The organism is Rufibacter latericius (assembly GCF_003721515.1).
In the GTDB taxonomy this organism is placed as follows: domain Bacteria; phylum Bacteroidota; class Bacteroidia; order Cytophagales; family Hymenobacteraceae; genus Nibribacter; species Nibribacter latericius.
Map to the genome: position 1 here is coordinate 173,015 of NZ_RJJD01000004.1, position 57,671 is coordinate 230,685.

The 57,671-nt window shown below is 50.4% G+C and carries 44 protein-coding genes and 1 pseudogene (2 of these 45 running past the window's edge); 8 read left to right on the forward strand and 37 right to left on the reverse strand.

Translation table 11 applies throughout. The annotated features are described in order from the left end of the window. The 4 genes from EFB08_RS08685 to EFB08_RS08700 all read right to left on the reverse strand — a co-directional run. A protein-coding gene (locus tag EFB08_RS08685) for a VOC family protein (RefSeq protein ID WP_123126554.1) crosses the window boundary here: on the reverse strand, positions 1–401 show its 5' portion. The gene continues 103 nt to the left of window position 1, outside the view; the window shows 401 of its 504 coding nt (coding positions 1–401); the start codon lies at positions 399–401; its stop codon lies off the left edge, out of view. Positions 402–598: 197 nt separating this feature from the next. Next, entirely contained in the window at positions 599–1,798 is a 1,200-nt protein-coding gene (locus EFB08_RS08690) for a serine hydrolase domain-containing protein (protein ID WP_123126555.1), read from the reverse strand. A 63-nt stretch (positions 1,799–1,861) separates the two neighbouring features. Further along, on the reverse strand, positions 1,862–2,482 hold the full coding sequence (locus EFB08_RS08695) for a hypothetical protein (protein WP_165864840.1): 621 nt from the start codon (positions 2,480–2,482) through the stop codon (positions 1,862–1,864). 155 nt (positions 2,483–2,637) lie between these two features. Then, positions 2,638–3,237: a hypothetical protein gene (locus EFB08_RS08700; RefSeq protein ID WP_123126557.1), complete on the reverse strand. Its 600-nt coding sequence runs from the start codon at positions 3,235–3,237 to the stop codon at positions 2,638–2,640. A gap of 176 nt (positions 3,238–3,413) precedes the next feature. On the opposite strand from EFB08_RS08700, the gene EFB08_RS08705 reads away from it, so the two are divergent. From EFB08_RS08705 to EFB08_RS08715, 3 genes are all read left to right on the forward strand, one after another. Continuing rightward, a complete protein-coding gene (locus tag EFB08_RS08705) occupies positions 3,414–4,490 on the forward strand; it encodes a calcium:proton antiporter (RefSeq protein ID WP_123126558.1) in 1,077 nt (358 codons plus the stop codon). 325 nt (positions 4,491–4,815) lie between these two features. Then, positions 4,816–6,624: a glycoside hydrolase family 15 protein gene (locus EFB08_RS08710; protein WP_123126559.1), complete on the forward strand. Its 1,809-nt coding sequence runs from the start codon at positions 4,816–4,818 to the stop codon at positions 6,622–6,624. Between the two features lie 26 nt (positions 6,625–6,650). After that, a complete protein-coding gene (locus tag EFB08_RS08715; RefSeq protein WP_123126560.1) occupies positions 6,651–7,457 on the forward strand; it encodes an SDR family oxidoreductase in 807 nt (268 codons plus the stop codon). A gap of 322 nt (positions 7,458–7,779) precedes the next feature. Here EFB08_RS08715 and EFB08_RS08720 read toward each other — a convergent pair whose 3' ends face one another. The 9 genes from EFB08_RS08720 to EFB08_RS08760 all read right to left on the reverse strand — a co-directional run bounded on the left by EFB08_RS08720 (position 7,780) and on the right by EFB08_RS08760 (position 17,797). Next, a complete protein-coding gene (locus EFB08_RS08720; RefSeq protein ID WP_123126561.1) occupies positions 7,780–8,592 on the reverse strand; it encodes a hypothetical protein in 813 nt (270 codons plus the stop codon). A gap of 208 nt (positions 8,593–8,800) precedes the next feature. Continuing rightward, entirely contained in the window at positions 8,801–9,451 is a 651-nt protein-coding gene (locus tag EFB08_RS08725; protein ID WP_125077685.1) for a hypothetical protein, read from the reverse strand. Between the two features lie 265 nt (positions 9,452–9,716). Continuing rightward, the gene (gene galA, locus EFB08_RS08730; protein ID WP_123126563.1) at positions 9,717–12,596 is read right to left on the reverse strand and encodes a beta-galactosidase GalA; all 2,880 of its coding nucleotides are present in this window, start codon (positions 12,594–12,596) and stop codon (positions 9,717–9,719) included. A gap of 363 nt (positions 12,597–12,959) precedes the next feature. After that, positions 12,960–13,559, reverse strand: coding sequence for an NADPH-dependent F420 reductase (locus tag EFB08_RS08735; RefSeq protein WP_123126564.1), 600 nt, complete (start codon positions 13,557–13,559; stop codon positions 12,960–12,962). Positions 13,560–13,798: 239 nt separating this feature from the next. After that, complete coding sequence (locus tag EFB08_RS08740; protein ID WP_123126565.1) at positions 13,799–14,674, reverse strand: pirin family protein; 876 nt, start codon at positions 14,672–14,674, stop codon at positions 13,799–13,801. A 151-nt stretch (positions 14,675–14,825) separates the two neighbouring features. After that, positions 14,826–15,407 (reverse strand): Crp/Fnr family transcriptional regulator, encoded by a 582-nt coding sequence (locus tag EFB08_RS08745; protein ID WP_123126566.1) that lies wholly within the window; start codon positions 15,405–15,407, stop codon positions 14,826–14,828. Positions 15,408–15,633: 226 nt separating this feature from the next. Next, a complete protein-coding gene (locus EFB08_RS08750; protein ID WP_125077686.1) occupies positions 15,634–16,587 on the reverse strand; it encodes a YwqG family protein in 954 nt (317 codons plus the stop codon). A gap of 131 nt (positions 16,588–16,718) precedes the next feature. Beyond that, positions 16,719–17,303 (reverse strand): c-type cytochrome, encoded by a 585-nt coding sequence (locus EFB08_RS08755; RefSeq protein ID WP_123126568.1) that lies wholly within the window; start codon positions 17,301–17,303, stop codon positions 16,719–16,721. 59 nt (positions 17,304–17,362) lie between these two features. Then, positions 17,363–17,797 carry a hypothetical protein gene (locus EFB08_RS08760; RefSeq protein WP_123126569.1) on the reverse strand — a complete coding sequence of 145 codons (435 nt, stop codon included), beginning with the start codon at positions 17,795–17,797 and terminating at the stop codon, positions 17,363–17,365. Positions 17,798–18,199: 402 nt separating this feature from the next. Between EFB08_RS08760 and EFB08_RS08765 the strand changes: the two genes are divergently transcribed. Beyond that, complete coding sequence (locus EFB08_RS08765) at positions 18,200–18,778, forward strand: Crp/Fnr family transcriptional regulator (RefSeq protein ID WP_165864841.1); 579 nt, start codon at positions 18,200–18,202, stop codon at positions 18,776–18,778. 167 nt (positions 18,779–18,945) lie between these two features. Beyond that, the gene (locus tag EFB08_RS08770) at positions 18,946–19,575 is read left to right on the forward strand and encodes a hypothetical protein (RefSeq protein WP_123126571.1); all 630 of its coding nucleotides are present in this window, start codon (positions 18,946–18,948) and stop codon (positions 19,573–19,575) included. Positions 19,576–19,741: 166 nt separating this feature from the next. On the opposite strand, the gene EFB08_RS08775 is transcribed toward EFB08_RS08770, so the two are convergent. The 9 genes from EFB08_RS08775 to EFB08_RS08810 form a co-directional block, all read right to left on the reverse strand. Beyond that, on the reverse strand, positions 19,742–20,782 hold the full coding sequence (locus tag EFB08_RS08775; protein ID WP_123126572.1) for an alpha/beta hydrolase: 1,041 nt from the start codon (positions 20,780–20,782) through the stop codon (positions 19,742–19,744). A gap of 101 nt (positions 20,783–20,883) precedes the next feature. Further along, on the reverse strand, positions 20,884–21,549 hold the full coding sequence (locus EFB08_RS08780) for a hypothetical protein (protein ID WP_125077687.1): 666 nt from the start codon (positions 21,547–21,549) through the stop codon (positions 20,884–20,886). Positions 21,550–21,635: 86 nt separating this feature from the next. Beyond that, entirely contained in the window at positions 21,636–22,697 is a 1,062-nt protein-coding gene (locus tag EFB08_RS08785; RefSeq protein ID WP_123126574.1) for a hypothetical protein, read from the reverse strand. An 88-nt stretch (positions 22,698–22,785) separates the two neighbouring features. Next, positions 22,786–23,352 (reverse strand): hypothetical protein, encoded by a 567-nt coding sequence (locus tag EFB08_RS08790; RefSeq protein WP_123126575.1) that lies wholly within the window; start codon positions 23,350–23,352, stop codon positions 22,786–22,788. 334 nt (positions 23,353–23,686) lie between these two features. Continuing rightward, entirely contained in the window at positions 23,687–23,818 is a 132-nt protein-coding gene (locus EFB08_RS23870) for a hypothetical protein (protein WP_262707473.1), read from the reverse strand. 90 nt (positions 23,819–23,908) lie between these two features. Continuing rightward, the gene (locus EFB08_RS08795; protein ID WP_123126576.1) at positions 23,909–24,421 is read right to left on the reverse strand and encodes a hypothetical protein; all 513 of its coding nucleotides are present in this window, start codon (positions 24,419–24,421) and stop codon (positions 23,909–23,911) included. A gap of 89 nt (positions 24,422–24,510) precedes the next feature. Further along, positions 24,511–25,248, reverse strand: a complete 738-nt coding sequence (locus tag EFB08_RS08800) for a hypothetical protein (RefSeq protein ID WP_123126577.1) — start codon at positions 25,246–25,248, stop codon at positions 24,511–24,513. Between the two features lie 422 nt (positions 25,249–25,670). Continuing rightward, positions 25,671–27,701 carry a S9 family peptidase gene (locus tag EFB08_RS08805; RefSeq protein WP_123126739.1) on the reverse strand — a complete coding sequence of 677 codons (2,031 nt, stop codon included), beginning with the start codon at positions 27,699–27,701 and terminating at the stop codon, positions 25,671–25,673. Between the two features lie 110 nt (positions 27,702–27,811). Further along, positions 27,812–28,372, reverse strand: coding sequence for a cupin domain-containing protein (locus EFB08_RS08810; protein WP_123126578.1), 561 nt, complete (start codon positions 28,370–28,372; stop codon positions 27,812–27,814). 479 nt (positions 28,373–28,851) lie between these two features. On the opposite strand from EFB08_RS08810, the gene EFB08_RS08815 reads away from it, so the two are divergent. Beyond that, entirely contained in the window at positions 28,852–31,494 is a 2,643-nt protein-coding gene (locus tag EFB08_RS08815) for a glycoside hydrolase family 3 C-terminal domain-containing protein (RefSeq protein ID WP_123126579.1), read from the forward strand. A gap of 205 nt (positions 31,495–31,699) precedes the next feature. Here the strand turns inward: EFB08_RS08815 and EFB08_RS08820 are convergent, their stop codons facing one another. The 3 genes from EFB08_RS08820 to EFB08_RS08830 all read right to left on the reverse strand — a co-directional run bounded on the left by EFB08_RS08820 (position 31,700) and on the right by EFB08_RS08830 (position 34,842). Next, positions 31,700–32,380: a type 1 glutamine amidotransferase domain-containing protein gene (locus EFB08_RS08820; protein ID WP_123126580.1), complete on the reverse strand. Its 681-nt coding sequence runs from the start codon at positions 32,378–32,380 to the stop codon at positions 31,700–31,702. Between the two features lie 27 nt (positions 32,381–32,407). Continuing rightward, positions 32,408–33,103, reverse strand: coding sequence for a DsbA family oxidoreductase (locus tag EFB08_RS08825; RefSeq protein ID WP_123126740.1), 696 nt, complete (start codon positions 33,101–33,103; stop codon positions 32,408–32,410). Between the two features lie 419 nt (positions 33,104–33,522). After that, positions 33,523–34,842: a gluconate:H+ symporter gene (locus EFB08_RS08830; RefSeq protein ID WP_123126581.1), complete on the reverse strand. Its 1,320-nt coding sequence runs from the start codon at positions 34,840–34,842 to the stop codon at positions 33,523–33,525. Between the two features lie 351 nt (positions 34,843–35,193). Here EFB08_RS08830 and EFB08_RS08840 point away from each other — a divergent pair, with 351 nt between their 5' ends. Then, entirely contained in the window at positions 35,194–37,209 is a 2,016-nt protein-coding gene (locus EFB08_RS08840) for a cation:proton antiporter domain-containing protein (RefSeq protein WP_123126583.1), read from the forward strand. A gap of 28 nt (positions 37,210–37,237) precedes the next feature. Here the strand turns inward: EFB08_RS08840 and EFB08_RS08845 are convergent, their stop codons facing one another. The 9 genes from EFB08_RS08845 to EFB08_RS08885 all read right to left on the reverse strand — a co-directional run bounded on the left by EFB08_RS08845 (position 37,238) and on the right by EFB08_RS08885 (position 50,298). After that, on the reverse strand, positions 37,238–38,167 hold the full coding sequence (locus tag EFB08_RS08845) for an NmrA family NAD(P)-binding protein (protein ID WP_227006272.1): 930 nt from the start codon (positions 38,165–38,167) through the stop codon (positions 37,238–37,240). Positions 38,168–38,356: 189 nt separating this feature from the next. After that, the gene (locus EFB08_RS08850; RefSeq protein ID WP_123126584.1) at positions 38,357–39,775 is read right to left on the reverse strand and encodes an SDR family oxidoreductase; all 1,419 of its coding nucleotides are present in this window, start codon (positions 39,773–39,775) and stop codon (positions 38,357–38,359) included. 131 nt (positions 39,776–39,906) lie between these two features. Beyond that, complete coding sequence (locus tag EFB08_RS08855; protein ID WP_123126585.1) at positions 39,907–40,341, reverse strand: hypothetical protein; 435 nt, start codon at positions 40,339–40,341, stop codon at positions 39,907–39,909. Positions 40,342–40,423: 82 nt separating this feature from the next. After that, on the reverse strand, positions 40,424–40,873 hold the full coding sequence (locus tag EFB08_RS08860; protein ID WP_123126586.1) for a hypothetical protein: 450 nt from the start codon (positions 40,871–40,873) through the stop codon (positions 40,424–40,426). Between the two features lie 495 nt (positions 40,874–41,368). Next, positions 41,369–43,876, reverse strand: a complete 2,508-nt coding sequence (locus tag EFB08_RS08865; RefSeq protein ID WP_123126587.1) for a glycoside hydrolase family 9 protein — start codon at positions 43,874–43,876, stop codon at positions 41,369–41,371. 122 nt (positions 43,877–43,998) lie between these two features. After that, positions 43,999–45,000 (reverse strand): glycosyl hydrolase, encoded by a 1,002-nt coding sequence (locus EFB08_RS08870; protein WP_123126588.1) that lies wholly within the window; start codon positions 44,998–45,000, stop codon positions 43,999–44,001. Between the two features lie 13 nt (positions 45,001–45,013). Next, entirely contained in the window at positions 45,014–46,402 is a 1,389-nt protein-coding gene (locus EFB08_RS08875; protein WP_123126589.1) for an AGE family epimerase/isomerase, read from the reverse strand. A 199-nt stretch (positions 46,403–46,601) separates the two neighbouring features. Continuing rightward, positions 46,602–47,873, reverse strand: coding sequence for a serine hydrolase domain-containing protein (locus EFB08_RS08880; RefSeq protein ID WP_123126590.1), 1,272 nt, complete (start codon positions 47,871–47,873; stop codon positions 46,602–46,604). Between the two features lie 328 nt (positions 47,874–48,201). Then, the gene (locus EFB08_RS08885; RefSeq protein WP_123126591.1) at positions 48,202–50,298 is read right to left on the reverse strand and encodes a metallophosphoesterase; all 2,097 of its coding nucleotides are present in this window, start codon (positions 50,296–50,298) and stop codon (positions 48,202–48,204) included. A 529-nt stretch (positions 50,299–50,827) separates the two neighbouring features. Between EFB08_RS08885 and EFB08_RS08890 the strand changes: the two genes are divergently transcribed. Beyond that, positions 50,828–53,092, forward strand: coding sequence for a TonB-dependent receptor (locus tag EFB08_RS08890; RefSeq protein ID WP_123126592.1), 2,265 nt, complete (start codon positions 50,828–50,830; stop codon positions 53,090–53,092). A gap of 170 nt (positions 53,093–53,262) precedes the next feature. On the opposite strand, the gene EFB08_RS24010 is transcribed toward EFB08_RS08890, so the two are convergent. From EFB08_RS24010 to EFB08_RS08900, 3 genes and pseudogenes are all read right to left on the reverse strand, one after another. After that, positions 53,263–54,897 (reverse strand): M16 family metallopeptidase, encoded by a 1,635-nt coding sequence (locus tag EFB08_RS24010; RefSeq protein WP_394342962.1) that lies wholly within the window; start codon positions 54,895–54,897, stop codon positions 53,263–53,265. A 153-nt stretch (positions 54,898–55,050) separates the two neighbouring features. Beyond that, positions 55,051–56,244: pseudogene (locus EFB08_RS24015) on the reverse strand (M16 family metallopeptidase); the annotation flags it as partial. Positions 56,245–56,548: 304 nt separating this feature from the next. Further along, positions 56,549–57,671, reverse strand: the 3' portion of a protein-coding gene (locus tag EFB08_RS08900) for a serine hydrolase (RefSeq protein WP_123126594.1). The gene runs 443 nt beyond the window's last position; 1,123 of the gene's 1,566 nt are visible here — the last part of the coding sequence; the start codon falls outside the window, past its right edge — the gene reads right to left on this strand; it ends in the stop codon at positions 56,549–56,551.

Below are 57,671 nucleotides of genomic sequence, written 5' to 3' on the forward strand. Positions count from 1 at the left end.
TGCCCGTGCAGCAACTCGCCCAGAATGGTAGGGATGATTTGCCACGACACCCCAAATCTATCCTGGAGCCAGCCGCAGCGGTTCGTAGAGCCACCCTCAGAAAGTTTTTCCCAGAAATAGTCTACTTCCTGCTGCGTGTCACAGTTCACGAAAAGCGAGATGGCGGGCGTGAACGTGTACGCCGGCCCACCGTTGAGCGCCATGAATTCCTGTCCGTCCAGAATAAAGCTGCCCGTCATCACGGCTCCCTTGGGACCCGGACCAGCGTCTCCGTAGCGCGAGATGAACTTAATGCTGGAATTCTGGAACACTGAGGTGTAAAAGTTCATGGCCTCTTCGGCATTGTCATTGAACCACAGGAACGGCGTGATTTTCTGCTGATAGTTTTTTTCCTCTTTCATAACGGTTACTGATTAGGGTATGACGAATACAAACATACTCTTTTCCCGCGCCCGCAAGAGGGTGCAAACACGACATTAAAGGGGCGTTTTGCGACAGAATCTGCTATCGGTTGCCTTTTGGAGTGGTTACCCGTTTTAGAGGCGATTTCCTGAAAATAGGGCTAAAACCTTTCCTCTTGAAAGAATTGGGCAAAAGGCTATTTGTCGGCCTTTTTCTGGTTGTAGGGAAGATAGTTCTCCCAGTACCAGGGCGTGTAGGTATCGCCTATGGCGAAAGCCAGCAGTTCCTTGAAGATACTTTCGGCGTTGTCGCTGTTGCTCATGAGCAGGATGCCGGTGCCGGTCTCAGGAAACAGGATGGAATAATGTTGGAAGCCGTCGCCGTGTCCTTCTTTGAACGCGCCCGTGCCGTAAGGTGATTTCAGCAAAACCCAGCCCAGGCCGTAACTTAAGTTGATGCCGTCATTGTCTGCGGTCTCCTGAAACCGCAATGGGCCATGCTGTTGCTTCGTTCTAATTCTGATCTGGGGCGAGAACATGGCCTTGGTGGTGGCCGGTTTCAGGAGGCGGTTCTGCAGCACGGCCTCCATGAAGAGGGTATAATCCTGAAGGTTGGTTTCCAGGGTGCTGGCAGAGCGGGCCTCGTTGTCTTTGTCTTTCTCGTACAGCGTTCCATTGCTCCGGTGGCCCAGGCTGTAGTCGTGCTCAAACCGGGGCTGCCAGGTATAGGAGGAGTTCACCATGCCCATCGGCCCGAAAATTCGTTCCTTCATCATTTGTTCCAGCGGCATGCCCAGCATCTTTTCCAGCACGGTCTGTAGGTACACCATGCCTTCGCCGGAGTAGCCGTACTGACTGCCCGGCTTAAACAAAACCCGCAGTTTTTCATCGGGTAGGTCCCAGCGCCAGTTAGGAAAGCCCGAGGTATGGGCCAGGCACATGCGGGCGGTGATTTTCTGGTAGAGCGTGTCTTGTTTCAGGTCTTGGTAGTGGTCCTGCCATTTGGTTAGGGGTGCGTACTCATAGATGGGCTTGGGTAGGTAGCTTTGCAGGGATTTGTCCAGGTCCAGTTTTCCTTCCTCCACCAGTTGCATCACCAGCACGGCAAACACGGCTTTGCTTAACGAGGCTCCGTAGATATTGGTCGTGGGTTTCAGGGGTTCTTTGGTCACGGCATTCTTGTACCCAAAGGTCTTTTGGAACACCGCTTTGTTTTGGTTGAACACAGCCACTGCCAATCCCTGTACCTGTGCCGCCTGCATGAGCTGCTGAATTTTGGCATGCAGTGCCTTGGCGGTGATGGTGCTTTTGTCTAACCGGGTAATGGTTTGCGCCTGCGTAAACAGCGAAAACCAGAAATAGCAGCAGAATGCGAGAAAGGTAGGTTTTACGCTCATAACCAGGGTTTAAGTAAAAGAATATAGAGGAAAACCGCTTTCCGGAGACCACAAAAGGCCGTTCTAGTTTCCCATCATGTGCACATTCACCCGCTTGGAAACCTCTACCCGTAAGGCCTGCTGATAGGCTTCAGACACAGCTTTGCCGGTGCTGTCTTTGTAGTGAAGTGCCACCAGTACTGAAAGATCTTCCTTCAGGGCTTTGTCAATGGACAAGTGGTAATTGGTGTGGCCAGCGTTTTGGTATTGAAGCCGGTGTGCGGGTTTTATTTCTTTGGGATAGTTATCCAACCGGTGGCTTCCCTGCCCTATGAGGTTCTTGCCCGGATCAAACAACCGGTAGGTGATGGAATCCAGGTTAAGAGTATGACCTGTGTTCGGCTTAACCCAGAAGTGGAGGGCATAGTGCTTCTTGTTTATCGCCAGCACCAGAAAAGGCAGGGGCACCATACGTTGGTTTCTAAGAACCTCTACGTGCATCTCGGGTTTTCTGGTGGCTTCCTGCTCCGGAGCGATGGGTGCTTTCGTGCTGGCCGCTGTTTTCCACTTCGGGTTTTTCCCAATGCCTACGAATACACAGCTTTGCAGCATCATTGCCATCACCAGAAAGCCCAAGATGGTGCAGGAAAAATAGTGGGTGGCATGCTTAAAGAGTCCTTTCACGCGAAAAGTAGAGATTTCCATAGAGACGTTGTAGAGCATAAGGCACTGTGTGGAAGAAACCACTCTTAAGAGATCCGTTCAGGGCGTTTTACCCCTATTTTAGGGAAAACAGGCAAAAAACACCTCGGCAGAAACCGGGAGCCCGCGCTCAGGTACAATATGGCAAATCAGTTTCTTTATTCCACTTTCTCGTACACTACCGTGATGTTCAATTCTCGCCAGCCGTTTATCTGAAAATCATAGTAGTCTTTGGTGACCTTGGCGGTTAATTGGTTTGTGCCCAGAACGGTGAGGCTGTTTAGTCTGCCCCATTCGGCTTCGGTCTGCGCATGGTTGGCGGGCCGCACAATCCCTATGGCTTTTGTTTTTTCATCATAGGTATACGTGTAGCCGGTTCCGTTAAGGGAGTTGGTCGTGTGTAAAACAATCGCCTGAGAGTTTATATCAGTATAAGGGGTGAGATTAGGATGGGGAAAGGAGATGTCAAGGAGCTTATGGTTTTCCGTGTTGTACTTGGTAGGCCTTAATTCCAGCTTGGCAAACGGGTAGTTAAAGTCATAGTCCTCTATCTCTTGCATTAAGTTGGTGGAGGCTACTCCGTCTTTGTTCAGGTCAACCGCGGTTGCCGATGTAACCGATACAAATTGGTAGAAGCCGGCAATACTGGGGCGGGCGTCTTGTTCCTCATCATCTGAGCAGGAGGGAAAAGCCAGGAAAGAAATCAAAGCCGAGAAGAGGAGGAGGCGGGGCGAGGTGCTTATGAGATTCCTTTTCATCTGAGTATAAGATTTGGTATGCCTAAGGTTTATTTCTTCTTTTTAGGATTAGTCGCTGTTGCGTGCCTGGTTATTTCATTTAAAGGTAAATTATTGATAATAAAAGTGTTATTTGGTGCTGGAGGGCGTAAAAAGAATTGAAAACAAGTAGCTTATTAATCATCTAAAATCAGAAAATGAGACGATTACTACAGTGGACGATCATCATTCCGGTACTAGCCTGGGTTCTCTTTTTTACAGGCCTGGTTTATGACAGCAGCTTCTTTCAGATTGTGGCCAGCGTGCTGCTTATCCTTAGTGTGATGTCAGCGGTGCATCATTCTGAGGTCATCGCAGAGAGAGTAGGGGAACCTTTCGGGACCATTATCCTAGCTATCTCCATCACCGTGATTGAGGTTTCTATTGTTGTATCGTTGATGATGTCTGAAGGCGCAGCGGCTGCTTCCCTGGCCCGGGATACGGTTTATGCGGCAACCATGCTTATTCTCAACGGCATCATTGGCCTGTGTCTTTTTATAGGCGGGCTGAAACATTATGAACAGAATTTCTCGGCTTCGTCCGTCACCATTGCCTTGGTCTCCCTGGTCTCCATTATCGTATTCACCCTCGTCTTCCCTACGTTCACAGAGAGTGTCCGAGGGTCTTATTATTCTACCCCCCAGCTTGTTTTTGCCTCCGTTGCCTGCCTGATTATTTATTCTTCCTTCCTGTTCGCGCAGACAAGAAGGTACCGGCAATATTTTCTAACAGTAGGAGACGATGAGAATGAAGAAGCAGTGGAGCCCATCGTGATCAATAACCGGGACTTTATCATAAGCCTTGTTTGCCTTATTGTAAGCCTAGGGATTGTGGTATTACTGGCAAAAACTCTTACGCCAACTATTGAAAGCATCATTGTCAATTACAGCCTGCCGAAAACACTGGTGGGCGTCATCATCGCGGCCATCATTTTACTGCCCGAAGCAATTGCCGCCATCATAGCTGCCAGAAAAAACAGACTACAAACCAGTATAAACTTGTCTCTGGGTTCGGCTTTGGCAAGCATTGGGTTAACCATTCCTTGTGTTGCCGTAGCCTGTATCATGATAGACATGCCCATTCTTCTGGGGCTAGACATTAAATCTATTGTTCTGTTAGGGTTGTCAGTGTTTATCGTGATGCTGTCATTAAGCAGCGGGAAGTCAAACATTGTGTACGGGGTGGTTCTACTGGTCAATCTATTCGCCTTCATTTTCCTGATGATCTATCCCTGAGGTGAACACAACCATCTCTTAGCCTTCTCAAAAGACCGCCTGAACAGAAAAAAGCAAGTGTTCTAGCACCTAGTGGATTTTAGTGCTGCCAGCGAACCGCTACAACATCACCGCTACACTTGTATTGGCCATGAAGGGTTAGGCGCTGGTTTCAGCAGGAAAGGGTTTTGGTTTTAGGGCTCTTTTGGGGAAATCAGGGCCAGAACAGAACTTCTGGTTTGGGCAGAAATCAACCCGATAACCGAACACTTACAAGGCATTGGCAGTATTTACACTGCTGGCCTTTCAATTTTCTTTAGGCAGCGTGTCTTCTATCCTTGCCTGAATGAGTTATCAGCCCATAGAAAATTACGGAATCATTGGAGACTTGAACACCGTGGCGCTGGTGTGCCTGAATGGGTCCATTGATTTCATGTGTTTCCCAAACTTTGATTCGCCCAGTGTTTTCGCCGCGTTGCTGGATGACGAGAAAGGCGGCTGTTTCCAGATTGAGCCGCTGTTCAAAGAAAGGAAAACCAAGCAACTTTACCTTCCCGATACCAACGTGCTCCTGACCCGCTTTCTGTCGCCGGAAGGGGTGGGCGAGATCACTGATTTCATGCCCGTAGAAGAACTGTTCAGCGGCAAGGAACTGGTGCGGCGGGTTACCACCATCAGGGGAGAGGTGAAGTACCAGATAAAATGCATGCCCCGGTTCAACTATGGCCGAAGCGAGCATACCGTAGAGCAGGTCTCTGACCAGGAGGTGCTGTTTGCCAGTAAAGACGAAAACGCCACGGTGTTACGCCTGTTGAGCTCCGTGCCCTTGCAGGTGATTGGTACTGATGTGCTCACCGAATTCACCTTAGGCCAGGGCCAAACCGCCGATTTCATTCTGGAACACGTAGACCAGGAACACGCCAAAGGCAGAGACCTGGAAGCCTTCGTTACGCAGAGTTTGTTTGAGACGGTCAACTACTGGAAGAACTGGATTGCCCAGTCTACCTACACCGGCCGCTGGCTGGACATGGTGAACCGGTCAGCGCTGGTCTTGAAACTGCTGACCTCGCACAAGCACGGCTCCATTGTGGCCTCGCCCACCTTCAGCCTGCCCGAGAGCATCGGCGGAGCCCGAAACTTCGACTACCGTTTCACCTGGATCAGAGACGCCTCTTTCTCTATGTACGCCTTGATTCGGTTGGGCTACACCAAAGAAGCGGGCAACTTCATGCATTGGGTAGAAGCCGTGTGCCAGGACATGAAAGCCGAAGACCGCCTGGGTATCATGTACTCCCTGGATGGGCACCGGCAGCTGGAGGAAAAGGAATTGCCGCATCTGGAAGGCTACCTGAAATCTTCGCCCGTGCGCATAGGCAACGATGCCTACGGCCAGTTACAGCTGGACATCTACGGCGAGCTGCTGGACTCAGTGTACCTCTCAGACAAGTACGGTGACCCGATTTCGTACGATTTCTGGAAAAGCCTTGAAAAACACCTGGACTGGCTTACCCGCAACTGGAACCAACCCGACGAAGGCATCTGGGAAGTTAGAGGCGGCCGGAAAGATTTCCTGTACTCGCGCCTGCTCTGCTGGGTGGCCTTTGACCGCGCCATCAGGATAGGCACCAGCCGATCTTTTCCTTTAAAGCAAGAGTGGCGCACCGAGCGCGACAAGATCTTCAACAGCATCTTCACCGATTTCTGGGACGAAGAAAAACAGGCCTTCATGCAGTTTCCCGGTTCTCAGACCGTAGATGCCTCCACGCTGCTGATGCCGCTGGTTAGGTTTATCAGCCCCAAAGACCCCCGCTGGCTTTCCACCCTCAAACGCATTGAAGAAGAACTGGTCTCTGACTCACTGGTCTACCGCTACCGGCAGGATGTAGCGGCGCCAGACGGCTTTATGAGCCACGAGGGTACCTTCTCTATGTGCTCGTTCTGGTACGTAGAATGCCTGTCCAGATCGGGGCAGGTAGAGAAAGCCCGGTTCTACTTCGAGAAGATGCTGGGGTACGCCAACCACCTGGGCTTGTATGCCGAGCAATTAGGTTTCCAGGGCGAGCATCTGGGCAATTTCCCGCAGGCCTTCACGCACCTGGGCCTCATCAGTGCCGCCTACAACCTTGATCGGCAGCTAAATAAACATAGAACCTAAGAGAACGTTCCTCCACTATAAACACCATGACCATGTCAACACAGACCACACAAACCGTATTAGTCACCGGGGCCAGTTCGGGCATCGGGCAGGGAATTGCCATCGCTTTCGGGCAGCAGGGCGCCAACGTCATCATCAATTACCACAGCGATGAAGAAGAGGCCCGCGAGACCCTGAAACAGGTAGAACAAGGCGGCGGCAAAGGTATTGTCTGCAAAGCCGATGTAGGCAAAGAAGAAGACGTCACCCGCATGTTCCAGGAAGCCATTGACGCTTTCGGTACCGTAGATGTGCTCGTGAGCAATGCCGGTATCCAGAAAGACAATGCCTTCGCTGAGATGACGCTGGAGGAATGGAACAAGGTGATGACCACCAACCTCACCGGCTATTTTCTCTGCGCTCGCGAAGCCATCAAAATCTTCGACAAGAAACCCACGCCTTCCCCCGAGGACAAAGCCAAAGGCAACATCATCTTCATGAGCTCGGTGCACGACATCATTCCCTGGGCCGGGCACGTGAACTACGCCTCGTCCAAAGGCGGCATTCTCATGCTCATGAAATCACTGGCGCTGGAAGTAGCCCCAAAAAAGATACGCGTGAACGGTATTTCGCCAGGCGCCATCGCCACCGATATCAACGCCGATGTGTGGCAAGACGAGGAAAAGAAAAAAGAACTCATGAAGCTGATTCCCTACAAGCGCATCGGGGTGCCCGAGGACATTGCCAAAGTAGCTGTGTGGCTTGCCTCCCCCGAGAGCGACTACATCACCGGCACCACCATCTACGTAGACGGCGGCATGACCCTGTATCCCGGTTTTGTGGACAACGGCTGATCTTGTTTTCAAGCCGATTTCTCAAAAGAAAGCCCAAAGCGCCTCACCAGTACTCCTGATGAGGCGCTTTGGGCTTAAAGCAGGAGATAAGGGTTTCCCGCTTTCTTTTAGGAAACTAACCTAAAAACAACAGGTGGCGGCAAATAGATTTAAAATGGAAATGTACAGCTATGGTTTTCAACAACATTGTATAGCCGCAGGCCTCTATTTTCAGCCTTTTTCAAAAAAGCTGAAAATAGAGGCCTGATAAATTGGTCTACTTGCCAGTTTCTAGTGCAGATTTAGTACACCCATTCCTTCCCTTTCCAAGGAAAGGAATTTTCTATTCGCAATTGTAGGAATAGAAGGCCTGGGTTTTTACCCAACCATCTTGGGTTTTCATGGATTCTATTGGATAGCCTTGTTCATTGTACTTGTAGGTAGCCGTATAATTAGTAGAGCCACCTCCATTCGGGCTTTCTCTTTTGAAGGTGAACCTGATTACATTGCCTGAAAACAAAATAGGGGTCTGTTTTTCATCATATCCATTTGCAAAATAATTTTCGAAGGTCATTATAGGCAGAGATGGAAGGGGGTTCTTTTTACCGTCAAAAACGTAGGTATAAGTGTCTTTAGTTTCTCGCCACGAATCTGGTACAGAACCATCAAAACCACCATACGCGTACGTGTTTTTTACAATAGAAGAAAGAACTCCATTGGTATAAGAATACGTGGATAAAGACAGTCTCTTATTAGGTTCCTTGGATAAATGAGAGATGGTCTGGGTACGTTGCCCAGCACTATTGTAGCTGTGTAGATAGACGATTGGGTCTACCCCGGGACTGACGGTAGAATACAGGGTTTGCTGTATCAGTTGATCTTGGGCATTGTAACTATTTTCCCAGAGTTCTTCTCTAGCGGTTTCCCTCACCAGACGGCCTTTCGCATCATACTTTAGATCAATTTGATAGGAAGAGGTATTGGAAGTTTTAACTGTGATGGTGGTTAGTTGATTCTGAGCATTGTACTGAAAGGCGTAAGTTGGATCTATAGATACGATTCGACACAGTTTTTCGGTTTCGGGTGCTGGATCAGTTTCATTTTTACAACCTAAAAGCGAAAGGGCAATCGAAATGGAAAGTAAAAGTTTTTTCATTTAAGGATATTGAATTAATAGCTTTTGTGCACCTGAAGATATTCATTGGTTTTTTGTTAGCAAGAAAACCGTAAAAAGAAACTAATAATGATAAGAAAATATATTTCATGATAGTGCACCTAAGGTCTGGCACAAACAAAGGCTGGCGTGAGATGAGGCAAGTTGCCCGATTATGAACTATAAGGGCGTTCTCCTTAGGAAAAGAATTCTATTGATTTACACGTAACTGCATACGAAGATACCCGTTCTCCACTCTTCTCTGAGATGCTATGGCATTCCAGTCATATCTGGTAGGGACGTTGCTTAATAAATTGGCGGAAAAACGTGCCTCTAATAGATAGTTGCCATTGCGTAACTTTGAAAACCGGGTGATTTCAAATTTGGAATTATTCTGATAGTCAAGTCCCAGAGTGGTGGGGTAGCGTCTGTTTCCGGGAAGATAGGATTGTAAGAAACCGTCTGTGCTGTTTTGGATGTCTATAGCTATTCCGTTTTGTGTGTTGAATCTGTTGTAATCCACCGCGTACCTGTGTTCGCCGACGGCATACAACTCCTTTTCATTTTCAGGTGCATTAAACCACGCTACTTTGGTCAATTCTTTTTTGGGGTATTTTTTTGAAAACCTGATAGTGATAAGAGAATTGTCACTGCTTCTGAATTCAAAAGAATTGGAATAAAAAATAGAGTCAGGATGTCCCTTGTCTGTGACGCTGTCTAAATTAACCTGAGCAAATCTTCTTTCTGGCCCTAAGACCCTTACATGGGTATGTAATTTGTCATACAAGGTGTAAGAGCAAGAGTCTGAAAGCTTCTCCAAGGAAACTCTGGAGCCTTGTACGGGCGGTTCAGTCTCCGTCATTGGGTCTTCACAGGAACTAAGGGTTAGAAAACAAGAGGCAAGAAAAAGAATGGGAAAATACTTCATACGGGGATTAAATTTTGAATAACTATTGGAATAGGAAGTACCTTAGATGATAGGCATCTAAGGTACCTATAGATAGGTGAGTTTGTCTTTTATTTTTTTGAATTTTATCCTCCTCTTTCCTCCAACCAAAACTGGTATCTGAAAACGAAGTGCTCCTAGAGTCTCGTTTTTTCGAAAGGATGGAGCCCGGAAGTAGAGACTACTCTACCGATGGCCGGGAAGTGGTGGACGTGGTCTTTACTTTCAATACGGCTGGTTTTACGCCGCTGCCAGAGGCTTTCAGGGTGATCTCCCCGGCTTCCTTGGTGGTTTGGATGATGATCTGGGCCAGGCCGTTGAACAGCTTCCGTTTCCAGGGAGCCGCCGGCGTGAACACCTGGATGGTGCCCGGATTGGTGTTCACGTTATCCCAATCGTTCTTCTTAGGGATGGGTGTGGCCACGATATCTACCGTGTTAGCACCCGCTTTGAGTAAGGATGGATGTAACTTGAAGACATTCCCCTCGGGGCTTTCTTTCAGGTCTTTTGCCAGTTCTTTGCCGTTCACATAAATGGTTTGCTCCCTACCGATGCTCTTGTAAAAGAAGGTGACCTCTGAGCCCGCAAAATCAGCGGGAAGTTCGAAGGTGCCTCGGTGCAGATAGGCCGGGCTTAGGTTTTTGTAGTCCCTGGAAGCGAAAGCGTCTTTCCAGGTGGCATCTGCAGGACCAGAAACAGCTTGCTTCCCATTCTCTAGGTTAGCCACTGGCATTTCTTTCAGGTTGGTGATGCTGATAGCCTGTATCTCTTCTATGAACTTGTCTTTCTCCAGCGAGGTAGGGTCTCCGTTGCCCACACCTATGATCTTGCCGGGGCCAGTGAGCGTAAAGGTAATCTCGTTTCCGGCGGTAGGTACGGCTAATCGGTTTTTGTCTTCTACTGAGACGGTAATCACGGCCAGGTCTTCACCGTTGGCGAAAAGGGAGGTTTTGTGCGGAGTGAGTTTCACCGAGGCCGGTGCCCCCGTGGTTTTTACATTTTCGGTGAGTACTTTTTTGCCGTTCTTGTAGCCAATGGCTTCTAGGGTACCGGGAGCGTACGGTACTTTCCACTCCAGGTGCGAGTTGACCTTCATTTGTTTGCGACCCAGGCTTTTTTTGTTTAGGAACAGCTCCACCTCCTCACAGTTGCTGTACGCCCACACGTCCATCTCTTTGCCTTCCTGACCCTGCCAGTTCCAGTGGGGCAGCAGGTGTAAGGTGGGTTGGTCTGACCACCACGACCGGAGGTAATACACGTTGTCCTTCGGGAAACCACAGTTGTCCATCATCCCAAAATAGGAAGTCACCGACGGCCAGCCGTGCGGCGTGGGTTCACCACGGTAGTCGAAACCCGTCCAGATGAACATGCCGGCGAGCCACGGGCGGTTGGCGTAAAAGGTCCAGCCTTCTTCTATAGAGTAAAAGCTGGGGCGAGGTTTCCGGTCATAGGCGGCCTGGTAATGCTTCTCCTGATCGGTGACGTACACGCCCCGGGTAGCGAAGGTGGAGCCCTCCTCGGTGCCCATGCCGGGCTGGTTCGGGAAGCGTTGGTAGTGCGCCTCAATGTTGCCGTTGCCCAGGTAATTGTAGCCCATTACCTCCAGCACATCAGAGATGCCGCTGCCAAAGCCCCCGCTGATGCCCGCCGAGACAGCCCGGGTAGAATCGAGGCTCTTCACATACTGTTGCATGGTGGTGGCAATGCGCGCGCCAATGATGCTGTTTTCAATGGCCCATTCCTCGTTCCCGATGGACCAACTGATGATGCTGGGGTGGTTGCGATCCCGCAGGATCAGGTTCTTAAGGTCATACTGCATCTGGAAGTTGGTACCCATCAGGCGGTTCTCGTCTATTACCAACATGCCCAGGCGGTCGCAGGCTTCCAGCAATTCTGGGGTAGGAGGGTGGTGCGAGCAGCGGTAGGCATTAGAGCCCATGGCTTTCAGTTGTTTGATGCGCCAGTATTGCAGTTCATCGGGGAGGGCGGTGCCCACGCCGGCGTGGTCCTGGTGGTTGTTGGTGCCTTTCAGTTTCACGTGTTTGCCGTTCAGGAAGAAGCCTTCCTTGGCATCGAACCGGATAGTCCTGATCCCGAAGTTGGTTTCGTAGCGATCTACTTCCTGGTTTCCTTCTACCACGGTGGTCACCAGTTTATACAGGTACGGGTTCTCCAAATTCCAAAGCTTAGCGTTGGTCACCGGCAGTTCTATCGGAATCTCCTGGGTTTGGGAAGGGGCCAGTTTTAGGTTCTCCTGCCGTTTGGTAGTAATGGTTTTGCCCCCCGCGTCTACAATGGTCTGCACCAGCGCGAAAGATTTGGCCGCCTTGCCTTCGTTTATGATAGAGGTCTTTGTGGTCACATTGGCATTGGCGTTGTTTACCTGGCTCGTCACGAAAGTACCGTTGGGGGCTACGTGCAAGGGCTCTGTTTTGGAAAGCCACACGTGCCGGTAAATACCGGCTCCCTCGTAGTACCAACCTTCTTCCATGGTGGCGTCTACCCGAACGGCCACTACGTTGTTGCCGCCATAGTTGAGGATATCAGAGAGGTCGTAGCGGATGCCGTTGTACCCGCTGGGCTCCTGACCCAGGTAATGGCCGTTTACCCAAACCTGCGCGTTCCGGAAAACGCCGTCAAATTCTATGGCGATTCTGCGGCCCAAATCGGTGGCAGGAACGGTGAAGGATTTCCGGTACCAGCCCACGCTTTTATCTGGGAAGTTGCGCCCAATGGCCTTGAACCCGTGGCTGAAGCTGGCCTGCGGACTGAAATCCTGTTCCACAGCCCAGTCATGCGGCAGGTCTAGTTTCCGCCAGGCACGGTCATCGAATTTGGCATCAGCGGGGCCGTCTCCGTAGCCCGCTTTGGCCAGGTAAGAAAAGTAGCTGGTGCCGTGGTTGAAGTCTTTTTTGGCGTCAGAAGGATGCCCAAACGAGAAGCGCCAGTTGAAGTCCATCAGCAGCCGTTCCCGCTTTCCCGGGGTGCGGTCCTGGGCTTGCGCCACTAGTTGCAGAAGGCATAAGATACTTACCAGAAGATGTCTCTTGAAGAAATGCATACCGTGATTCAATTCTGTTTCGGGTAGAGGAATGAAGTAAAAAGGAACAGGTGAAGGTATGCAGTTCCACCCACTTCTTTTCCGCTTATTTTAACAGACTTTAGTCGATTCTTAACAGACTTCCAGAAAGCAGGCCTAAAACGGATGTTCGAAACTCTTGCCTAAAACTTAAAATTCCCTTCTCTATGATTTGCCCAATCGATGGTTTGAAGGGATGAGCAAAGCTTCTAAAGGTTAAAAAGCCTCCATCCGCTTTCGGCCTGGTTTGGGAAAAACAGGCCGAAAGCGGATGGAGGCTTGAATTGGTAAAACTGTAAACTTGGGGACCAGTCTTAATTCTTCTAATCTAAAGGCTGTTTGTTATTACTTTAACTGAATCAGGTTTAGCCCAGGTAACGAACCGCCAGGAAACTGCTGCAGTTTGGCAGCTTCAGCAAGAGTACCCAAGTCAACCCCGGCAAAACCAAGCCGGGTAATGAGCTCCAGCACAGTTCCCTTAGCGCCTTGATCATCTCCGGAATAGAAAACCACCCGGTTCCCGTCTGCTTCCTGGGGGCTAGCGGCAAGTAAAGAATGCAGAATGGTATTGAAGGCTTTCACCACCCTGGCCCCGGGTACTAAATTGGCTACCACCTGGCTGGAGGGCTGTCCGTTTAAAGGAGCGGGAACAAAGCCCGGCAATACCGGATTGGTAGCGTCTATCACCAGTTTGCCCTCCCAGGTAGGAACTGTTGAAACGGCTTTTTCTATCTGCGGCCAGGTCACTGATAAAAACACGATGTCAGCCGCAGCAGCTTCTTGGACTGTGCCGGCTTTGATGCCGTGGCCAATCTCCTCCACCGCTGCCTGTAAGGTCTCTGGCCCGCGACTGTTGCTGATGATTGTGTCATACCCGGCTCTGGCAGCGTGCTGCGCGAAGGCTAACCCTATTTTACCTGCTCCTATAATTCCTATGCTTGCCATGGTTTCTGGTTTTATTGGTTGACGGTTTTAATAGTTGAATGAAGGGTTTTTGAAGCTGTTTTCCTGAAAATGGTTAAAAAGCAATTCTCAGCATAAGCGTTTCCCTGGACAGATTCTCCCTTCAAGAAAAGAATCCGTGTTAATCAACTGTATTGCCATTTACCCAAAAGGTCCTTCCAGGAGCACAAAAAGGTTAGGTGATTATGGAATAATGCCGGGGAAAGGCCTGTGTCTTTCGCTTAATCAGGATACACAATCTGGCCGTACTTGCCGTTGAAGAAATCACGGTAGGCTTCGGCGATCTCGGCTTTGCTGTTCATCACGAACGGACCTTCGGCCACAATGGGTTCCTGGTAGTGTTCGCCCCCGAAAAGGATAACGTCAATGGCTTCGGCGGAAGGGTTGGTCAGTTCAATGATGCCTTCCTGGCGGTCAAATTCCAGGAACTCACCGGCGTGGTAAGGCGTGTCATTGAGCACTGAGTTACTTTCCAGTAAGAAGGCGGCGTACTCCTGTGCGGGTGTGGTGTCCAAGGAAAACGTTTGGCCAGCTTCCAGGTGCAGGTGGTAGATGAACTGCTCTGAATAGCTCGGGATTTGGGAAACCATTTCACCGTACTTTCCGGCAATCACTTTGATCCAGCCTCGGTTCTGGTCCAGCGCTTTCTGCGGCACGTCTTCGGCCTGGATGGCCAAATATTCCGGGGCTTCGACTTTGTTTCTGGACGGAAGGTTCACCCAGAACTGCAGGCTGTGCGTGGTGCGGCTATCTTCCTGCGGATCGGGGTTCAGGTTCTCGTCATGGATGATGCCGTTTCCTGCTTTCATCCACTGGATTCCGCCCGAGGTGACCTTGGCGTGGTGTCCGGCGCTGTCAAAGTGCTCGTCTTCGCCCTGCAGCAAATAGGTAAGCGTGGCAATGCCTCTGTGCGGGTGGGCGCCGGTGCCGGTTTTCATGCGAGGGGCATCTTCATCGTGGACCTTTGGGGCAATGTGGTCCAGGAACACGAACGGACCCACGGCCTGAGCGTAACGGTTAGGCAGAATGCGGTAGATGGTTAAATCCCCGATATCGGCGCGTTGGCCTCTGGTAGAGAAACTCACTTGCTTTTTCATGGCGGTATCGTTTTTAGAGTTTTAGAAGGGCTTTTCATTTCCCCCTTCGGAACAATACAAAGGTGCAGCAAACACCCTCCTCTCAACGATGATGTAGGATAAAATAAACCGTTGACAAATGTCAACAATCCTAGGACAGGGGCGTGCTGCCTTACAGCGCCTGCTGTTTCCGGATGCGGCTCAGGGTTTCTTTGGTGATGCCCAGGTACGAGGCAATGAGGTGCTGCGGAAAGCGCTGCAGAAACTCGGGATAGCAGTCCACGAACTCGGCGTACCGTTTCTCGGCGGAGAAGCTGATAGCAGCGTTGATTCTGCGTTGGGAAGCCATGGAATGGCGGTCATCCATCTGGCGGGCCATCTGGGTCATGGCGGGTACTTGTTCGTAGAGTTGCAAGAGATCGGCTTTCTCAATAAGCAGGACCTCGGTGTCTTCCCATGCATCAATGTTGTACACCGACGGCGTGAGCATGAGAAAACTTTCCCGGTCGCCCACCCACCAGTTCTCAATGGCAAACTGCACCATGTGCTCAGTGCCTTTGTCATCTATGCTGTACTGCCGCATGGCCCCGCGCACCACAAACCCCAGGTACCGGCAAATATCCCCCTCCTGTAACAAGTACTGCTTCTTGCGGAGCTTCTTCGGCTGGAAGGCGCGTTGAATCAAATCCTGCTCCTCCTGGGTGAGTGTAGTTTGGGTGTACTGGCTGATGTAGGTGAAGAGGGAGGAGTACATTGCTTTTACTTTCTTGAAAAAAAGCTGATTTAAAGTTTGTTGTCAGCTTTCTGGTTAATGGCTTCAGGTTATTTGGCCAGACAGTTTCTGGACTTTTGGGAACCGTTTATAGAAGTTCCTTAATTAAACCAGATTTGAGTGGCTCAAGCCTTTCTCAAAATCTAAGGTCAGGTCTTTGGATAGACACTTGGAATACCAAAGCCCCGCTTGTATCCTGGAGTAGTGATCAGCAGCATTGTAGAATGAGCCAGCTATTTTCAAAGGCTTTTGCCAGCAGGTCTTGCTTTCTAATCCAGAAATAAAGTCGGCCTACATCACCCCACATCATGCCGCACTCATCTTCGTTACTGTCTATTTGTAAAAGTAGCTGCCAGTGTACGGCGTTGGGCGCTAGTTCCTGTGCTTTAGGATCCTCATAGCCCGATTCATCGCCGCAGTAAAGTCCATTGGTGACCAGTTCGCACTCCAGTTCCATTTCCCCCTGTACATTATCTGAGTAGCCTAGTAATTTGTTGATATTGCCGTCTTCATAGACATGCTCAAAAAACAGATCACTTTCCGCTTCAGTGAAGATATGGTAGGCCTCATGTTCATAAGAAGGTAAGCTAATCTCTTGTACAGGTGTAAGGATGCAGGCTCCATACAGAGCATCAGGCCCTAGCCCATCAGGAGCTTGGGCTCTGCGTAAGGTGTTGAGGTCGCCGTTAAAATACAGAACTTTAAACTTGTCTTTATCCTGAATGTCAAAGCCCCATGCTTCCTGTTCCGCCGAATAAAAGAAGTAGAGTATTCCGGTAAGGGGCAAAAGGTGCTCGGTGTCAAATGGCGCCACCTCGGTCAGGTTTATTTGGGCAATAAATGAAAGTGGCTTGGTTTGAAGACTTTCAGTCTCTTTAGAAAAGAATAGGAGCTTCTTCTCTTTAGTTTTGACAACGCCTGTCTCCGTAACCCATTCCATGTTGGGCGGTAAATCAGGCAAGCCACCTATCTTAGATTGTCCCGGCTTTATCTCTTCCTCAGAGGTAGGCGTAAGGTATAGCCTGATGGTGTTGCGTACATGTGGGGAAAGTTGGGGAAGATATTGGTCCAGGTTGTAGTCTTGTAACTTACGCTCAAATTCTGCTTTGGTCATGTAGCGGGTGTAAAGGAAGAACGTCTGCTTGCTGTTAGTAAGTAACAACAGATATCTTGTAAAATCAACCAACACCCAATTTGCTCACGTCTAAAATTAGAATGAGGGATAGAGATGTGTCTATGCAAAGAGAATCTTATATAGACAGGCCTAAAGGACAAACTTAACCTATACAATTCTTATTTCTTGACCAGGCTTCCGGTAGGCTCAGGAGCAGCAGGTTTCAGGACAAAGGCTCTGGCGAATTTCCCCAGGAACGTGAACTCGTGGTCAGGGACTTTGTTCTCGATCGGTTTTATGGATCTGAGGTAAGAGATGACGGCAACCATTTCTTCGTCGGTCATATTTTGGCCCTGCATGAAAGGGAGTACTGCCTCGCCGTTTGGTTTTACCCCGTAGCGCAAAACGCGGGCGATCTCGGCATCGGTCATTTTGCCTATACCGGTTGTAGGGTCTGGGGTAAGATTGGTGGTGAAAATGGTCCCGAAGGGTGTCTCCACTTTCTTGTTCCCGGCCAAAGACGGCTCTTCGCCCTTCTTCAGCAAAGAATCTATGTTCTGTACCGGGCTATGGCACTGCACGCAGCCTTTTTCTACCATGACTATGTGCTTGCCCCGCTCAATGACGGCCAGATCAGCGGAGGCTTGCACATCAGGGTAAGGGGCTTCATAGGTCAGGTGCTGGCGAGACATGGTAGCAACTGCCACCCCACAGACCAGGACCAGTAAAACGAGGGCTGTCCATTTCAGGATTTTACGGAACATAGGAGTAGGAGCGGTTTTAGCCTAAAGGATAGAATATGGTATGTAAAAATGGATAAGGGCTAACGGGCGACGGATCTGTAGCTTCGGTACAGGAGGAACCCCAGGATCAGGTAAAAGAACACGGCTAAGCCAATAGGAGCCTCTTGCTGGGCATACCAGGCGCTGGTATTTTCTAATAATGGGGTCACGATGAACGGACTGATGATCTTAGCAAACAGCAGAAACAGGCCGAAAACAATCACCGGCGAAAGAATGATGGCGATGACTCTGACCCAAACGGGCCGGTGAAGGCTCAAGCGGTGGCCTATGCCGGTGGAACCTACCGCCAGCAAGAGGATACCGGCCTTCATTAAAAAGGCGGCTGCCCCGGTGTCTATAATCCGGCCATCGGTGGAGATGATGACTCCCAGTTTTATGGTCCAGGCCAGTGCGCCGGCCATGAGCAGCAAACCTGCTACTTTCGTCCAATTTGTGAAAAGTGCTTTCAATTGCATAACCCGATGTTTTAGAAGTCAAAAATGAAAAACAGCCTTAAAGCGGAAGGCACACGAAGGGGGGAAAGGCAAAAAGGACTTTTTGCTTGACGTGTACCTAAACAGGGGCGAATTGCCTTTGCCGGGACAAAGGCCTAAGAAGGAAACAGGCAAAGGCGTCTACTCTTTGGCTTCTGCTGTTTCAGCCCCGTTTTCTAAAAGACAGCCCAAAAACGAGTTTCCACTATGGCAGGTATCGGTTTATTTTGGATCAGCTGCGTTGCTTTTTTCGGGAGGCAGGAAAGGGCTTGTATAAAGCAGGTATTCTTTATAACTTACTGATAAGGAGCCCTGTTCGCGTTTGTTACTGCTATGGCCTTACTGCTTATTCCATTTTAACCACTTCCAGCTATGACCGAGGGTTTGAAACAGTTTTGTCGGCAGACCATTAACATGCCCGCTCAGGATCTGGCCTTGATAGATGTTTACTTTAAACCGGTACAGCTCCGTAAGAAAGCTTTTTTATGGAGGGCCGGAGAAATCTGCCCCGTGATCGGGTTTCTGAGCCAGGGCGCCATTCGTCACTTCTTCTGTAAAGACGGCGAAGAGAAAACATGCGGCATCTCGCTGGAGAACATGTTCTTCACCGATTATGACAGCTTTTACAACCGACTGCCCACCATCAGTAACTCGCAGGCCCTGGAAGATTCTCTGGTTTTAACCATCACCAAACCCAACCTGGAGTCACTTTACCAGGAGAGTCCGTTATTTGAATCATTGGGCCGCTTGATGGCCGAGAAATCTGCCCAGGCTGCTTCTGCCCGGGCGGCCTCACTTACCTCTGATAAACCCGAAGAACGCTATTTAACCTTGTTAGAGCAGAATCCGCAATTATTCCGGCGCGTGCCGCAAAAGTATATTGCCAGCATGTTAGGCATCAGTCCGGAAAGTTTAAGCCGCATCAGGAAAAGAATCTTAACGCCCCGCAAAATCTTAACTTAAGTCAACGAGTTCAGGCGTTCGCCCTCCGTAGTTTTGTCAGGTAATCAGCAAGTTAAATTCTGGCTGTCTAGTATCTCACCAATTGGAAGATACCAGCCATAAGAACTGAATGTTTCGGTTCTAGTTGCTGACCTCGCCTGACTTCAACCTTTTATTTTTTATAGACTATGGAAACCACCTTAGCTTTCGCTTCCGCCAAAACAGAAGTAAACCGCAACCAGGCCTTCCTGAAAACCTGGCAAATCAACCATGTCCTAGCCAATGTGCTGGGGATGGGTTTGTTGCACACGGCTATTTCGCACACCATTACCGGGCCGCACGGCGTTGATTTAACCCCGACGCAAGTGGCTTCCCACACCTTCTCTCTCCTGACCTTCGCTTTTATCTTGAACCTGCTGCAGAACATAGCCTTACAGCTTAAATTTGACCGGGGCAATTTTACTGATTTAGGATATTTCCTGGTCTTTATTCCAGCAGCTTTTTGGTTGGGGTATTATACCTTGTACATTCCTTTCGATATTCTCTTCATGTATTTGGCAATTGGGGGCATAAACGCTTTCCGGCTGAAAAAGTACTTTACCAATGGTAATAAGTGGGCCTGGCAAAGTATGGTAGCTCTGTTTGTTGGGGCCATCGCGGGCATAGCCGCGGGGTTTGCGGCGTACTACGGCTTCATAAAAGATATCCAGGGTATTATGGCTGATTTCCTGCTCTGGTTCATCATCACGCCTCCGGCGAGTATTACCTATGCAGCTATGAGTAAAGCATTTCTGAAGCAGCATTTAAAGGCCGAATAATGAAAAACAGGGGGGAAACGCCACCTACCTAATCATTAGAAGGGTGGCGTTTTCCTTTTCCTTAAAAGAGATGATCAGATGGCTTATTATCCCACAATGTCCAGGCGAAATGCCGTTGAAAGCTTTTAGTTGCAGTAGCCCGTTTCTTCTGTTTAACTCCTTTTTTCTAAAGGCTTAAAGCCTTTTTCGCGATCTTATACTGCGCATCAATCACCGCTTGGTTGTGTCCGTGAGCGGCACCCGGCACAAGTACGAACTCCTTCTTCGGAGCCTTCACTTTATCATAATACGACTTGGTAAGCTCTTTAGAAGTTAGAATATCTTCCTCGCCCTGGATGAGGTACACCGGGATTTTATAGAGCAATCCGTCTTTCTGGAAGTTCACCCCGAGCATCATTGATTTGATTCCCATTCCCTTGTGGCCGGCGAAATGGAGGAAAGAGTAATCATCGCCGTCGGCCCGGTGTTTGGCGTCTTTCTCGTTGTCGTATGCGCTGGCCACCTTCCACCAGGAGGCAGGGGCTGGTGTGGAGTTCTGCCTTTCGTACTTTTTGATGACGCGCATCAACTGGCCATCTTTTCGGGCATCCTCATAGGGCGGAGGTCCCAATGCCTTCAGCTTATCTAATGATTCTTGGTCATTGGCGTCTTGGGCCATTTTAGACACCTTTTTGTAAGCGCTCGCAAATCCCTCTTGGAAGTTTACCACCTGGGAGTGGCCTATATAGGCAGAGAAAAGGTCTGGGCGCGCGAGGGCCATCTTCGCGCCCAGCACCGATCCCCAGGAAGTTCCGATGATGGCTATTCTCCGCGTTCCAAGGTGCTTGCCCAGATACTCAGCAAGCTCAATCCCGTCGGCGGTCATTCGCTCCAAAGTCAGCGGGTTCTCCATCCAGTAATCCTCGGTCACGGTCTCGGGGGCATTGCGGCCGAAGGTCCTGCCGGCGCCGCGCTGGTCCCAGTACACCAGGACAAAGTCTTTTTTCCAGGATCCGTAGATGGCGTCATCGTACTGACTCATAGTGCTACCTGGCCCTCCATGCAGAAACAGGATAACGGGCTTAGACTTGTCTTCTCCGCTGATGGTTACCCATTGCTCTATTCCGCCAAGGGAAATAAACCTTTCCTCGTTGATGGACTTGGTTTGTGCGGCTAACCCGCCCGAAACCAGAGAAAGTAAGAGAATCAGTAAAAATGTATGCCTCATATAAGGTTGATTATTGGAGTGAGGGATTTTGGATGATAAACTATGTGATTTCAATTTAATTAAAGTGGCGTAGTGAGACCGTCGGCCGAGGTGGTTTTCCCTTATATCATGGAGCCTACAAGCCGCTGTTTAAGGCCTTCTTTTGTGAAAACCCATACAATCTGGTATCCGCCTGCCCCGTCGCTGTTCCATTGGTAGACAAAGTAGGCGTTCCCGTTTTTATAGACGCTGAAGGTGTTCGTGCATTCATAGATGTCACCGTAGAAGGCTTTGCTTATTTGTATCCTTTCCCCCTCTAATATTACATGCACTCCTGTGACTTGTGTCTTGGGGAAGTTACCGTCCGTTCCCCAGGCTGGTCTGCCGTCTATGGCTACCACCCACTTACTTTCCCGCAGATCAATGATCCTTCCTTGTTGCGTGAAAGGCTTCGTTTTGTATTCAAAAGAAAAGTCTGTCCCTTTGTAGGGTTGAAGCTTTTCCAATGGCTGTATTCTGGATTTGTGTATGAAGCCTTCTATGTAGTCGGGCTGTGTGGAACTGAAGGAGAAGTCATTCTTGGGGATATAGACGGTCATCCATTCTCCCTCTGCTTCTGTATTGTACCAGAAGGCCTGGTTGCTGCTGACTTTATAGATTATTTCAGCCTGGGCGTTGGGCTGTTTCCTGACATTTGTATATCCGTCTTTGTCCTTGATGATAGCAACTTGGGCTCTTGCTACGATGGAGGTAAGAACCAAAGCGATCAGGGCAACAAGGTTTTTCATGTTGTGAATTAGGTGCATTAAATAGTGGCAAACGGCTTGGCTAAAAAGTGTTTTAATGCTTTTTAGGTCTTGTTAGGAGAAGTAATTTATTCTACTTCCTTCAACCAATAATTCAAGTCTTCTTTTTCATATTCTGTGAGTTGAATTTTTGATTGTATCCTACTGTATAACGTGTTAGGGTATTTTTCTATAGCCAGCCAAATATACTCTAAGTGATAAGGTCGTGCATCTTGGGTGGCTTTCGTGAAAGGTTTTTCTAACAGTTCAGCCGATTCCTTATTTTTAAACTGTACCATAGCCTGATACATTTCCCTATAAAGACTATAATCAAAACCTGTGTCTTTCATTATCTCCCTTGCCTGTATTTGCGCTAGGGGCTCCAAGAACTCAGGGGCAGGGAAAAATTTGACAGCTTTTATTCCATAGTATTCCTTTTCTGGGTCATTCAAGAAACTTAGTATAAAGGTCTTGTCCTCAGGTTTTCTGTATTTAGCCAATGCTATCAAAGCTGCTTCGTTACCTTCTTCCTGCAAAATCTGCTTTACTCTTGAATAGTAATGTTCATTAGGCTTTATTTTATTAAGCAGGCTTGTTTTAGCACTAAGTTGAATTGTTTTGTCAAAGATTAGGAGACTATCTATTTGCTTTTGTTGAGCCTTATCCAACTTGTAGGAATCCAACCCCACATAGTTTGGGGTTAGTAAGTCTAAATAAAAGTCGCCGATGGTTGTTGAACTACCAATACATCCAAACTGAGTATCCACTCTAGAGGTATCCTGTAGATACTCCTTAAGGATATCAAAGCAATCCTTGTCTCTTCTTAAAGTTAATGCCCAGAAGGAATAGCATTTTACAGCATTGTTCGGATACCCTAAAAGTGCCTTCAGCTCGGGAGTACTAGCCTTTGCGGTTAAAGCTTCGAAAGTTTTATATTGCTCTGGTTTTACGCCAGCTTCATACACTGCCGAAGACATCACCTCATTTACTTTGGCTATTTTCTCTGCTAATCTCAAAGTTTCTTTCCCCACCAGGCTGTAGTCAAAACTTTTTGACTCGGAAGGTACATTTTGCGCTTCTTTTAGATTCTGCTTCCCATCCTTGCATGAGAGCACCAGAAAAAAGAGGAGTATGTATAAACTGGCTTTCATGTATTGGTTTTAGTTATAGATTCTAAGCCATCCAGTTTTCCATAAATTTAATTTATTATTTCCCCTAACGTCTGGGCTAAAAAGCGTTTCAATGCTTTTTAGGTGTTGTTGTGGGCAGTTTTTCTTTTGTTTCTACTTTCTCAGAATTTACAATTCGGACAGTAAATAACCTGGTATCTACTGTCATCTCAAATTCAAAAGGCGAAACCCACCTTACAAACCGCAAATCGCTAGTCTGCTCTCCCGAAAGGTGCAATTCCTTTTCCAGATCTATGTTGTAAGTAGATTTTATCCGTTGGCCACCCTCTCCGTAGTACTCTATTTTTGTCAGATAAACGGATTTGTAGATTTCACTAAGGTAAATTTCTACTCTATACCTATACGCGTAAGAATCACTTTCTTTCTCAGATTCAATTTCAACTGATTCGCCTGTTGAGGCTTCTTCCAAACTTTTGAATTTGATGTCTCTTCTTTGAAGTTCAGCCGCCAGTGAATCAATGGTTTTCTCGGTGTTCCCCACGTAAGTTTTCGAGGAACTAAGCTCCTCCGCTGATCCCTGTGTTTTAAGTTTATTGTCGGTGGAAGTAGCTTCAAGGCAAGAGTTAAAGAGAAGACCAATTGCAGAGAGGAAAATAAGTTTTATTCTATTGCTCATTCTATTTCAAATTACCCACAACGGCCTTGTATAAACGACGGCCGAGGCCGTCAGCAGAAGGCTGACGTTTAAGCTTTGTTAGCACTAGTTTTTTCTTCAAGTAATACCAGCTTCCTTTTTACTTTTCATAGACCAGCCAATCATCAATTATTTCTCCGTCTTCGATAGAGTCGAGTTGGTAATAACCTACTTGCTCCAAGTCCATAAAATGAATCTTATCGGGGTCTTTGATGTAAATTCCTATTCTTGTTCTTATGTGTGGCGTCGGCCTTAGAATGTGGTTGTATACTAAAACTTGTTCAATAAGTCGAAAAACTAAGTTAGGTAATCCATGTTAATTCCACTCGCTTTGGCTATCCTTAGTTTGTTCTTCTAAAATCCGTTTGCAGTTTTCTTCAGCTATCCTTGCTAATTTTAATTGTTTAGAGTGTTCTTCTAAATAATGATTTATATCGGTTAGTTTCATTAAAATTAGGGCTAACGGTCTCGTGTAAACAGCGTGCTAGGCCGTCGGCCGAAGTATGGTGTTTACACAATGTTGGCAGTAGGTATTCTTTTATTTTATCCGCACTAGCGTTAGGACTTTCCCTAGCTCTTTTCCATGCTTTTCTTCATCTAAACTTTTTATGAGGAAAGTTTCAATTAGTTTATTCCCATCGTATGTGTTGAACGTCGAGAGGTAAAGTCCTCCTTCTCTTTCCTCAATCTTAATCGAGTAATAGTCCTTTCCATCTGTAACAATTCCAGTCGGTGGTTCTTTGCAGATTTGGCTCTCTTGGAGAATAAATGAATCTTTCTTCCAAAAAGTCCAGCCTACTCTATCACAGCAAACGTTCGCGGTTTCGTAAAGCCTGTTTTCATAGAGACGAATTGTGTCATTGTTAAAATACGCGCTGTCTTTGTTACAGCTTAGCCAGGCATTATGTCCGATCATTATGGACTTCTTAGATTCTTGTTCTATGCTTGCCTTGAATAATTTGAACACACTTGCCTTCGTCAGCATTTTCTGCTGGCCTAAAGCTGTGCTAAAAGTTATGGCAAGGATGAAAAAGCTTAATACTATTTTCATTTTTTACTTACTGCCAACGGTTAGTGTAAACGGCGGCGGAGGCCGTCGGCCGATGCTGGCGTTTACACGTTGTTGTAGCTAGTTTTTATTTAAAAATTTAGCCATTTTTCCATTATTCTTTGCTGAAACTTATCCAGCATATCTAAACTTGCATTTATCGTTTTAATAAGTTCGATGCAAAATTTAAGATAATCGTCATTATCCTTAAGGTCTTTTATCTCTAAATTATCTCCATTTAAATCTGTAAAAGACATGGGTAAATGATTAATTCTATTTAAATGTGCAAGTTTATTTCTTTGTTCCCATACTGAATCTATAGATTTGATTACATTAGAATGTTTATCAAAACTTAAATCGAATAGCTTATGAGTATTTCCTAATTTCTTTGACCACAAAGTTCCAAAGGAAAACTCCCCTGCTAAGTGATTGATATATTTTTCTCTTAGTTTTTCAATATCTTCAAATTCAATTATATCAAATTTCTTAATGGCAATATCCTTCAAATCCATAGCTCTCCTAAGGAGTCGTTTGTCTCTTAGTTTCCACTTGATTAAATCAACTAAAAAGTATTCTGTTGATGAGGTGTAATTAATAATGCAGCTTGAGATAGCATTTAGCCTAATTTCAGTTACTAAGAAATCATCTTCGTTTATACCTCTTTCAATAATACCATTCATATTTTCTCCAATTGTTGGATACGTAGGTATTACATCTTTCAATTTAAGAGCCCAAGTACAAAAATCAGCACTGGTACCTTGTGTATGCAAAAGCAATTCAAATCTTGTGATACTAAATGAACTAAGTAATCTTGCAAACGCAGCATACATATTATGTTTTATTTAAATTGGCTACAACTACAGTATAGATGGAGGAACTCCGGTTATCAGCCTTATAGCTCTATCCTAAAGGATCCTGGTTACAACTGAAATCCACAAATAACCGGAAGTCAGCTAGCGAATATACAATTAAGTTCAAGGCTATAAAGGCGTGCCCAAAAACAATAGTGAAGGTAGGTGAATGTCCCATATTCCCAGGTAGAGCCATTTTGAGCCTCTTTTTCCTGAAGTACCCCTAAACCAGCTAACTTTCCCAATTCCATTGTTAACGTTGCAGGTGGAACCAAGCCGGCGGATTATACAAATCGGCTCCGGTTTGGCCAGGCAAGCTCTTCTCCAATATGGTGGGAAAGAACCTCCAAAGCGGAGCCGGAGCCGATTTGTAAGGGAATAAAAGTGTTGAGCCGTTTAGGTTACTCCCCTTTTGGAGGTGCAACGGCTACGCTTTTCACGTCAACGGTGATCTCTTTGAGGCGGGTGGCTACTGCCGGTGACATAGATTCCTGGTAGCGGCCGCCCAGGTGCTTGGCCAGGAATTTCTCGGCGGCTGCCAACATGGCCATGTTATTAACAGGACGGGCGAAACCGTGTCCTTCGTCTGGAGCCACCAGGTATTCTACCGGGAAACCCCGGGTCCGGAGAGCCACTACAATCTGGTCAGACTCAGCTTTGTTTACCCGCGGGTCATTGGCACCCTGCACCACCAGCAATGGAGCCTTGATTTTGTCTGCGGAAAACAGCGGTGATTGGCGGGTTAACTGGGCCTGTCCTTCGGGGGTGCTGGTGTCGCCCATGCGCTGGAAGAACATCTTCCGGATAGATTCCCAGTAAGGTGGAATGGTGGCCAGCAGTGTGTTCAAGTTGGAAGGACCCACAATAGATACCCCGGCAGCGTACACATCGGGCGTGAAGGCCAGTCCGGCCAGGGTGGCGTACCCGCCGTACGAAACACCCATAATGCCTACCCGTTTAGGGTCAACGATTCCCTGCGCAATGAGGTGTTTCACGCCCCAGGTGATATCGTCCTGCATCTTTTGGCCCCATTCTTTGTTTCCGGCGTTTAAAAACTCTTTGCCATACCCGGTGGAGCCCCGAAAGTTGGGCGATAAAACGGCATACCCACGGTTAGCCAGAAACTGGTGGTAGCTGTTGTAACCCCAACGGTCGCGGCTCCAGGGGCCACCGTGCGGTACCACAATCAGGGGCAGGTTGGTTTGGCCGGCGTTCTTAGGAAGGGTGAGGTAAGCAGGAATTTCCAGACCATCGGAAGATTTGTACCGGATGACCTGCATAGAAGCCAGGTCCTTCATGGGCAGTTTGGGACGGGGGCGGTACTGGAAGGTCAATTGGCGGGTTTTGCGGTCAAAGAGGTACACTTCCTCGGGGTTGACATCGCTCAGGACGTGCACCATCCAGTACTGCTCGTTTTTGGTGGCAGACCCTAAAAAGATCATCCGGTCTTGGAACCGCTGCTCTACTGTCTGGAAGTCCTTTTCATACGTTTTGTCTTTCCAGTACCGGCGCATCCGGTCATCGTGGTAGGTGACAAAAATAGGGGCATGGGTAACTTCTGACAACCGGACATCCTCCAGGTCTACCTTGTTTTTAGGGTCAGATTCTACCAGTTCTTCCTGCAGGGTAGAGGGATCAAACAGTACCAGTTGCTGGAAGTTGCGGTTGCCTTTGTCGGTTCTAAGGTAAAAGCGCCGGTTGTCTTCGTGGAAACCCACCGGGAAACCGGTCTCAAAAACGTTGATGCTGTAGATGGGCCTCAGTTCTTTGTCTTCAACCCGCAGGATCTCGGTACTTCCGTCGGGAACCGACCGGGTCGCCAGGCGCAGTTTATCGTTCCAGTCAAAGGTCCAGCCGGTGATGCGATCAGTGTTTTCCCTGAGCAGGGTCTTCTCTCCGGTAGCCAGGTTCAGGCGGTACAAATCATGCCAGGCTTTGTCGCGGTTGTTTAAGCCTATGTACACCATGTTGGGCTCTGACCGTGAAAGATGGTAGATCATGGTTCGAACTTGGGGCATGTCAGTGAGGTTGCGCGACGGGGGAACTCCCTGGCCCTCGGGCTGTACCTGGCTGGGCTGCACGGCATAGAGGTTGAAATTCTCATTACCACCTTTATCCTGCACATAAAGCAGGGTTTGTCCATCACGCGACCAGGTATAGGAACCAATAGGGCGGGTAGTGTCGGCGGTGAGGGGCTTGCCGGCGGTAAACGGCTCTTCACGCTTTTTCACCCAGATGTTGCGGGTGCCCTTGTAGGGTTTGATGAAGGCGATGTAGGAGCCGTCCGGCGAGAGTTGGGCATTGATGATTTCGGGGTCTCCGAAGAAAATCTCACGGTCAATGAGCGCGGGTAACTTGCTGGTCTGCCCCCTGAGTGGGGAGACAAACAGCAACTGCACCAATAGTAAAAGGGAATAAATACGTCTTGGCATGGCTTTAAGGGTTAGGTAGGAGGGATAGGAAGCTGAAATCTGGAAATAGGATTCTCCCGGCCTCTGGAAAGAACCTTCCGGAACCTGGAGTCCCAACTGCGGAGTCTGTTTCACTTTATCACCAAAGGCGGACCCACAATCTCCATCTCGTGGGCAGCAAAAAGTTGGGTCATCTGTTCTTTGGTAGGATCGCCGGGGAAAGAAGCCAGCGCCACGAAGAACTCCTCCAGCCTGCCGGCGGGTTGCACCATCACCGTCATTTTGCCCGAAGGGCTTACCTGGGTCCAGGCGTGGGGCACTTTTCTGGGCAGGAAAATACTGTCACCGGTGGTCAACTTGTGCTGGTCAGGGCCAACCTGAAACCGATATTCGCCGGCCAGTACCTGAAAGATCTCGTCCTGATGCGGATGCACGTGCAAAGGCGTTCCCCGGCCCGGCGACAAACTGGTCTGTTCAAAGATGGCCAGATCGCCGTTAGTGTCTTTCCCGGAGACTTTCACATCCAGCACATTGGCATTGACACCTTTCAGTTTCAGATGCCCGTGGTATCTTCCTTCGCCGGCAGACACCTTGAACCCCTTGTCTTTTCTGGGGCGGTTTTGCGAAAAGGCATTAAAAGAGAGAAGGGGAGCCGAGGCCAGAAGGATGCCTAAAAACTTGCTTCTTTTCATGCGTGATCTCGGTTAGAAGCCCGAAGCATAAAATGGTAAGCGCAGAAATCTGAGTATGTTATTTGCCTGCGAGCGAGGAGATAACAGTGGGGTTCAGTTAAAGATACCAATTGTTTTGTCCTATCAAAACTTCTCCCCGTGATATCTGCTCTCTGAGAGGAAATGCACTCAGTTTTAAGCTTCTTTTTCCGAAAACAAGCTTAAAACCACTCCTGAATAGGTCGCGGCAGATGGCTATTGGCTAGCTCTAAAGATTCTTTTAGCCTCCCAAAATGGGTTTTATTTAGGTGTTTGGAGGCAACCTGTTTTGGAGCTGTTTTCCATAAATTGGCCTAAAAACCGGATTCAGGTATTCATGGGCTCAGGAGACAATTTGCGGTTGCGGGGAAGAAACTTTAGCAGAAACTGGCTTCAGACGCTCAGATTTCTAGGAAATTATCTCCAACTTAGTAGGCTCAACCACCATTTCCCGATTTTTAATGAAAAAGCTCTCCCTCTTTCTCTTTGTTAGTGCCATCGTTGGCATTGTGATGGCATTTACCGTCGGCAAAGAAGATAAATACGCTTACCCGTTCCAAAATCCTTCCCTGTCCATTGAAGCCCGGGTGGATGATCTGGTATCTCGCCTCACCCTGGAGGAAAAAGTAGCCCAGATGCTGAACGCCGCGCCCGCCATTGACCGGTTGGGCATTCCTTCCTATGACTGGTGGAACGAGGTGCTGCACGGCGTGGCCCGAACCCCGTACAAAGTAACCGTCTATCCGCAGGCCATCGGGATGGCCGCTACCTTTGACACGACCTCGCTGGGCCGCATGGCCGATTTCTCTGCGCTGGAAGGTCGGGCCATCTACAACAAAGCCATCAAGGACGGGAAATCGGGGCAGCGGTACGTGGGCTTGACCTACTGGACGCCCAACATCAACATCTTCCGGGACCCTCGCTGGGGCCGCGGTCAGGAAACCTACGGCGAAGACCCGTTTTTGACGGCTATGCTGGGCCGGGCATTCGTGCACGGTTTGCAGGGCGATGACCCCAAATACCTGAAAGCAGCCGCTTGCGCCAAGCACTACGCCGTGCACAGCGGACCCGAGCCCGAGCGCCACGTGTTCAACGCCACCGCCACCAACTATGACCTTTGGGATACCTACCTGCCCGCTTTCCAGGAACTGGTGGTGAACGCCAAAGTAGCCGGCGTCATGTGCGCCTACAACGCGTTCAGAGGTCAGCCGTGCTGCGGCTCAGACGTGCTCATGAACGACATCCTGCGCAACCAATGGCAGTTTACCGGCTACGTAACCTCCGACTGCTGGGCCATCGATGATTTCTTCAAGAACCACAAAACCCACCCCGATGCGGCCTCTGCTTCGGCCGATGCCGTGATGCACGGCACCGACATTGACTGCGGCACCGATGCCTACAAAGCCCTGGTGCAGGCCGTGAAAGACGGCAAGATCACCGAGCGCATGATTGATGTATCGGTGAAGCGTTTGTTCACCATCCGGTTCCGGTTGGGCATGTTCGATCCCGTGGCCATGGTGAAATACGCGCAGACTTCGCCCGATGTCATCGAAAGTGCTCCGCACAAAGCCCACTCGCTCAAGATGGCGCAACAGTCCATGGTCCTCCTCAAAAACGACAAGAACACGCTGCCCCTGAAAAAGAGCCTTAAGAAGATTGCCGTAGTTGGCCCGAACGCCGATAACTCGATTGCAGTTCTGGGGAACTACAATGGAATCCCGTCAGAGATTGTGACTGCCCTGCAAGGCATCAAAAACAAAGTAGGCACCGGTACGCAGGTAGTCTATGAACGCGCCTCTACCTTTACCAAAGACACCTTGCTGGTCTACACCGAAATCAAATCTCAGCTGAGTTTTGAAGGCAAACCCGGCGTGAAAGCCGAGTACTTCAACAACCCCGAACTGAAAGGCCAGCCCGTAGCCACGCGCCAAGAGGCGGAGATCAACAACTTCTGGCAGGAAGGCGAGACGGTGGTAGGGAACATGAAAGCCTATAACTTCTCGGCCCGTTATACCACCGATTTTACCGCAAAGACCACCGGTTCCATCACCTTTGAGGTAGAGGGCGATGATGGCTACCGTTTGCTTATTGACGGCAAAGAGCAACTCAACGCCTGGACCCGTAACCGCTGGGGCGCCAAAGCTTACAAACTGGCCACCCAACAAGGCAAGACCTACCGCCTGGTGCTGGAATACAACCAGGACGGCGGCAAAGCATCGGTGCAGCTGCGCGCCGGTAACTTCGCTAAATCAGATTTTAAAGCCTTAGCCAACCGCGTAAAAGACGCCGATGCCATCATTTTCGTGGGTGGAATCTCGCCGCAGTTGGAAGGCGAGGAAATGAAGGTAAACGAACCCGGCTTCAACGGCGGCGATAGAACTTCCATCCTGTTGCCCAAAGTACAGACCGACCTGATGAAGGAACTGAAAGCGACCGGTAAACCCGTGGTGTTCGTGATGATGACAGGCAGCGCCATCGCTATTCCGTGGGAAGCCCAGAACATTCCGGCCATCGTGAACGCCTGGTACGCGGGTCAGTCGGCGGGTACGGCCATCGCCGATGTGCTGTTCGGGGACTACAACCCGGCGGGCCGCTTGCCGGTGACCTTTTACAAAGGAGATTCGGACCTGCCGGCTTTCGGCGACTACACCATGGAGAATCGCACGTACCGCTACTTTAAAGGGCAGCCATTGTATGGATTCGGGTACGGCCTGAGCTACACCACGTTTACCTATGACAAACTTGATTTACCGAAAGACAGCAAGGTGAACAGCCCGGTACAGGTGAGCGTGCGCGTAACCAACTCCGGTAAAATGGACGGTGATGAAGTGGTGCAGCTTTACCTCAACCGACAGGTGAACGGCTACAAAACACCCATCAGGGCTTTGAAGGGTTTTGAGCGTATTTCGCTTAAAAAAGGCGAAAGCAAAGTGGTTTCCTTTACGCTTCGTCCGCAGGACCTTACCGTCATTGCGGAAGATGGGACCACTAAGCACCTGCCCGGTACCGTGACCGTAAGCGTGGGCGGCAGCCAACCCGATGCAGCAACCAGGAAGAGCAAGAAAACCGTGGAAGGAACCCTCGCTTTGAAAGAAGCAAAGTAGCCAACTTCGATTTTGGCTTGTTTTCCCGAAAGCGGGCCTAAACCAAAGAGCCCCTGCCGCCAATTGTTTTTGGTAGCAGGGGCTCTTCGGTTCAGGCTATGGCGCAGAAGTTACTTCCGTGACTAAGGTTACCTGCGCAGCAAGTCACGGAAGTAACTTCCGCGCCATAGAGGAAAGGGGTTGCCGGCATCAGTCCGTATGGGGGCTATTTTCTTAAAAGTTGCAATAATTGGTGAGCCGCTTCTTCTGATGAGGCCGGGTTCTGGCCGGTGATCAGCAAGCCATCCTGCACCACGTGCACGCCCCAGTCGCTTGTTTTGGAATAGTTGCCGCCTCTGTTTTTGAGTTCGTCTTCCAGTAGATAGGGTACCACCTGCGTGAGGCCCACGGCTTCTTCCTCAGAATTGGCGAAGCCCGTCACGTTCTTGCCTTTCACCAGCGGCTGGCCGTTCTCGTCTTTCACGTTGAGCAAAACCGCGGGCGCGTGGCATACGGCGGCTACCGGCTTTTGGCTTTTCCAGAAGTCCTCAATCAGTTGCACAGACTCAGGGCTTTCATATAAATCCCACAGCGGACCGTGTCCGCCGGGGTAGAACACCGCATCAAAGTCCTGGGCTGATACGTCCGTCACTTTTTTGGTGTTAGCTAGAAGCGTTTGCAGCGCTTTGTCTTCTTTGAACCGCTTGGTGGCCTCGGTCTGGTTTTCTGGTGCGTCGCTTTTAGGGTCAATGGGTGGTTGCCCGCCTTTGGGCGATACCAGGGTGATGTCGGCTCCTGCGTCCTGGAACACATAGTAGGGCGCGGCGAATTCTTCAATCCAGAAACCGGTTTTCTCTCCGGTGTTGCCTAACTCGCTGTGCGAGGTCAATACAATCAGTACTTTCATGTCGTTTTCTTTAAAATGGCTTAAAAACTATTCGCAGACGCCGTCTGGAGTACAGAAACCCGCGCCTTCGCCGGAAATCAACTGGGGTTTTTCTTCCTCCCAAACCTTGTCCAGCACTTCCTGGAACAGCTCAGTGGGTTGTGCGCCGGAGACAGCATATTTGTCATTGAACACATAGAAAGGCACGCCTCGCACGCCTACCTGCTGCGCCTCGTACATGTCTTGCTGCACTTCCTGCGCATAGGTTTCTTTCTGCAGGGCTTCCCTGATTTCGGCTCCGTTCAAGCCCACTTCCTCGCCCAACTGCACCAAGGTGTCCAGGTCGCCCACGTTTTTGCCTTGGGTGTAATAGGCCGCGAACAGCCTTTCTTTCATCTCGTTCTGCTTGCCGTGCTTTTTGGCCAGGTGCAGGAGCCGGTGCGCATCAAAGGTGTTGTTGATGATGGCTTTATCGAAATCGTAGTGCAGGCCAACTTCTTTGGCCATATCGGCCATGTAGTCGTTCATTTTCTTGCCCTCGGCGGCGGTAGTGCCCTTGCGTTTGCCCAAGTACTCGTGCACCGATTGGCCGGGAACAACTTTCATGTCTGGGTCTAGTTGGAAACTGCGCCACACCACCTCTACCTTGTCTTTGCCTTGAAACCCTTCCAATGCTTTCTCAAACCTGCGTTTGCCAATGTAACAGAAAGGGCAAACCACATCAGACCATATTTCTACTTTCATCTTTCTCTTCTTATCAGTTGTAAACTCAAAGGTCATCGGGTGGGGAAAACCCTTCACTTTCTTCCGATGCCGGTAAAATGACCTCAAATTTTATACTAAGAACCTCCCCAAATGTTCACAGGTCGGGAAATTAGCACCGAACGCTTTCCTAAAATGCCGCTGGTGGGGTCCGGGAAGCTGGTTAAAGCCTTAAAAAGGCATTTTCAGGAAAAGGAAGGGTAAGAGAAGCAAGGGTATTTTTCAGGATACCACAGACCTGTCAAAAGTGCGCATTACCTGGAAAAGGTTAGAGCGGATGTCTGATTTTGTCAGAAGCAAGAGCGGAGTTGGGGCTTACTTTTCCTTATGACTGTCTTCTGCGCGGAAGGCTACTGGCCGAGGCACGGCCCTCAAAGAAGTATCAATTCTTATTGAAAGGCTTACCCGATAAAGGCATTCAGGCCTAACACCCCCAAGAGTCCAATCACTGAAACCAACGTCTCCATGATGGACCAGGTGGCAATGGTATCGGCAATGCTTAGGCTGAAGTACTCTTTGAACATCCAGAAGCCGGGATCATTGACGTGCGAAAACATCAGGCTGCCTGCACCCGTGGAAAGCACCATCAGTTCTGGGCTTGCGCCAGTGGCTGCAATCATGGGCAAGGTGATGCCCGCGGTGGTAATGGCGGCTACGGTGGCAGAGCCTAGGCAAACGCGTAACAGGGCTGCAATACTCCAGGCCAAGACCAAAGGCGAGAGCGACATGTCGCGTACCAGTGCTGTAATATAATTGCCCACGCCGCTGTCAACCAACACTTGTTTCAGGGCTCCACCGCCCCCAATGATGAGCATAATCATGGCAATGCTGCTCACAGAGCCGGTTAACAGAGACATCAGGTCATCCATTTTGCGGCCGCGGCTTAGCCCCAGCGTGTATAATGCCACAAACACCGATAGGAGCAAGGCAATGGCCGGGTCACCCACAAAGTCCAGCGTTTTCCGGACCGTAGATTCAACCGGCAGTACGGCATTGGCCAAGGTGGCTACGGCCATTAGTAAGACTGGGAACACAGCGGTGAAGAAACTTACGCCATAGCCGGGCATCTCGTCATTGGTGAAGATTCTGGGAGGCGCCAAACCGGCGGGCGGACTGGCTTTGTATTTAGTTAAAAAGCGCGTGAAGATGGGACCGGCAATGATGATAGCGGGCACGGCCACAATGAGCCCATAGATGAGCGTTAAGCCCATGTCTGCTTTGTAAATGACGGCAATGGACGTGGGGCCGGGGTGCGGCGGCAAGTAACCGTGTGTCACCGAAAGCGCTGCTGCCATAGGAATGCCCACGTACAAAAGCGGCAAGCCCGTAGAGGCGGCAATGCTGAACACCAGCGGAATGAGCAGGATGAAACCGGCATTGTAGAACATGGGCAGGCCCACCACAAAACCCGTCAGAATCATGGCCCACTGAATGTGTCGTATCCCGAATTTCTTAATCAGACTCAACGAAATACGTTGTGCAGCCCCGCTGTCAGAGATGAGCGTGCCCAGCATGGAGCCAAATCCTATAATCAAGGCAATAGAGCCAAGGGTGCTGCCAATACCGTTCTGCACCGAGGTTATAGCGTCTTTGACGGGCATTCCTTCAGCGATTCCTAACCCCAGGGCTACCAGAATAAGGGCCAGAAAGGCATTCAGCCGGAAGACAATCATGAGAATCAGTAACGCAAGTACCGCGAGGGCAATCAGCAGGAGTGGCATAGGCCAGAGGTGGTTTAGTTTTTAGGCTGTTTTCAGGAAAAGAGGCGGTAAGCGTGTTCAAGGAACTCTGAAGACCAGCAAGCCGATGCACGGCAGAGTTGGCTTCTTAAATGTAGAAAAGTTTTGCATAGCCTCCGCATTGAGTTTGGAGCTAGGTGAGAGCAAGGCTGCCTCTGCCATCGGAAAGAGATTCCTGTTAGCGGTTTTTACCTTGTTTTCTGAAAATGTACTGAGAATAGAGAGCAGGAAGGCCCTTGCCAGAACTTGTTTATCTGATTGTAGTAAGGGCAAGTAACGCAGGAACATCCGTTCAGATGACCCGTACCTACTTTATCCTATTTTTATACCCTAATGGTTTTATCATCCCTATCCTTGTTTCAGCTTCCTATTCAGGACCCGGTTTTGGTGTTTGCGGTCATCCTGCTGGTGATTCTGTTCTCACCCATGCTTTTCAACAAGATGGGAATTCCCGGTATTCTGGGCCTTATCCTTTCCGGGGTGTTGCTGGGGCCGCACGGGTTAGGCGTGCTGGAGCGCGATGAAAGCGTGGTGCTGTTCAGTACCATCGGGTTGCTCTACATCATGTTCCTGGCCGGTCTAGAGATGGACATGGATGATTTCAAGCAGAACAAGAATAAGAGTATCGTCTTTGGAACGCTCACCTTCATTATCCCGCTGATTCTGGGTTTTCTGGGTGCCCGCTTTATTCTGGGGTATAGTCCACTTTCGTCGTTCCTGCTGGCCAGTATGTTCTCCACGCATACACTGGTGGCGTACCCCATCATCGGGCGGTTGGGTATTACGCAGCACCGGACCATGACCCTTATCCTGGGCGGTACCATCATCACAGATGCGGCCGTGCTGATTATTTTGGCGGTGGTCACCAACCTGCAGAAACCAGACTTGTCACCTTTGTTCTGGGTGCAGTTTGCGGCGCAGCAGGCGCTGTTTGTGTTTGTGGTGCTGTGGGGCGTGCCGCGCATCAGTCGATGGTTTTTCAGGGCGCTGGAAGGGGAAGGCAACGCGCAGTACCTCTTTGTGTTGGCGGTAGTGTTTCTGTCTGGTTTCTTTGCGCACCTGGCCGGAGCGGAACCTATCATTGGGGCGTTTTTGGCCGGTTTAGCCCTAAACCAGCTAATTCCCAGAGCCTCGCCGTTGATGCACCGCACCGAGTTTGTGGGCAATACGCTGTTCATTCCGTTCTTTCTCATCAGTGTGGGCATGCTGGTAGACGTGCGGGTACTGCTGGAAGGGCCTGAAGCGTTGTTTGTGGCGGCGGTGATTATCCTCATTTCGTTCGCCGGTAAATGGCTGGCTGCCTTTTGTACCCAGAAAATCTACGGCTTCAATGCAGATGAACGGAACCTGATTTTCGGGATGAGCAGTGCGCACGCGGCGGCTACCATTGCCGTGGTGTTGATTGGATATAACCTCAAGATTTTAGACATCCAGGCGTTGAACGGCACCATCTTGCTTATCCTGGTTTCCTGCCTTGTCAGTAGCATTGTGGCCGAGAAAGCCGGTCGGAAGATTGCCATTGCCATGGCCGATAAAGTACCCGAAGGCACCGAAGGCGATGAGCGTATCCTGATTCCGGTAGAGAACATGGAGCACCTGAAACGCCTGCTGGACTTCTCGCTGCTCATCAAGAATCCCATTGCGTCAGAGCCGTTGCTGCCGCTGGTGGTGGTCTCAGAACACCATAACCCCGAGGATAAAATCAAGTTGCACCAACACAAAGTGGCTTCGGTAATTCATGAAGTGACTGAAGACCCAGATATCATACGCCCGGTGTACCGGGTAGACATCAACGTGGGGAACGGCATCATTAGGGCCGTGCGGGAGTTGCGCATTACCGAAGTGGTGATGGCCTGGAATGGTCAGTTAAGCACCCGTGAGTGGTTCTGGGGCAGCATTTTGAACCGGGTAGTGAACCACACCACCGTACAAACCATTTTCTGCAAGTTCTGCGACCCTCTGAACACCATTCAAACAATCATAGTGGTGGTACCCAAGAACTCTGAACGCGAAGCCGGGTTTCCTTACTGGGTCAATACCATTCTGCAGTTAGCCAAAGGAGCCGGCGCCAAAATCAGAATCCTGGGCGCGACAGGTACGCTGCAGACCTTAGAGACTTTTGTGCAGGACCAGGACCGGTACACGGTGAACATCAGCTATGAGCTGTATGAGAACTGGGACAACTTCCCGTCCCTCGCTAAAGACCTCACCAAAAACGATTTGTTTACGGTGGTGCTGGGTCGGCCTCATACCGTCTCTTATCGCCCTGAGTTCAACGTAGTGCCTCGCTATCTCTCGCGCTATTTTCAGGACGTGAGTTATGCCATTCTTTATCCTGAGCAGAAGTAGAAGAAGCTTTACTAAGTAATAGGAAGGCTCAGGCAGTAGCCAGATGCGCCGTAAGTACGTCCTGAACGGTGGTCCAGCGCAGGTCTGGGTAGCGGTGGTTATCCAGCTTTGTCAGGTGCCCGCGGCCGTCCAGCATGTTGTGCATGTACTGCATGCCTTGCCAGGCGGGGTAGATTTCGTCTCCGCCGGGAGCCACCATCCGGGCCACTTTAATCATCAACCGGAACATGCCCAACCCGCCGGGGCGGAACAGGCTGTACTTTTCTCCAGACACTTGGCTCGCTACTTCCCTGATTTCCCGAGCGCTTAACTGGTCGCCGGCAATTCTCAGGAAGCGCGGCGTAGCGTCATCTAAGGCTGCCCGTGCGGTGAAGGCGGCCGTGTCATCCATGGTGGTGAAGTCCATACGCTGGTCGGCGTTGCCCCAGTACAGCACCCGCTTGTACTTGAAGAGCACGAGCGGCATCTGGCCGGTCAGCATATCGGCGAAGGCCCCGTTGAAAATAGTAGTGGAAATAATGGGGGCTTTGTTCAGGTACTGGTGGAATTCTTTCCGCAGGCCCAGGTTCCGGTTCTCTTCTATCGCAAGGTTGGTGAAATCAAGAGAAAAGTCTGAGGGAATAAAGCGGGGAACGCCCGCTGCCACGGCCGCATCCAGCAAGACCTTCTGCGTGTCAATGATGACGTCGCGCAAGCCAGACAAAGCTGATACTACACAGGAAACATTTTGGCAAGCCTTGGTGACTTCGGCCACGTTGGTCATGTCTGCCTCTACTACCTCAATGCCCTGTCTTCTGAGCTTTTCTACTTTTTGAGGGTCACTGCTGGCCCGGACAATCGCCCGTACCTGCGCGCCATTTTCAAGAAGAGAGGTTATTATTCTTCCGCCCAGATTACCGGTGCCACCTGCCACTAAAATCACTTTCTTCATCTTTTCCTGCTGCTGCTTCCCTGGCATTTGCCGCCAAGTCTGCTGTCTAACGATTTATTCTAATTGTTAACCGAAGATTGGCAGAGTTGTTTCTGGTAAGTGGCAACTTACAAGGAGTAGGTGCATAGACGCTCGCAGGAGCTCTGGACGTTGCGAGGTCTTGTTTTAGGCCTGAAAATGGAAAACCAGGTGAGAAATGCGTTTGCCTTACGGTGCTCAGGAAGAGATTCGTTTGAGCATGTTGCTGAAAATAAAGGCGTGAAACGGCAGCACCGCATACCAGTACAAGCGCCCCCACAACCCTAACGGCCGGAATGTGGCGGTCTGATAAAGGGTCTGCCCGATGATCTTGAACTCCAGCCAGGCCTCGCCAGGTAACTTCATCTCGGCGTAGAGGAGGAGGCGTTTTTCGGCACGATTGGCGTATAGTACCCGCCAGAAATCAAGCGATTCGCCGGCATGGATCATGGTGCTGTTCTTTCGGCCCCGCCGAAGGCCCACTCCGCCAAACAGCTTGTCAATAAACCCGCGCAGTTTCCAGAGCCAATTGGCGTAATACCATCCGTTCTCGCCGCCAATAGACCAGATTTTGTGCACCGATTTGTCTACTTGGGTCACTTCGGCCTGGCGTTTATCAGTGAAGCAGCCAAAGGTGGGAACGGTGAGCAATTTGGAGATTCCCTCGTTCAACACGTTGCTGGACAAGGCGTCTTTCCAGCTGGCTATCACGCCTTCGTTCTGGATGCGGTCAAAGGCCAACTTGATGGCAGTATCATAGGGCAGCAGCATGATGCCCAGAAACTCTTGGAGCCGGTTGTCTTTGCAAACTACTTCCACGCGCATGCTCTGCACCAGATTGGTAGCCAGCGTGTACGAAGTGGAGGTGACAAAGTAGAGCCAGTAGGAGGAGAGTTTGGGCGTCATGACCGGCACGGTGAGAATGGTTCGTTTCAGACCCCGTACTTTGGCAAAGCCCAAGAGCATTTGCTTGTAGGTGAGCACCTCGGGGCCACCAATGTCGAAGCTCTGGTCATACAGAGCCTCCTGACCCAAAACGCCTTTCAGATACTCAATGACATTTCTAATGGCAATGGGCTGAGATTTGGTGTTGAGCCACTTGGGCGCTATCATGATGGGTAATTTCTCCACCAGATCACGCATGATTTCAAACGAGGCGCTGCCCGACCCCAGAATAATGCCCGCCCGCAACGTTGTAAGGTGAAAGGTGCCCGAGGCAAGAATCTCTTCTACTACTTTCCTGGATTGCAGGTGCCGGGAGAGGTGTTGGTCATTGGTGATTCCCCCCAGGTAGATGACCTGTTTTGCCCCTGTTTTCTGGATTCTATCCCTGAAATGGAGCGCCGTAGCTTTCTCTAATTTCTCAAAATCCCCGTCCTCCGCCGACATGGAATGAATGAGGTAGTAGGCTGCCTCAATGTCATCTGGAATAGCGGTCAGAGATTCCTGGTCCAGAAAGTCAACCTCAATGACCTGCAGTTTGCCTGCGAAATACTTACCCGCATCGAACCGGTTCCTGTCGCGCACGCAACACACCACCTCATGGCCGTCTTTCAGCAGGGCCGGAAGCAGGCTCTGCCCAATGTACCCAGTAGTGCCGGTAAGTAAGATTTTCATGGTGGCTGGAGATAATTCCTCTCCTTCTTCGGAGGTGCGGTATTGCCAGAACAGCTTTGATTGGGTTTTGTTCTGGCGTGCTGTTGTAGAACCAGACTTTGGGTATTTGCCAAAAAAAGAAAATTTTCTGCTTAGAAATCTATTTTCAGGCCTACAGTCGATACCGACCTTTGGTGGAAAGCTTTTGGCAAAAGCTGCGGAAACTGAGCACGGGCAGCTGTTACAGACATTGCTTTTTTCCGGTTGCGTTTGGCTGAAAACAAGTACACCCCACCCGCCATAAACGAAACAAAACTGCCATTAAGTAAAAGGTCTGAGCTCTCACCTTGCTCCTTACCATTAAATGCTTCTCCCAACAATGCCATGTATCCCACTGACAGCAGAACTCCTCCGCTTATAATCAAAATCCTGCCAATCTTTCGTTGTGATTTACTTTTCTGTAAATAGTAGTACTCTGTGGTAGACGAAATACTATCTGGTACAGGTACTGCTGGCGGTGTACTTATCTGGTCGTAAGAAGTGGTGGTTAAGAGTAAAAGTAGCAGGAGGAGTAGGGTTGTTTTCATAGGTGTCGTTTAACTGGTAGTTGATAGTCCAGATGATGGTTGGCCTTTTTGGGTTGGCCTTAACTTTCCAGAAGCCGATATTTTAAAAATTGATTTTCAATCCCACTGTTGGAACTGCCTTTGTTATCAACGTTCCCGATGGGGGCAAGGGAACCTGTTCATAACCAATGGCCAAAGCCTTGGCTTTCCTCTTGTTGTGTCCGGCAGAGATAAAGGAGATGGTTCCACCGATTACTGATCCAACCCCAACTAATGCCAGCATGCCCGAAGTAGTATCGTTGTTGTTACTCTGCCCACCACTGGAGACGTAATCAATGGTTTCACTGATAGCCATCGCATACCCAAGGCCAATAAGCAGAACTCCTCCTCCTGTAAAAATCCAACCTTTCGTCTTTTTTACTTTGCTTTTCTGCAAGTAATACGCTTCGGTTCCTTTAGGAGCCCCTTGGATAGGCAAAGGAGTTACTGGGGCTTGGCCGTAACAAGCGGATGTCAGGATAAGAAATGTCAGGGCGTGTACAATCTTTTTCATGCAGCTTGGTTTTAGTGCCTACTCTTGCGGAATGCAGTTTTCTGCTTCTCTGTCATTATCTGTTCCAAAGGGGAATGAATAAAGGAAAATACAGGCTAAGAAAATTCTTGGGGATAAGCTTTCTTACCTTGTTTGATAGACCAGAAGGGGGCTGGAAATTTATTACTGAATATACCTTTTGTAAATGAATAAAAATCAATTGGCCTATAATTATTTAGGAGCCGCTTGAAGCTAGGTTGAAGAACCGAGAACTGTTTTTAAGCCTGTTTTCTAAAATGGCATTCAAAACCGCTTTATGCCTCTGAGAATATTAGGTAAGGGGGATGGGAGAAGAGGTCAGCTAGGTTCTCTCTGACACTTTCTCACGAATAATCCTTTAAAAGGAGGAGCTTCAAACCATTTAGAGTTTAAGGCTCTATTTCTGAAACCTAGCCCAAAAACAAAGAAGCCCGAAAGTTAGGCTTCCGGGCTTCTTATGAGATGTTGGTGATTACGTTACTTGCTCAATAAGTGGTCTGCGGCCAGAATCAGGAACATGTAATCAGAGGAACCGCCGCCAATTACATATTCGGTTTGTTGCCAGAGGTACGGCCAGTGCAGCAACTCGGGAAAGTCTGGGCGAATGAGGGCCGTGCCGGAGCCTACGCCGCCAGGGATGTAAGACCATTCATCGCGGTTGTTCCCATAAGCAGTAGTCAACGATTTGGCACCCACACCCGAGGCGAAGGAAGAAACATTGGAACCCGGGTGCACGCCTAGTACGAAGTTCATGGCGTGCAGCATGTAGGTTTTCGGGAAGATGGTGGGGTAGGAGGCATGCAGGAAATACTGCTGCACCCCGAAGTTCTGGATGCCCCAGCCGGCGCCCCAGATGTCTGGTTCATACGGCATGCCGTACGGCGTTTTCTTTTCTTGCTCTTCCACTACTTTCTTGTGGTTGGCCACGGCGGCCAATACCGCCGCTTTGTATTTCTTGTCTTTGATGAGCGGCAAGGTCCGGCCAATCACCCAACCTGTGCGGCCAATGTTCTTGGCGATGTCTTGGGTATTGTCCACGAGCCAATTGGCGTACTTCTTGTCCTTGGTGGAAAGGAGCAACTCGGCGGCAACATTCACGCGCTGCATCTTGTCTTTCTCTTTGGTACGGTCCCACAGTTCTTGGGCAATCTGCAGGCAGTGCGTGGACAGTGAATCATTGTAGCCTTTCAAAGCACGGGAAGCTACGGCTAAGCAGGAAGCCACCTGCAGTTCTCTGCCGGGGTTCTCTTCGGTGAACACCCAGCGGTCATCCGGGGCACCTTTCTGCCCGATCTCTGGGAGGGGATTGGGAGCTTTGGCAGCATCAAACACCACTTCATCGGTTTGGGTGGAGGCTTCTCCCAGCAACGTATATTGGCGCAAAGACGGCTCTATGATGCCACGGTACAGTCTGCCCAGATTGCGGTAACCGGCCACAATGGAAAGCGCACCGTGTTCTACCTGCTGTAGGATGTCGTTCTTTCCGTCAGGACGGTGCAGTTCGGCTATTTTCAGTTTCTGATCAATGCTGGTGTTGTCGTACTTTACCTTGAATTCTTCGAAAGCAAGCGATAAAATCCGGATTTCATCTGCTAAAGATTCCACGCGCATGTCATAGTCACCGGCATCGTGCCAGCCGCCTACGGCTAGGTTGGGCACGTGCTCGCCGGGTGCATATTTGGTCAACGTGCTGGGGCCGGAGATGTAGCCGTCAAAGTGGTTGTGGTTAAGGGGCGCCATACGGGCATCATCCAGGTGACAGGCGTCGTGCCACACTTTGTAGCGGTCGTTCACGCGCATGTGGCACATCTGCACCGGCAAAAACGTCTCAATCACCGACTGCCACACGTGCCGTTTGTACACCTGGTCGCTGATCTGGAACGGACTGGTTTCATAGGTGCCGTACTGCACTTTGTACATGCCGGGCTGCTCTACCTTAGTGAAATCAAACTGCAGGTAATGGTAGCGCAGGAACTTGCCCCATTCTTTTGGCTGCGTTTCCAGCACTTTCTCCAAGCCGCCGGTTTCCTTGATGCGGTACAAGGTCACCGGGTGGCGCTGCGTTTCGGTTTTGTCCAGCTCAATAACGGCCACTTTCTGTTGCTTGGGATGGTAGCCCACCTGCGAGATTTGCACCACGGGATCATACTTCCAGCCAACGATGGCATTAGGCATTATAAGCCATTCGATGGCCCCTTTTGAAGCGCCTTTCTTCACCAATGACCGCACCACAAACCAGCCGTTATTGTGCTGCGCCCGGCCATCAATCAATTGTAGGCCTTCACCTGTCACATTCTGGATGGTGAGCGTTTGCCGGGGATCTTCAGGCACGATGGTCAGTCTCTGCCCTGAGGCTAGCGGCGTGGTCTGGTATTCTTTGGAAGCATCATAGAAGCCAGGGCCGTTCAGTTGCCGCGGGAAAATCCCGAACTGCTTGTCCATGTAGTAGCTCTGCCCGAACAGAATGCCTGGAAACAACTCAAAGTTGAAGCCTACTTTGCCAATCCATTCATCGGGCAGGGGCTGGTCCAAATCTACGATGATTCTAAAGTTTTTGCCCTCGGGCCGCACCTTCACCTCGTAGGCAAAATTCAGATCTGGGTAGATGATGGGGTTGAAGCCTTTGCGGTTTTTGTCCGGGTCTGGGTACTGCATCCGTACGCTGATGGTCTGGGTAGCTTTGTCCACTACGCGCGGACCTACCTTGGGCACCGGTTGCCATTGCCCGGGTGTGGGCTCCAGGCGTAAATCTCCGTTGGTGCCAATGCGCAGGCCGTTCTGGATGATGCCCACACCGCCCTGATGGCTCTCGGGGTAGAAGTCGTGGGCCAACATCACGTTCAGGCCGGGCATCTCTAAGTATTCCAATTCGTTCAGCTTTAAGCCGCCGCTGGTGTTGGCCTGGGCGAGCGCATCGGGCGCTTGCAGGGCAAGCACCGCTACGGCCGTAAGGCAGGAGGCTCTTTTGAGTAGTTTTTTGATCATTGGGTTTTAGAAGGTTCGTTTCGGGTCTGTTTTCTGAAAATAAGTGCGTAAACGCAAGATTTGACCAAGGGGAGGGTATGCATTCCCGTCAAGAGAGAATCCTTGGGACCTCTGGGCAAGGCTTACTTTTTGGTAGCAGGCAGTTCATCCAAAGTTAGGGTATGGGGCAAATTGTAGACTTCTTTCACCCGCTCTGGGGTGTTGTGGGTTTCTAACCAGTTGGCCCAAACCATAAACCAGGACCACTTGGGCTGTACCTGCAGGATTTCGGGTTTGGGAAGTTCGCCTACCTCGCCCAGGGTGATCAGTTTGCCTTTGGCCAGGGCCAGCAGCTCGTTGTAGTCTTTCTGCTCGTAATCGAAATTGTAGACATCAGTGGCCAGAATATCTACGTATTTGGCGCCAGGATAGAAGAGGTGGTAGGAGAAGGCCTCGTCTTTGGGGATGTCACGCGGGGCGTTGGCGTTCCAGACCCAGAGCAGGTTGTTGAGTTTGTGGTGGTTGGTATAGCGGTCATAGAGCATGGTCCAGAGTTTCTGGTAGCCGTCTTTGCCTTTCTTGTCGCCCCACCAGAACCAGACGCCGTTCATCTCATGGTAAGGGCGCCAGAGCACCGGTACGTTAGCGGCCTGCAATTGCTTCAGGTACTCGGCGGTTTGGTCTACCTGCGCCAGCCATACCTTGTGCAGCGCGGTCCCGGGCGTGGTGAGTTCTTTCCACTGCTGGTCGGTGAGTTCGCCCTGAATACTTTCTTTCCAGCGGAAAGGGGCTGTGTCAATGGGCCGGCCGGCGTGCCACATCAGCGTGACGATGTGCCCCTGCTGGTGTTTCTGGATGGCCTCTTTCACGATTTCAGCGCCGGGGTCCTGGGTGCCGCGCCAGATGAAGTCGGTTCCCCAGATGGCAGGCTGCTTGCCGGTGCGGGCGACCACCATTTCTGAGAACTTGTTGGGTGTCTCGTTGTAGTTGTGCTGCCCAGACAGGAGGTACTTCCCATTGATTTCATATAAATACGCAAGAAGTTTTTTGGCCTCGGGCGTGGCATTGGGGTTCACCGGCGCGATGCCCTGGCCCAGACATTGCAGACTTAAGATCAGGAAAGAAAAGAGTAAAGTTTTTCTCATACAGGTAGTATCGCTATTTCTGTTTTTGGAGTGTTTTATAGTTTTGGTGCTTTAAACGCGCCACGCAGTTGGCCATGGCGCGGAGCTGATGGTAGTTGCCTTTCCAGATATGGCCTTTGAGCGCCGTCTTTTGCTGGGGTTCTTTGTCCAGGCCGCCCGCGTACCAGCCGCCGTGTTCCTGGTCAATGAGGTAGGTGGAAATGTAGCGCCAAAGCATCTCAAATTTCTGGTAATACTGCATCTGGTCTTGGGGGAAGAGGTCGGCCATAAGCAGGAGCGCGTTGAGCCCTTCGGCCTGGGCCCACCAGTTCTTGCTGTCTTTGGTGATGGTGAGGTGGGTGTCTCCTTTGAAATAATAACCCTCGTCATAGAAGCCGCCTTTCTCCGTGTCCCAACCAGTGCGCAGCGCATGGTCTACCATCCGTTTGGCTACGCGCGGGGTGGTGGTGTCGTTCTTCAGCCCCAGAACGTGCGAGGCTTCCAGCATGAGGTAAGCGGTTTCCACATCATGCCCGAAGGACACGTGGTCCAGGTAGCGGTGCCGCAGAATGGTTTCTTTATCGGTGTCCCGGAAAGAGACGGGCGTCCAGTTGGGTTGGAAAAACAGCACCATGTACCCTTGCGGAGTGGTGATTTTGTCGCGGATCAGGAATAGCATTTCCTCTAGCCGTTGGCGTACCAGTTGGTCGGGCCAGATTTGGTAAAGTTCGGTGAAAGCCTCCAGTAAATGGATGGAGGTGTTCTGGTCTTTGTAGCCCAGGTCTGCCGTGGAAGGAATGGTATCGGGCCGAACGATGGGTGTTCCGTCCAGTTTCAGGTGCTGGAAATATCCTTTGTGCACCGGGTCATGGCTGTGTTTTTCCAACCACCGAAACGTTTCCTGCGCCAAGATCAACGCCACCTTGTCACCGGTAGCTTTGTAGTACGCCGACAAAGCGTACAGCGCGAAGGCGTTTCCGTAGGCTTCCTTCTCCGCAAAGCCTCGGCGGATAACCTGGCCCTGCCGATTTACCAGCGTGTGAAAGCCTCCGTTCTTTTTGTCCCAGAAGACATCGCGAAGGAAAGCGAAGCCGTGGCGGGCGCCTGTTTTAAAATGCGCTTCTTTGGGGTAAAGCTGTGAGGCGATGGCGTTGGACCAGGTATGGCGCGCCTGTGTGACAATCATCTTGTCCTGAGAACCAGTGGGCTGCCAGTCATAAGTGAACGAACATAGGAAACCTCCATGCTGCATGTCTATGCTCCTGGGGTACCACACGTTCAGCAACTTAGTGCGCATGGACTTCTCTATCTCTGCCGCTATTTTCGCCCGGTTTTGCCTACCCGAGGCCACAAACGAGAGCAGCGAAACCGCCATCAAAACCAGAGAAAAGCGCAGAACCCTGAGACCGTAAAGTAGCGACATAGGAAAGGTGTGGGAAGACTATTTCCTATAAATATAACACCATTTTAAATAGCCATTTGCTACAGATCCTTGATAAGTTTCTGCTTCCTGAGACAAAGCAAGGCTTCTCTGTTTTACAGCGTTTAAAGGTTGAGAAATCGTGAAAGAATCATTCCCGCAGCGTGATTGCGTGAACTGTGCGGTACTTTTGTTTTTAATGTTACTTTGCCGAAAAGGGGCCATAAACGGCATCGCGGAAGCGCTTGTGCACTTGGCCGTCAAAGGGGAATACCTGCACGAACAGAACAGCAGTAAGGTCGTTGACCGGGTCTACCCAGAACAAAGTGCTGGCCGCACCGTCCCAGAAGAACTCACCTACAGCGCCGTTGTTCTCTTCTTTGGAAACCGGCGGATGCAAACGTACCGCGAAGTCAATCCCGAAACCGACCTGGCCTTTGCTGGGCAGCCACATGCGCTGCGTCACACTGTCTGACAACTGGTTTGTAGCCATCAGTTTAACGGTCTCGGGTTTCAGGATTCTAGCTTTGCCCAGGGTACCCTTGCTCACCAGCATGCGGGCGAACTTCATGTAATCATCCAAGGTGGAGGTGAGTCCCCAACCGCCCGGTTTCAAGGCGAAATCTTTGGTGTTGAAAAGATTGTCTAGGTCTGGAACGCGGGTCAGTTGGCCCTCTTCGCCTTTGCGGTAGGTAGCGGCAAACCTGCTTTTATCATCTTCCGGCACCACGTAGCGGGTGTTGGTCATGCCCAGCGGCATAAAGATGTTTTCCTGCAGGTACTGGGCAAAAGGCTTACCCGAAAGGCGCTCTACCAGATAGGCCTGCACGTCTACCGATGGCCCGTACGACCACTGCTCACCTGGCTGAAACAGAAGCGGCAAACTGGCCAATTTTTTCACCATCTGCTCCAGCGTGTTGTTGGGGTTGGAAAGATCTGCCTTCTGTAACACATCACTTATACCCGGAAGGTCGGTAGTGGTCGCGAACCCAGCGGTATGGCGCGTGATGTCCCGGACGGTGATAGGACGTTTCAGCGGCTCCAAGATCAGATTGCCTGAGGCATCCACGCCTTTGTACACCTTCATGTTGGCAAACTCCGGGGCGTATTTTGAAAGCGGGTCATCCAGTTTGAAAGCGCCTTTTTCATAGAGTTTCATCAGGGCTACCCCGGTCACCGGCTTGGTCATGGAATAGATGCGAACAATGGTGTTCCGGTCCATCTTCGCCTTGGCTTCGCGGTCTGCATACCCGAAAGCGTTGTGATACACCTCTTTGTTCTTCTCAAAGATCAACGCCGATGCTCCTGCTACTCTGCCTGAATCCACAAAACTTCTCAAGGCCGCATCAATCCTTGCTTTCACCGTTTTGTTTATGATGACAGGAGGCTTCTTGTCCTTTTTACCTGTAGGCGGCAGTTTGAAGGAAAAGGCTGTAAGGGATATGAATAGTAAAGCGTAGATGATTTTATTCATGGTTATGTTTTTGAAGCTTAAAACGGAAGTGATGCAAAACAGCACTTCCGAATATACTACTTTGGGAGGCGACTGTGAAATAGGTGCTCAATATTATGAGTAGCTCCAGGAGCAAAAGAAAACAGACCCAAAAACTTGTGTCTTTGAGCCTGTTTTCTTAAAAGACAGCCAAAACGAGTTTTACTTTTTAGCCTTGGTTTAGGTCATGTATCACTTCTACTTTGTCTGTTCAATCTTTTCCAGAAGTAAACGGAATATTCTCTTGAATACAAAGGTGACTCAGGTAATCCTTGAACAGTAATTAGTCAGGTAGTGGTGCACGCTTCCTTCAATCTACCACCACAAACTTATATCTCTTGAGCTGGCCCTCCTCAGACAGGCTGAGGATATACACGCCACTGGGTAGGTTCCTGGTGTCAATTTCACCGGTGCCGGTAAACTGGAAAGTAGAAAGGATATGTCCGCCGATATCTGAAACATACGCCTCAATGGTTTCAGGGCTAGTTGACTTAACCATGATGACTGCGCCTCGTCTGGCGGGACTGGGGTATAATTCCAGCATGGGGCTTTGGATGCTTTCAGAGATTGCGGCAATGCCTGAGACAATGCCGGTGTTTACTTTGAAGACATCGGTGAGGCATTTTTTACCATCCGTCACCTTGTATGTGGTGGAGGTTCGTGGGTTTACGATGATGCTTCGGGTGGTAGCGCCGGTTGACCATCTATACGTGCCCACCCAAGAGGCCGATAGCTTGGTGGGAGTGCCCGGGGCTATATTTTTGGTAAGGGTCTTGTTCACGTCATGCATGATGGTGAATTTGTCGAAGACGGTGCCGTCTTTGCGCAGCATTTTGCCGTCTAGGCGGTTGGCTTCAATCTCCAGGTAAAACATGCCGCCGTCATTTACCGCAAATGGCAACGCATTATGCGGATAGCCATATTGTACTCTTCCCGATGCGCCGGAGGAACCTGCCACCACATACACGGTCCCCCGGTTTCTTTTGCCCGATGTGGTGATGTAGGGGCAAGAATTGAAACTGCCGTCATACTTGGCGCTGGAGCTGCTTTTGGCATGGATAGACAGGTTGAAGCTGGCCTCTGTGCCGTAATAGTTGTTCAGCAAATAGGAGCGCTCGTAGTTATGGCTGTGGCCGGTGAGCACCAGGTCCACCCCATGGCGCTCCAGAATGCGGATGAAGTTCCCCCTCAGTTTTTTCAACTCTTCATCAACATCTGAATTGTGGCTTCCCTTTGAAAAGGGCGGATGGTGCCAGTACACAATGACCCACTTCTTGCGGTTGGCCTGCAAATCTTTCTTCAACCACTGAACCTGTACCCCCAAGGTGTCATAGAGTTTGGTATAATCGGCGGCTTCTCTACCGTAGGAGTCCAGGCTGATAAAGTGCGCGTTGCCCCAATCAAAAGAGTAAAAGGCCTTGGTGCCCGAAGCCACACCTCCGCACTCTCCCGCCGTGGGCATGGAAAAGTTGGTATAATAGCCACCTCTATCCCGGGCGGTAATCGGGTAAATGGATTTGTATTCGTGGTTGCCTATAGCCGGAAACAGGATGTGGTTTTTGAGGATGTTTTCACCAAAAGGGCCGAAAAACTCCCTTCTATAGTCTCCGTCGCTGCCGCCAGGGTAAGCGTTGTCTCCCAGGATAAGTAAAAGCTCAGCCGGATTTGTTTTGGTATAATTAAGATAGGAACTTAAAGAGCCAGATCGGTTCCCGTTTTCGTTTTCCCCGCAATCGCCTAGCACGGCAATCCTGATTTTCCTGATGGTATTGTCTCTAGGGGCCGTTCTGAAATAATTGCTTCTGCCGCTCTGCAGAACCTGGGTAGAGCTGCCAAACCTGTAATAGTACTTTGAGTCGGGGGTTAAACCTTTGATCCTAACCTCATGCTTGGTAGTGAGGACAGGATCTGTGGCAGAATGGGTATACACACCATACGTGGTGCCTACCTGTATTTTTGAATCGGTGGGAATGTCGGTTCTCCAGCGCAAAGTAACGGCTGTTTGGTTGCCCACCTGTAAATAGGGCCCGCGGGTAAGTTGAGCTGCAATCACATTGCTTATCACATCCTGTTCCAGGTGTAAGGGCATAAAGCTCTTATTGGCTGTAGTTAGGAGAGCCTCCCCCGCAAAGGCATTTGAGTGAACAGGTAAGGCGGCTTTGCCGGTAGTAAGCCCGGGCTTTTTGCTTTCATTGTCGGGATTGTTAGGCCAACTGCGATAGGGAATGGTACCACCAAGTAGATAATAGGGGTACCCCGCATTTAAAAAAATAGCACCCTTAGAGGTGCCTTGATGTGACATGGTTTTCAGGTATTTCCAGTTTGCCTCCAACGGCGCAAGTTCCTTGGGCGCCATTGCCTTAAAGCTAAAAAGCAGCAAGCTGTAAAGAGTGGTGGTTGTAATCATGAGAAGAGAGTAGAGGTTCAATCAAACGATAGAAGCCCTTTCAAGGACTTACCGAGGCAGCATGAACTTTTCTCATGGGGGAGAAGGCTAACCAGGGTAGAAGTTGCCTTAGATGAGAAAACGGGAAGTTTTGGATTATACGTGCCAGTTTTGGGAACGTCTAAACCAGAAACAGGAGTATTCTTGAAAGAAAGATAACCTATTTAGGTTTAAATTGTTTAAACTTTTCTTGAAAGAAGCTTAAAATGTGCCAGAAGCAGTCTTTAAACACAAAAATGCCCATTGTAGTCTGAGACTATAAAAGAACCCTTAAACTGCCGGATTATAGAGTAGAGGAAAGGCCTTCAGGAAAGCAAAATGATTTTTCATAGGTTTGTACCGTCTGTAGTGGTCAAAATCCGTAAGGAAACTACCAGACGCAGGGCAAAGGAGATGTCGGCTGTTTTAGGCCCTTATTCCTGAAAACCGCTTTAAAACAAAAAGCCGTTTCTACTTCCTCCTTCGCCGGCTTCTTTTTGAACTCTATCTCATGAAATACCTTTTCGCTTTCCTTTTCCTGATTTCTTTTCTTCCTGCCTCGGCGCAAGTGACCGTAGAGGGACGCGTGCTGGATGCCCGGTCACAGCAGCCGCTGGAAGGGGCTGTGGTCAGTGAAAATGTGACCGGCAATCAAGTGCTGACCGATGCCTCGGGCCAGTTCCGGATTATGCTGGCCTCTCCTTCTGATACTTTGTTAGTGCAGCGGGTCACCAGCCACCGCCTGCAGAAACTGGTGGTGCCGCAAAACCGGAAACAACTGGTGATTTTATTGGAGCCGCTGGCCGTTAATCTGCAGGAAGTGGTGGTGCGCGGCTACGAGACCCGCCGACCCTTGCAGAAAACAGCAGGGGCCATTGGCCTGCTTTCTACCCGAGACCTGGAGCGGTTTTCCCAGACCACGCTGGTGCCGGCCCTCAACACCTTGCCCGGCGTGCGCATGGAAGAACGGGCCACGGCCAGCTACCGCATCTCCATCCGGGGAAGTTCCCTGCGGGCTCCGTACGGTGTGCGAAACGTGAAAGTCTACCTAAACGAGGTGCCCCTGGTAGAAGCCAACGGCACCATTCCGCTGAACATGCTGGATGCCGCCACCATCGGGAACATAGAAGTCATTAAAGGCCCGGCGGGCAGTGTGTACGGGGCGGGCACCGGCGGCACCATTCTACTGGAGACGGTGCGGCCCCTAGAGAGCAGCGTCATGGCAGGGATGCAGGTGGGTTCTTACGGTTTGCGCCGAGGGTTTGCCTCCACCAGCCTTGCCACCGAGAAATCGAATTTGCTGCTGCGTTATGACCGGCAGACCCAGGACGGATACCGCGAGCAAAGCGCCATGGACCGGAAGACGCTGCTCCTTTCAGGGCAATTTTTCCCAAACCAGAAGCAAACCCTTTCCTTTCACGCCCTGTATTCCGATCTGTTCTACGAGCTACCCGGGGCGCTTACCCGTGAGCAGTTCGATGCCAATCCACGCGCGGCGCGGCAGTTGAACAAAGACCAGAACGCTTCTCTCAACGTGGAAGGCCTGAACCTGGGCTTTGTGCACAACTACCAGTTCAACGAGCGATGGAGCAATACTTCTTCCTTTTTTGGCGTCTTCAGCTTCCTGAACCATCCGTTCGTAACCGATTATGAGCGAAATACTAACCAGAGTTTTGGCGGACGCACCCGCACGACTTACCGAACCCAGCTCGGGTTGTTGCCCGCCCGCTTCACTCTGGGAGCCGAGGCGCAGCGCCGTTTCGTGAACGCCCGGCAGTACGTGAACAACGCTGGTACGCCCGGCCCATTAAACTATGACGATGAGGTGACGGTAAAAGAAGGCTTTGTTTTCGGGCAGGCCGAAGTAGATTTTCCCGCGGAGTTCCTGCTCACCGTTGGAGCCAGCCTGAATGCCCTGCGTTATGACATCGCCCGGGTCTCCGAGGCCGCTACCAACCCCAACTACAAACAAACCCGCAGCATTGACGCCCAGTTTTCCCCTCGGGTTGGATTGGTAAAAGTGATCTCGCCCACGTTGTCAGCGCACGCGAGTGTGAGTGCCGGGTTCTCTCCGCCCACCGAGGCCGAGATCCGTCCTTCAGACGCAAGCATCAACACCGGATTGCAGCCCGAGCGCGGGTTGAATTATGAGGCCGGTTTCCGGGGAAGTCTGTTAAACCAGCGCTTCACGTTTGACGTGGTAGCCTTCCATTTCAAGCTGAAAGAAACCATCGTGAGCCGGACCACGCCTTCTGGGGTGGCGGTTTTTGCCAATGCGGGCGCTACCCGGCAGCAGGGAGTAGAAGTGGCAGCGGGTTATGCCTTCGTGCAGGCCCCGGAAGAGGCTTTGCGTTTGCTCCGGTTATGGGGAACCTACACCTACAACCGTTTCCGGTTTTTGAATTACCAGCAGAACGAGAATGACTTTTCGGGCAACCGTTTGACGGGTACTGCGCCGCATGTAGCCGTAGCAGGTCTGGATGTAGAAAGCCAACTGGGGCTATACCTCAATGCCACCGCCAACTACTCCGCAGAAATTCCGCTGAACGATGCCAATACCGTGTACGCGCCAGACTACTTTATCCTGGGTACCCGCGCTGGTTTCCGGAGGACCTTCGCGCAGACCTGGCACCTGGACCTGTATGGCGGCGTAGACAATGCCACCGATAAAGACTACAGCCTGGGGAATGATTTGAATGCCTTCGGAAATCGTTACTTCCAGGCAGCCCCCGGCCGTAACTTCTATACCGGGCTGCAACTCCGGAAGAGTTTTTAACCCGTTTTCAGGAAAACAGACCTAGAATTTGCTTTTAAAAGCAACCTATTTACTGTTATGAGATTAATAGTGGAAAGCGCCACTCAAGAAAAAAGGCGTTTCCGGGTTGTTTTCCCGAAAACGCCTTTAAAACAGGTTTACTTTATGCCGGTAAACCGATAAGAATCAGCTTAGAAAGCGCGACCTTGGGCTTTGGCTTTGCGGCCTTTTTTAACAGGCTCTTCTTTCTTCACCTCAGGGGTAGCCGGACCATCAGCTTTCGCTAACACCGGGGCACCGTCTGGATCCAGTTCCACCACATCGTAGCCCAGTTTCTCCAGACCTGGTTTGATAGCGGCTTTGTCGCCCACGAGCATGATGCTCATGTTATCTACCGGCAGGTACTTTTTGGCCAGCGCATTGATCTCTTCCTTGGTGATGTTCTTCAGGATCTCGTTCTGCTTGGTCACGTAATCCGGTGTCAGGTTATAGCGCAGGATATTGTTCAGGAAGGCCGCTTTCTGGAACGCAGTCTCGTAACGGCGGGCATCAGACTGCCCGATGGCGTTCTTCATGAAAGCCAGTTCTTCGTCTGTAATCCCTTCTTCTCTGAAGCGCTTGATCTCTTTCATGAACTCCACTACAGAAGCATCAGAAGCGTTAGAACGCACCCCAGCCGAAGCGGTGAACGGACCAGCTTCCTCTGTGCCGTTGAAGCCAGAACGAGCGCCGTAGGTGTAGCCTTTGTCTTCGCGCAGGTTCAGGTTGATGCGGCTGTTGAAAGCGCCACCCAATACGTAGTTCATCAGGTTGGCTTTGTAATACTCGCCGGTGGCATCGTACGGAAGGGCCATGTACCCGATTCTGATCTCAGACTGGGCCGCTTTCTCTTTGTCCACGATGAAGATCTTGGTCTTGTCAATGCTGGCCGCCTTGAAGTTAGCCGGCATGGTCACTGGTTTTGGGGCCCATTTATTCAAAAAGGCCAGTTTCGGCATCACCTGCTTTTGGTCTACATCGCCCACTACCACCAGGTTGGTCACAGATGGAGAGAAGTAGTTCGCGTAGAATTTCTTCACGTCATCCAGGGTGATGCTTTCCACAGTCTGCACGGTGCCCGCTACCGGAATGGCTTGGATGTTGCCCTCGCCGTACAGCATTTTTAAGTACACATTGTCAGCAACCACGGTAGGCTGGGTGCTCTGGTTTTTGATGGCTTCCAGACGCTGTTTCTTGATCCGGTCAAACTCGGAAGCATCGAAACGCGGACGGAACATGCGCTCTTCCAGCAAGGCCAGGGTAGCATCCAGGTTTTTCACCTGAGAAGACACCGAAACCGTCATGCTTTCAGCGCCGCTCCCGAAGTTGATGCTGGAACCCAGTTTCTCCAACTCGGTGCTGATTTGCTCAGCGGTGAGTTTCTGCGAAGACTCGTTCAGCATGGAAGCGGTCAGGGAAGCTAAACCTGCTTTAGTCGGCTCGTTCGCTTCCAGTTTGTGGCCGCCTTGCAGCGTGAACAACATGGTTACGGTTGGTACCTCGTCGCTCTTGGCACCGATTACCTTGATGCCGTTGGCTAGGCTTTCTTTCCAGAACGGAGGAACGGTGATGGCCGGAACAGCGCCAGCAGCGGGCTTCTTGCTGCGGTCAAAGGTGTCTTTGGCTTTCACGTACTTCAGGCCAGAGTATTGGTCAGCCGGGGCTTTGTAACCGCTTGGGTCCACCTTGAAGTTATCGGCTTTGGCGATCAACTCGGTTTTGCCTTTCGGCACCACGCTCAGGATAACCGCTTTTTTGCCTTTGATGTACTGGTTATACACGCGCATCACATCGGCTTTGGTCACCGCGTTCACCGCCTGTCTTTCCTTTGTGATAAAGTTGGCATTGCCAGTCATGAATTGATAAGCCGCCAGAGTAGACGTTTTTCCGGATACGCTGGACATTCTGTTGATCACGCTGGCCTCATAAGAAGCTTTGTAACGGGCGATGTCTTCATCGGTCACGCCTTTTTTCTCGAACTCCGCAATGGCGTCGCGCAATTGTTTCTCGGCATCGGCCAGGTTCTGGGTAGGAAGCACGCGAGCTGAAAGCGCGAATTCACCCGCTAATTCTGACGTAGAATGATACGCACCGGCTTGGTTGGCCTTCTGCGTTTTCACCATGTTCTGGTAGATGATTGACGTTCTGCTTCCGCCGATGATGTCAGAAAGCACATCCAAAGCCGGTTCATCTGGGTGATTGGCCGGAACGGTTGGCAAGGTAATCTGTACCAGCGGGAAGCGCACGTTGTCCTCGTAGGAGATGTAACGATCCTGGGCGAGTACCGGAGCAGGCAACTTTTGGTTTTTCACCTCCGGGCCGCGTTGGATAGAACCGAAGTATTTCTCGGCCAGTTTCACTACTTGTTCAGGCGTTACGTCACCACCCACGGTGAGGGTAGCGTTGTTAGGGCCGTACCAGCGCAGGAAGAAGTTTTTCAGGTCATTTACGTTTACCCGGTTCAAATCCTCAATGTACCCGATGGTAGTCCAGGAATACGGGTGACCATAAGGGTACAGGGCGGCACTTACTTTCTCGTAAGCCAAGCCGTAAGGGGCGTTGTCTACGCGTTGGCCACGCTCGTTTTTCACGGTCTCGCGCTGTACCTCAAATTTTTGCTGGGTCACGGCATCCAACAAGAAGCCCATGCGGTCAGCCTCTAACCACAGAGCGGTCTCTAGTTGGTTGGAAGGAACAGTCTCAAAGTAATTGGTTCGGTCGCGGTTGGTGGTTCCGTTCAAGGTTCCGCCTACCTCAGAAACAATTTTGAAGTGCTCTTCATCGGCTACGTTGTCAGAGCCCTGGAACATCATGTGCTCAAAGAAGTGCGCGAAGCCAGACTTGCCTACTTCCTCGCGGCCCGAGCCTACGTGGTAGGTCACGTCTACGTGCACGATTGGGTCAGAGTGGTCTTCGTGTACGATTACCGTCAGGCCATTAGGCAACTGGTATTTTTCGTAAGGGATCACCAGCTCGCCGCTTTTGCGGGTCACCGTTTCCAGTTTGCGGGTGCCTCCCTGCGACTTAGTGGCAGTAGTGGTGGCTTTCTTGGCTGGCGTGGCTTTGGTCTGCGCCTGCGCCTGCGATAACATGGCGGCAGCCAGCAAGATTGCCAGAGTGCTCTTCTTTGACATGCGAATAGTTTGTTTGGGTTGGGTAAAAGGTATGTCTCTGCTTATAATGATATGGAATTATTTCCACATATCACAAAAGAGAGGTTTTTTGTAAACAAATGATAGTTAATGATTTAAACTGTGGCGGGAAGGTTTTCAGGCTCGAAACTACAGTAGGGGTATTATCTTAGTCGCGGGGAAGAATGGATTATTACAGCCTCAGTTGATTTCTGCCCCTTTTTCTGAAAACAGCCCCTAAACAGGAGTCCCGTCCTTTCCGGCATTTGGGGCTTCCTATTCAAGGGCTGTTTTTCTAAAAAACTATTTATTTAGTGCGGCTGAACTCCAGCTCCGAGAAATGGAGATCTGGGTTGTTCGCGTCCAGGCGCAGCTCGGTGATGGAACCGTCAGGACCAGGCAGGAAACGGGCCTTGGTGGGCGTGAGTAGCGCGAAGTTGTTTTTCCAGGCCAGGTCAAAGATATCGGGTTGCCAGAGGGTGAGTTCTCCGCCTAAGGCTGGAGCCGAGATTAAGCTTAGCATCAGTTTTCCGTTCTGCACGGTTACCACCGCATCTCCATAGTAAGGGCTGTGGAACGTGCCGGCGTAGGCGTTCAGGTCACGGGTGAGTTTGGCTTTGGCGGGTTTCTGTTTGGCGGCTTTGGCTTCGGCCGCCTTTTCTGCAGCTTGAGCTTTGGCGGTTATCCCCAGGTTGAACTGGCTCCAGTCCCGGCCATTCTGAATGCCCAGGAACTGATCTATGGTGTAGTTGGCGATGGGCGCCATGATGCTGCTCATGCTGTTGGTCAGAATCACGATGCCCAGTTTCTCCTCGGGCACCAGCACCGTGCGGCTGTTCATGCCCTCGTGGCCGCCGCCGTGCACCACTATCTTCTTGCCCTGGTAGTCGTTCAGCATCCAGCCCAGACCGGCCCCGCTGAAATGAACTGAAGGCGTGATTTTTTCCATCTCTTTTGCTACCGGTGTTGCGTTGTGCATGGTCCACATGGTGTGCGAGGCATTCTCAGAAAACAGGCGCTGGCCTTTGTAGGTGCCCCGGTTCAGTTGTAGCTTCAGCCATTTGGCATCATCGGTCACGCTGGTGAAAATACCGGCCGCCGGGTTCCAGCTATCCCAAGCGGTGAGCACCGTAGGCACGGGTTTCCCGTTTTCAGAAGTAGGATTGCCGTGCGGCGTGGTCACGTTTTCAATCCCCTTCAGTTGATTTATCGAAGTATAGGAACGATTCATTCCCAGCGGCTTGAAGATGCGCTCCTGGATGAACTGCTCCCAAGGCTTCCCGCTAATGGCCTCAATGACTTCGCCGGCGGCGATGAACATAAGGTTGGAGTAGCCGTAGCCGCCCCGGAAAGGGTAAGCGGGTTTGAGGTACCTGGCGCGTTGCAGGATCTCTTTGCGGCTGAAAGTGGTGTTGTACCAGAGAATATCA

Bases quoted from the DNA above. Each gene is read 5' to 3' on its own strand.
- EFB08_RS08690 (WP_123126555.1), bottom strand. From the start codon at position 1,798: ATGAGCGTAAAACCTACCTTTCTCGCATTCTGCTGCTATTTCTGGTTT.
- EFB08_RS08695 (WP_165864840.1), bottom strand. From the start codon at position 2,482: ATGGAAATCTCTACTTTTCGCGTGAAAGGACTCTTTAAGCATGCCACC.
- EFB08_RS08700 (WP_123126557.1), bottom strand. From the start codon at position 3,237: ATGAAAAGGAATCTCATAAGCACCTCGCCCCGCCTCCTCCTCTTCTCG.
- EFB08_RS08705 (WP_123126558.1), top strand. From the start codon at position 3,414: ATGAGACGATTACTACAGTGGACGATCATCATTCCGGTACTAGCCTGG.
- EFB08_RS08710 (WP_123126559.1), top strand. From the start codon at position 4,816: ATGAGTTATCAGCCCATAGAAAATTACGGAATCATTGGAGACTTGAAC.
- EFB08_RS08715 (WP_123126560.1), top strand. From the start codon at position 6,651: ATGACCATGTCAACACAGACCACACAAACCGTATTAGTCACCGGGGCC.
- EFB08_RS08720 (WP_123126561.1), bottom strand. From the start codon at position 8,592: ATGAAAAAACTTTTACTTTCCATTTCGATTGCCCTTTCGCTTTTAGGT.
- EFB08_RS08725 (WP_125077685.1), bottom strand. From the start codon at position 9,451: ATGACGGAGACTGAACCGCCCGTACAAGGCTCCAGAGTTTCCTTGGAG.
- galA (WP_123126563.1), bottom strand. From the start codon at position 12,596: ATGCATTTCTTCAAGAGACATCTTCTGGTAAGTATCTTATGCCTTCTG.
- EFB08_RS08735 (WP_123126564.1), bottom strand. From the start codon at position 13,559: ATGGCAAGCATAGGAATTATAGGAGCAGGTAAAATAGGGTTAGCCTTC.
- EFB08_RS08740 (WP_123126565.1), bottom strand. From the start codon at position 14,674: ATGAAAAAGCAAGTGAGTTTCTCTACCAGAGGCCAACGCGCCGATATC.
- EFB08_RS08745 (WP_123126566.1), bottom strand. From the start codon at position 15,407: ATGTACTCCTCCCTCTTCACCTACATCAGCCAGTACACCCAAACTACA.
- EFB08_RS08755 (WP_123126568.1), bottom strand. From the start codon at position 17,303: ATGTTCCGTAAAATCCTGAAATGGACAGCCCTCGTTTTACTGGTCCTG.
- EFB08_RS08760 (WP_123126569.1), bottom strand. From the start codon at position 17,797: ATGCAATTGAAAGCACTTTTCACAAATTGGACGAAAGTAGCAGGTTTG.
- EFB08_RS08770 (WP_123126571.1), top strand. From the start codon at position 18,946: ATGGAAACCACCTTAGCTTTCGCTTCCGCCAAAACAGAAGTAAACCGC.
- EFB08_RS08775 (WP_123126572.1), bottom strand. From the start codon at position 20,782: ATGAGGCATACATTTTTACTGATTCTCTTACTTTCTCTGGTTTCGGGC.
- EFB08_RS08780 (WP_125077687.1), bottom strand. From the start codon at position 21,549: ATGAAAAACCTTGTTGCCCTGATCGCTTTGGTTCTTACCTCCATCGTA.
- EFB08_RS08785 (WP_123126574.1), bottom strand. From the start codon at position 22,697: ATGAAAGCCAGTTTATACATACTCCTCTTTTTTCTGGTGCTCTCATGC.
- EFB08_RS08790 (WP_123126575.1), bottom strand. From the start codon at position 23,352: ATGAGCAATAGAATAAAACTTATTTTCCTCTCTGCAATTGGTCTTCTC.
- EFB08_RS23870 (WP_262707473.1), bottom strand. From the start codon at position 23,818: ATGAAACTAACCGATATAAATCATTATTTAGAAGAACACTCTAAACAA.
- EFB08_RS08795 (WP_123126576.1), bottom strand. From the start codon at position 24,421: ATGAAAATAGTATTAAGCTTTTTCATCCTTGCCATAACTTTTAGCACA.
- EFB08_RS08800 (WP_123126577.1), bottom strand. From the start codon at position 25,248: ATGTATGCTGCGTTTGCAAGATTACTTAGTTCATTTAGTATCACAAGA.
- EFB08_RS08805 (WP_123126739.1), bottom strand. From the start codon at position 27,701: ATGCCAAGACGTATTTATTCCCTTTTACTATTGGTGCAGTTGCTGTTT.
- EFB08_RS08810 (WP_123126578.1), bottom strand. From the start codon at position 28,372: ATGAAAAGAAGCAAGTTTTTAGGCATCCTTCTGGCCTCGGCTCCCCTT.
- EFB08_RS08815 (WP_123126579.1), top strand. From the start codon at position 28,852: ATGAAAAAGCTCTCCCTCTTTCTCTTTGTTAGTGCCATCGTTGGCATT.
- EFB08_RS08820 (WP_123126580.1), bottom strand. From the start codon at position 32,380: ATGAAAGTACTGATTGTATTGACCTCGCACAGCGAGTTAGGCAACACC.
- EFB08_RS08825 (WP_123126740.1), bottom strand. From the start codon at position 33,103: ATGAAAGTAGAAATATGGTCTGATGTGGTTTGCCCTTTCTGTTACATT.
- EFB08_RS08830 (WP_123126581.1), bottom strand. From the start codon at position 34,842: ATGCCACTCCTGCTGATTGCCCTCGCGGTACTTGCGTTACTGATTCTC.
- EFB08_RS08840 (WP_123126583.1), top strand. From the start codon at position 35,194: ATGGTTTTATCATCCCTATCCTTGTTTCAGCTTCCTATTCAGGACCCG.
- EFB08_RS08845 (WP_227006272.1), bottom strand. From the start codon at position 38,167: ATGCCAGGGAAGCAGCAGCAGGAAAAGATGAAGAAAGTGATTTTAGTG.
- EFB08_RS08850 (WP_123126584.1), bottom strand. From the start codon at position 39,775: ATGAAAATCTTACTTACCGGCACTACTGGGTACATTGGGCAGAGCCTG.
- EFB08_RS08855 (WP_123126585.1), bottom strand. From the start codon at position 40,341: ATGAAAACAACCCTACTCCTCCTGCTACTTTTACTCTTAACCACCACT.
- EFB08_RS08860 (WP_123126586.1), bottom strand. From the start codon at position 40,873: ATGAAAAAGATTGTACACGCCCTGACATTTCTTATCCTGACATCCGCT.
- EFB08_RS08865 (WP_123126587.1), bottom strand. From the start codon at position 43,876: ATGATCAAAAAACTACTCAAAAGAGCCTCCTGCCTTACGGCCGTAGCG.
- EFB08_RS08870 (WP_123126588.1), bottom strand. From the start codon at position 45,000: ATGAGAAAAACTTTACTCTTTTCTTTCCTGATCTTAAGTCTGCAATGT.
- EFB08_RS08875 (WP_123126589.1), bottom strand. From the start codon at position 46,402: ATGTCGCTACTTTACGGTCTCAGGGTTCTGCGCTTTTCTCTGGTTTTG.
- EFB08_RS08880 (WP_123126590.1), bottom strand. From the start codon at position 47,873: ATGAATAAAATCATCTACGCTTTACTATTCATATCCCTTACAGCCTTT.
- EFB08_RS08885 (WP_123126591.1), bottom strand. From the start codon at position 50,298: ATGATTACAACCACCACTCTTTACAGCTTGCTGCTTTTTAGCTTTAAG.
- EFB08_RS08890 (WP_123126592.1), top strand. From the start codon at position 50,828: ATGAAATACCTTTTCGCTTTCCTTTTCCTGATTTCTTTTCTTCCTGCC.
- EFB08_RS24010 (WP_394342962.1), bottom strand. From the start codon at position 54,897: ATGCGCGTGTATAACCAGTACATCAAAGGCAAAAAAGCGGTTATCCTG.